The organism is Paraferrimonas sedimenticola (assembly GCF_002282855.1).
In the GTDB taxonomy this organism is placed as follows: domain Bacteria; phylum Pseudomonadota; class Gammaproteobacteria; order Enterobacterales; family Shewanellaceae; genus Paraferrimonas; species Paraferrimonas sedimenticola.
On record NZ_NRIR01000012.1, the window covers coordinates 1 to 56,950 of the forward strand.

52 protein-coding genes and 1 rRNA gene (1 of these 53 cut by a window edge) are annotated in these 56,950 nt (G+C 52.3%); 23 read left to right on the plus strand and 30 right to left on the minus strand.

Translation table 11 applies throughout. The features are described from left to right. Window positions 1-280 precede the first annotated feature (280 nt). Window positions 281-396, plus strand: a 5S ribosomal RNA gene (gene rrf / locus CLC93_RS16430). 816 nt (window positions 397-1,212) lie between these two features. Here rrf and CLC93_RS16435 read toward each other — a convergent pair. The 3 genes from CLC93_RS16435 to CLC93_RS16440 all read right to left on the minus strand — a co-directional run bounded on the left by CLC93_RS16435 (window position 1,213) and on the right by CLC93_RS16440 (window position 2,054). After that, a complete protein-coding gene (locus CLC93_RS16435) occupies window positions 1,213-1,365 on the minus strand; it encodes a class IIb bacteriocin, lactobin A/cerein 7B family (protein WP_095507081.1) in 153 nt (50 codons plus the stop codon). 13 nt (window positions 1,366-1,378) lie between these two features. Then, window positions 1,379-1,528 carry a class IIb bacteriocin, lactobin A/cerein 7B family gene (locus CLC93_RS18000; RefSeq protein ID WP_141237417.1) on the minus strand — a complete coding sequence of 50 codons (150 nt, stop codon included), beginning with the start codon at window positions 1,526-1,528 and terminating at the stop codon, window positions 1,379-1,381. 136 nt (window positions 1,529-1,664) lie between these two features. Further along, entirely contained in the window at window positions 1,665-2,054 is a 390-nt protein-coding gene (locus CLC93_RS16440) for an MAPEG family protein (RefSeq protein WP_095507082.1), read from the minus strand. 110 nt (window positions 2,055-2,164) lie between these two features. On the opposite strand from CLC93_RS16440, the gene ypfJ reads away from it, so the two are divergent. Then, window positions 2,165-3,022 (plus strand): KPN_02809 family neutral zinc metallopeptidase, encoded by an 858-nt coding sequence (gene ypfJ / locus CLC93_RS16445; protein ID WP_095507083.1) that lies wholly within the window; start codon window positions 2,165-2,167, stop codon window positions 3,020-3,022. Here the strand turns inward: ypfJ and CLC93_RS16450 are convergent. Then, window positions 2,990-3,379 carry an acetyl-CoA sensor PanZ family protein gene (locus CLC93_RS16450; protein ID WP_095507084.1) on the minus strand — a complete coding sequence of 130 codons (390 nt, stop codon included), beginning with the start codon at window positions 3,377-3,379 and terminating at the stop codon, window positions 2,990-2,992. The genes ypfJ and CLC93_RS16450 overlap by 33 nt on opposite strands. Before the next feature lie 69 nt (window positions 3,380-3,448). Here CLC93_RS16450 and CLC93_RS16455 point away from each other — a divergent pair, with 69 nt between their 5' ends. After that, complete coding sequence (locus CLC93_RS16455) at window positions 3,449-3,703, plus strand: YkgJ family cysteine cluster protein (protein ID WP_095507085.1); 255 nt, start codon at window positions 3,449-3,451, stop codon at window positions 3,701-3,703. Here the strand turns inward: CLC93_RS16455 and CLC93_RS16460 are convergent. The 4 genes from CLC93_RS16460 to gpmM form a co-directional block, all read right to left on the minus strand. Further along, entirely contained in the window at window positions 3,698-4,441 is a 744-nt protein-coding gene (locus tag CLC93_RS16460) for a divergent polysaccharide deacetylase family protein (RefSeq protein ID WP_245837185.1), read from the minus strand. The genes CLC93_RS16455 and CLC93_RS16460 overlap by 6 nt on opposite strands. A 16-nt stretch (window positions 4,442-4,457) precedes the next feature. Next, the gene (locus CLC93_RS16465; protein ID WP_095507087.1) at window positions 4,458-5,714 is read right to left on the minus strand and encodes a S41 family peptidase; all 1,257 of its coding nucleotides are present in this window, start codon (window positions 5,712-5,714) and stop codon (window positions 4,458-4,460) included. 99 nt (window positions 5,715-5,813) lie between these two features. Further along, a complete protein-coding gene (locus CLC93_RS16470; protein WP_211286899.1) occupies window positions 5,814-6,944 on the minus strand; it encodes a murein hydrolase activator EnvC family protein in 1,131 nt (376 codons plus the stop codon). Between the two features lie 8 nt (window positions 6,945-6,952). Further along, window positions 6,953-8,503 carry a 2,3-bisphosphoglycerate-independent phosphoglycerate mutase gene (gpmM, locus tag CLC93_RS16475; protein WP_095507089.1) on the minus strand — a complete coding sequence of 517 codons (1,551 nt, stop codon included), beginning with the start codon at window positions 8,501-8,503 and terminating at the stop codon, window positions 6,953-6,955. A gap of 141 nt (window positions 8,504-8,644) precedes the next feature. Between gpmM and CLC93_RS16480 the strand changes: the two genes are divergently transcribed. From CLC93_RS16480 to CLC93_RS16505, 6 genes are all read left to right on the plus strand, one after another. Beyond that, on the plus strand, window positions 8,645-9,079 hold the full coding sequence (locus CLC93_RS16480) for a rhodanese-like domain-containing protein (RefSeq protein ID WP_095507090.1): 435 nt from the start codon (window positions 8,645-8,647) through the stop codon (window positions 9,077-9,079). 34 nt (window positions 9,080-9,113) lie between these two features. Next, window positions 9,114-9,617: a protein-export chaperone SecB gene (gene secB, locus CLC93_RS16485; protein ID WP_095507091.1), complete on the plus strand. Its 504-nt coding sequence runs from the start codon at window positions 9,114-9,116 to the stop codon at window positions 9,615-9,617. A gap of 9 nt (window positions 9,618-9,626) precedes the next feature. Next, complete coding sequence (gene gpsA / locus CLC93_RS16490; protein ID WP_095507092.1) at window positions 9,627-10,631, plus strand: NAD(P)H-dependent glycerol-3-phosphate dehydrogenase; 1,005 nt, start codon at window positions 9,627-9,629, stop codon at window positions 10,629-10,631. Window positions 10,632-10,799: 168 nt separating this feature from the next. After that, complete coding sequence (locus CLC93_RS16495) at window positions 10,800-11,468, plus strand: TetR/AcrR family transcriptional regulator (protein WP_095507093.1); 669 nt, start codon at window positions 10,800-10,802, stop codon at window positions 11,466-11,468. An 18-nt stretch (window positions 11,469-11,486) separates the two neighbouring features. Then, window positions 11,487-11,867 carry a RidA family protein gene (locus tag CLC93_RS16500; protein ID WP_095507094.1) on the plus strand — a complete coding sequence of 127 codons (381 nt, stop codon included), beginning with the start codon at window positions 11,487-11,489 and terminating at the stop codon, window positions 11,865-11,867. Between the two features lie 194 nt (window positions 11,868-12,061). Further along, entirely contained in the window at window positions 12,062-13,582 is a 1,521-nt protein-coding gene (locus CLC93_RS16505) for a BamA/TamA family outer membrane protein (RefSeq protein ID WP_095507095.1), read from the plus strand. Window positions 13,583-13,602: 20 nt separating this feature from the next. On the opposite strand, the gene CLC93_RS16510 is transcribed toward CLC93_RS16505, so the two are convergent. Beyond that, window positions 13,603-14,508, minus strand: coding sequence for a 1,4-dihydroxy-2-naphthoyl-CoA synthase (locus CLC93_RS16510; protein WP_095507096.1), 906 nt, complete (start codon window positions 14,506-14,508; stop codon window positions 13,603-13,605). 218 nt (window positions 14,509-14,726) lie between these two features. Between CLC93_RS16510 and CLC93_RS16515 the strand changes: the two genes are divergently transcribed. Then, complete coding sequence (locus tag CLC93_RS16515; protein ID WP_169903095.1) at window positions 14,727-15,869, plus strand: alanine racemase; 1,143 nt, start codon at window positions 14,727-14,729, stop codon at window positions 15,867-15,869. Then, entirely contained in the window at window positions 15,866-18,217 is a 2,352-nt protein-coding gene (locus CLC93_RS16520; protein WP_095507098.1) for a penicillin acylase family protein, read from the plus strand. Before CLC93_RS16515 ends, CLC93_RS16520 begins: the two co-directional genes overlap by 4 nt. A gap of 19 nt (window positions 18,218-18,236) precedes the next feature. Here the strand turns inward: CLC93_RS16520 and CLC93_RS16525 are convergent, their stop codons facing one another. Genes CLC93_RS16525 through CLC93_RS16540 form a run of 4 tightly spaced genes read right to left on the minus strand, consistent with a single transcriptional unit; the run spans window position 18,237 to window position 21,885 of the window. Next, window positions 18,237-18,674, minus strand: coding sequence for an aconitase X swivel domain-containing protein (locus CLC93_RS16525; protein ID WP_095507099.1), 438 nt, complete (start codon window positions 18,672-18,674; stop codon window positions 18,237-18,239). Next, window positions 18,671-19,852: an aconitase X catalytic domain-containing protein gene (locus CLC93_RS16530; protein WP_095507100.1), complete on the minus strand. Its 1,182-nt coding sequence runs from the start codon at window positions 19,850-19,852 to the stop codon at window positions 18,671-18,673. The genes CLC93_RS16525 and CLC93_RS16530 overlap by 4 nt, the downstream gene beginning before the upstream one ends. A 5-nt stretch (window positions 19,853-19,857) precedes the next feature. Further along, the gene (locus CLC93_RS16535; protein ID WP_095507101.1) at window positions 19,858-20,139 is read right to left on the minus strand and encodes an immunity protein Imm33 domain-containing protein; all 282 of its coding nucleotides are present in this window, start codon (window positions 20,137-20,139) and stop codon (window positions 19,858-19,860) included. Continuing rightward, the gene (locus CLC93_RS16540; protein WP_095507102.1) at window positions 20,140-21,885 is read right to left on the minus strand and encodes a thiamine pyrophosphate-binding protein; all 1,746 of its coding nucleotides are present in this window, start codon (window positions 21,883-21,885) and stop codon (window positions 20,140-20,142) included. It lies immediately after the preceding gene. 96 nt (window positions 21,886-21,981) lie between these two features. Between CLC93_RS16540 and aptA the strand changes: the two genes are divergently transcribed. Together aptA and CLC93_RS16550 are read left to right on the plus strand one after the other, a co-directional pair. Next, window positions 21,982-23,289, plus strand: coding sequence for a PLP-dependent aminotransferase family protein (aptA, locus tag CLC93_RS16545; protein ID WP_483874415.1), 1,308 nt, complete (start codon window positions 21,982-21,984; stop codon window positions 23,287-23,289). A 267-nt stretch (window positions 23,290-23,556) separates the two neighbouring features. Next, complete coding sequence (locus CLC93_RS16550; RefSeq protein ID WP_245837186.1) at window positions 23,557-25,353, plus strand: AMP-dependent synthetase/ligase; 1,797 nt, start codon at window positions 23,557-23,559, stop codon at window positions 25,351-25,353. 94 nt (window positions 25,354-25,447) lie between these two features. Here CLC93_RS16550 and CLC93_RS16555 read toward each other — a convergent pair whose 3' ends face one another. Then, window positions 25,448-26,713, minus strand: a complete 1,266-nt coding sequence (locus CLC93_RS16555) for an MFS transporter (RefSeq protein ID WP_095507103.1) — start codon at window positions 26,711-26,713, stop codon at window positions 25,448-25,450. 22 nt (window positions 26,714-26,735) lie between these two features. Then, window positions 26,736-28,172 (minus strand): pyridoxal phosphate-dependent decarboxylase family protein, encoded by a 1,437-nt coding sequence (locus CLC93_RS16560; RefSeq protein ID WP_095507104.1) that lies wholly within the window; start codon window positions 28,170-28,172, stop codon window positions 26,736-26,738. A 103-nt stretch (window positions 28,173-28,275) separates the two neighbouring features. Here CLC93_RS16560 and CLC93_RS16565 point away from each other — a divergent pair, with 103 nt between their 5' ends. Then, window positions 28,276-29,649, plus strand: coding sequence for an NAD-dependent succinate-semialdehyde dehydrogenase (locus CLC93_RS16565; RefSeq protein ID WP_095507105.1), 1,374 nt, complete (start codon window positions 28,276-28,278; stop codon window positions 29,647-29,649). A 21-nt stretch (window positions 29,650-29,670) separates the two neighbouring features. On the opposite strand, the gene CLC93_RS16570 is transcribed toward CLC93_RS16565, so the two are convergent. Then, a complete protein-coding gene (locus CLC93_RS16570; RefSeq protein WP_095507106.1) occupies window positions 29,671-30,102 on the minus strand; it encodes a PACE efflux transporter in 432 nt (143 codons plus the stop codon). Between the two features lie 87 nt (window positions 30,103-30,189). On the opposite strand from CLC93_RS16570, the gene CLC93_RS16575 reads away from it, so the two are divergent. Next, a complete protein-coding gene (locus CLC93_RS16575) occupies window positions 30,190-31,089 on the plus strand; it encodes a LysR family transcriptional regulator (RefSeq protein ID WP_095507107.1) in 900 nt (299 codons plus the stop codon). On the opposite strand, the gene CLC93_RS16580 is transcribed toward CLC93_RS16575, so the two are convergent. The 4 genes from CLC93_RS16580 to CLC93_RS16595 are packed head-to-tail and all read right to left on the minus strand — an operon-like array spanning window position 31,086 to window position 36,670. After that, window positions 31,086-31,511, minus strand: a complete 426-nt coding sequence (locus CLC93_RS16580; protein WP_095507108.1) for a hypothetical protein — start codon at window positions 31,509-31,511, stop codon at window positions 31,086-31,088. The two genes, CLC93_RS16575 and CLC93_RS16580, sit on opposite strands and share 4 nt — an antisense overlap. Before the next feature lie 46 nt (window positions 31,512-31,557). Then, window positions 31,558-34,725, minus strand: a complete 3,168-nt coding sequence (locus CLC93_RS16585; protein WP_095507109.1) for an efflux RND transporter permease subunit — start codon at window positions 34,723-34,725, stop codon at window positions 31,558-31,560. Next, on the minus strand, window positions 34,725-36,020 hold the full coding sequence (locus tag CLC93_RS16590; RefSeq protein WP_095507110.1) for an efflux RND transporter periplasmic adaptor subunit: 1,296 nt from the start codon (window positions 36,018-36,020) through the stop codon (window positions 34,725-34,727). The genes CLC93_RS16585 and CLC93_RS16590 overlap by 1 nt, the downstream gene beginning before the upstream one ends. Continuing rightward, a complete protein-coding gene (locus CLC93_RS16595) occupies window positions 36,020-36,670 on the minus strand; it encodes a TetR/AcrR family transcriptional regulator (protein ID WP_095507111.1) in 651 nt (216 codons plus the stop codon). The genes CLC93_RS16590 and CLC93_RS16595 overlap by 1 nt, the downstream gene beginning before the upstream one ends. A 158-nt stretch (window positions 36,671-36,828) precedes the next feature. Here CLC93_RS16595 and CLC93_RS16600 point away from each other — a divergent pair, with 158 nt between their 5' ends. The 3 genes from CLC93_RS16600 to CLC93_RS17770 all read left to right on the plus strand — a co-directional run bounded on the left by CLC93_RS16600 (window position 36,829) and on the right by CLC93_RS17770 (window position 39,674). Continuing rightward, window positions 36,829-37,392 (plus strand): cytochrome P460 family protein, encoded by a 564-nt coding sequence (locus tag CLC93_RS16600; protein ID WP_169903097.1) that lies wholly within the window; start codon window positions 36,829-36,831, stop codon window positions 37,390-37,392. Between the two features lie 78 nt (window positions 37,393-37,470). Then, on the plus strand, window positions 37,471-39,342 hold the full coding sequence (locus CLC93_RS16605; RefSeq protein WP_095507113.1) for a methyl-accepting chemotaxis protein: 1,872 nt from the start codon (window positions 37,471-37,473) through the stop codon (window positions 39,340-39,342). A 167-nt stretch (window positions 39,343-39,509) separates the two neighbouring features. After that, window positions 39,510-39,674: a hypothetical protein gene (locus CLC93_RS17770; protein ID WP_169903099.1), complete on the plus strand. Its 165-nt coding sequence runs from the start codon at window positions 39,510-39,512 to the stop codon at window positions 39,672-39,674. A gap of 71 nt (window positions 39,675-39,745) precedes the next feature. On the opposite strand, the gene CLC93_RS16610 is transcribed toward CLC93_RS17770, so the two are convergent. Then, window positions 39,746-40,762, minus strand: coding sequence for a linear amide C-N hydrolase (locus CLC93_RS16610; RefSeq protein WP_095507114.1), 1,017 nt, complete (start codon window positions 40,760-40,762; stop codon window positions 39,746-39,748). 156 nt (window positions 40,763-40,918) lie between these two features. Here CLC93_RS16610 and CLC93_RS16615 point away from each other — a divergent pair, with 156 nt between their 5' ends. After that, window positions 40,919-41,800, plus strand: a complete 882-nt coding sequence (locus tag CLC93_RS16615; protein WP_095507115.1) for a LysR family transcriptional regulator — start codon at window positions 40,919-40,921, stop codon at window positions 41,798-41,800. On the opposite strand, the gene CLC93_RS16620 is transcribed toward CLC93_RS16615, so the two are convergent. Next, a complete protein-coding gene (locus CLC93_RS16620) occupies window positions 41,797-42,939 on the minus strand; it encodes a BaiN/RdsA family NAD(P)/FAD-dependent oxidoreductase (protein ID WP_095507150.1) in 1,143 nt (380 codons plus the stop codon). The two genes, CLC93_RS16615 and CLC93_RS16620, sit on opposite strands and share 4 nt — an antisense overlap. Before the next feature lie 205 nt (window positions 42,940-43,144). On the opposite strand from CLC93_RS16620, the gene CLC93_RS16625 reads away from it, so the two are divergent. After that, window positions 43,145-45,646, plus strand: a complete 2,502-nt coding sequence (locus CLC93_RS16625; RefSeq protein ID WP_095507116.1) for a putative bifunctional diguanylate cyclase/phosphodiesterase — start codon at window positions 43,145-43,147, stop codon at window positions 45,644-45,646. Here the strand turns inward: CLC93_RS16625 and CLC93_RS16630 are convergent. Both CLC93_RS16630 and CLC93_RS16635 read right to left on the minus strand, forming a co-directional pair. After that, window positions 45,603-46,550 carry an alpha/beta fold hydrolase gene (locus CLC93_RS16630; protein WP_095507117.1) on the minus strand — a complete coding sequence of 316 codons (948 nt, stop codon included), beginning with the start codon at window positions 46,548-46,550 and terminating at the stop codon, window positions 45,603-45,605. The genes CLC93_RS16625 and CLC93_RS16630 overlap by 44 nt on opposite strands. Window positions 46,551-46,552: 2 nt before the next feature. Further along, on the minus strand, window positions 46,553-46,849 hold the full coding sequence (locus CLC93_RS16635; protein WP_095507118.1) for a DUF1244 domain-containing protein: 297 nt from the start codon (window positions 46,847-46,849) through the stop codon (window positions 46,553-46,555). 70 nt (window positions 46,850-46,919) lie between these two features. On the opposite strand from CLC93_RS16635, the gene CLC93_RS16640 reads away from it, so the two are divergent. Continuing rightward, window positions 46,920-47,849: an alpha/beta fold hydrolase gene (locus CLC93_RS16640; protein ID WP_095507119.1), complete on the plus strand. Its 930-nt coding sequence runs from the start codon at window positions 46,920-46,922 to the stop codon at window positions 47,847-47,849. On the opposite strand, the gene CLC93_RS16645 is transcribed toward CLC93_RS16640, so the two are convergent. The 3 genes from CLC93_RS16645 to nrdD all read right to left on the minus strand — a co-directional run bounded on the left by CLC93_RS16645 (window position 47,832) and on the right by nrdD (window position 52,327). Beyond that, a complete protein-coding gene (locus CLC93_RS16645; RefSeq protein WP_095507120.1) occupies window positions 47,832-49,655 on the minus strand; it encodes a DUF885 domain-containing protein in 1,824 nt (607 codons plus the stop codon). The two genes, CLC93_RS16640 and CLC93_RS16645, sit on opposite strands and share 18 nt — an antisense overlap. A gap of 74 nt (window positions 49,656-49,729) precedes the next feature. Next, a complete protein-coding gene (nrdG, locus tag CLC93_RS16650) occupies window positions 49,730-50,203 on the minus strand; it encodes an anaerobic ribonucleoside-triphosphate reductase-activating protein (RefSeq protein WP_095507121.1) in 474 nt (157 codons plus the stop codon). Window positions 50,204-50,206: 3 nt separating this feature from the next. Beyond that, entirely contained in the window at window positions 50,207-52,327 is a 2,121-nt protein-coding gene (gene nrdD / locus CLC93_RS16655) for an anaerobic ribonucleoside-triphosphate reductase (RefSeq protein WP_095507122.1), read from the minus strand. A 416-nt stretch (window positions 52,328-52,743) separates the two neighbouring features. On the opposite strand from nrdD, the gene CLC93_RS16660 reads away from it, so the two are divergent. Beyond that, complete coding sequence (locus CLC93_RS16660; RefSeq protein ID WP_095507123.1) at window positions 52,744-53,982, plus strand: mechanosensitive ion channel family protein; 1,239 nt, start codon at window positions 52,744-52,746, stop codon at window positions 53,980-53,982. On the opposite strand, the gene CLC93_RS16665 is transcribed toward CLC93_RS16660, so the two are convergent. After that, window positions 53,979-54,527: a 1-acyl-sn-glycerol-3-phosphate acyltransferase gene (locus tag CLC93_RS16665; RefSeq protein ID WP_095507124.1), complete on the minus strand. Its 549-nt coding sequence runs from the start codon at window positions 54,525-54,527 to the stop codon at window positions 53,979-53,981. The two genes, CLC93_RS16660 and CLC93_RS16665, sit on opposite strands and share 4 nt — an antisense overlap. Window positions 54,528-54,580: 53 nt before the next feature. On the opposite strand from CLC93_RS16665, the gene CLC93_RS16670 reads away from it, so the two are divergent. Beyond that, window positions 54,581-55,000 carry a YybH family protein gene (locus CLC93_RS16670; protein WP_095507125.1) on the plus strand — a complete coding sequence of 140 codons (420 nt, stop codon included), beginning with the start codon at window positions 54,581-54,583 and terminating at the stop codon, window positions 54,998-55,000. 14 nt (window positions 55,001-55,014) lie between these two features. Here CLC93_RS16670 and CLC93_RS16675 read toward each other — a convergent pair whose 3' ends face one another. Together CLC93_RS16675 and CLC93_RS16680 are read right to left on the minus strand one after the other, a co-directional pair. Next, window positions 55,015-55,779 carry an NRDE family protein gene (locus CLC93_RS16675; RefSeq protein ID WP_095507126.1) on the minus strand — a complete coding sequence of 255 codons (765 nt, stop codon included), beginning with the start codon at window positions 55,777-55,779 and terminating at the stop codon, window positions 55,015-55,017. Between the two features lie 3 nt (window positions 55,780-55,782). Then, a protein-coding gene (locus CLC93_RS16680) for a ZIP family metal transporter (protein ID WP_095507127.1) crosses the window boundary here: on the minus strand, window positions 55,783-56,950 show its 3' portion. It continues 374 nt past the right edge of the window; only the last 1,168 of its 1,542 coding nucleotides appear in the window; its start codon lies beyond the right edge, outside the window — the gene reads right to left on this strand; it ends in the stop codon at window positions 55,783-55,785.

Genomic DNA, 56,950 nt, shown 5'->3' on the forward strand with positions numbered 1-56,950 from the left:
CAGGGTGTGTAAGCGTTGTGAGGCGTTGAGCTAACCTGTACTAATGACCCGTGCGGCTTAACCATACAACCCAGATGAGTCTGGGTGAGATAATGAGTTTGCTTGAACTTGATTTTTGAATGCACTGACTGCGTTAGTCGGTCAATTGAACCGGTCACGTACTATCGGTACGCTCCCGCTCTCAATTGTCCTCCCGCCTTGCATTGCATCCAAACTCCTGCGTTCACATTCGACGCAGTGTCAGCTTTTTCGAATTGATTTAAGAACAAACCAAATTTTGCTTGGCGGCCATAGCATTGTGGACCCACCTGATCCCATTCCGAACTCAGCAGTGAAACGCAATAGCGCCGATGGTAGTGTGGGGTTTCCCCATGTGAGAGTAGGTCACCGCCAGGCTTCAAACACTGAAAGGCCACCCTAATCGGGTGGCCTTTCTCGTTTATGAACCCTGACACTGACCTACACACTAGGTTCAGCCGCCTGCGGCTTCTACTTCATTACTTCGAATCAACACCGAGCGCCTCAAGGATTATTCACCACATCCTTGTGGTTCACCCTACGGGCCAACGGCAAGCCGTTATTTTAATCGGCTCCTGCCGATTAATCCCAGCTCTGTCATCTTCGATGACTCCGCGTTCCTCGGCTGCGAAACTTCGTTTCGGTCCTCTTATGACCTACCTCCTTGTAGGTCACCCTACGCGCCGCACTAAAGTGCGTTCAAATTCGTTCCTGACGAATTTGTCACCCCCATGTGAGCTTTCTTCGAAAAAACGGCAATGGACTTCTAATCGTCTAAAGCCATTTGAAATTAGCTCCTTATTTCGTTGTAGTTTTTGGATATTTCTTTAATCACTCTCTGGAATGAGTTTGTAGTGTAAATAGTAAAAAGATAAGCAACAGACCGTGAAAGTAAACAGCATGGCGTAGCTGAACCCCTTATCCCATACTAGGGAAAAGGCTAGTGCAGCTAGCAGGCTTAGATAAATCAAGTTGCTACGCTTTAGCAAAGAATTAGAAAGCAGAAAGAAATACAGACCAATTAAGCCCACAGAAAGCCCTGATAGATAGTATGAATTAGTTATACCTAGCTTTAATCCAAGAGCTATCAATACTATTCCACTGATTTGTAAAGTTGTGAAACCAACTGAATCGTTCATATTTTTCCCTTGTGAGCTCCCACTCATAGAGAGCGGGAGCAGAGGCCTAAAATGGTTAAAAATCTAATAATGCCATTAGCGAACCGGCCGCGACACCCAAGGCAAAGCCACCGGCTAAAGCCTTACCTATCTGAATGGCGCCAACGACAATAAGGGGCGCCACACCACCATTTACGTGTTTCATCTCGTCTAAACTAAGTTCTGTCATGTTTTGAATTTCCTTATTCAAAAAGGTTTTTCACTGTTGCGTATCCCACTAGCGCGCCGGCAGTGAAGCCCATTGCGAAGGAGTCCGTGGTTAGCACTGCGATTAGGAGTGGTAGAGCACCACCGTTTACTTCACTCAACGATTCTGAGTTTAATTCTTGCATTTGATTTTCCCTATCTATGTTATGCGAGTCATTTCGCTGTTTGCGTGCACGCAATCATAGGTATAGAAGAACATTTGCAAAAAGATAAACCGAAATTGCAAAGATCAGGCAAGCCTCTATACAAAAGGACTAAGACTTAGTTCGGCAAGCAGCGCCAAATCATGGTTAGTGATGAACCAAATCCTATCGTCCAAGCCAATGAGCGCGCCAGGTCGTGGTTGGTTAGGTAGGTGACATGATAGGCACCTCGAGCGACGACAAAAACGATTGCGAGGGCCTCAGCGGTATTGTCGACTCGATTGGTAGCAATGGTAAGCAAAACAGCTGGAGCGAAAACTGCGATGGCTTCCCAAGCATTTTGATGAGCTGCGAGTGCACGGGCGCCAAAACCTTGGAGCTGGTTTTGTTGGTTCCTAGGATACTTATTGTTGTAGCCGCCTTTCTTCTGCATCGCTATTGATAGCGGGATCTTGGCGATGATTGGCATTAAACAGCAGAAAAACAAAGATAATATTAGAGTGGTCATAGGGCGTCTCAAGCGTCCGAGTGTATTGTCTAACTTATGGAGTTGTTTACCTTTGTGCAACCCAGTCTTGGTCTAAAATTAGCCTGATTAGGAGCAATTGGACACAGACTATGAAATGGCAGAGGCGTCGTCGTAGCGATAGAGTTGCCGATCGAAGAGGGACTGGCGGGCGCGGTGGCACCACGGCCTTGATCAATCTATTCAGTTTCTTGCTGGGTAGTCGACTAGGGCGAATCATGCTTGTCGCCGGTGTCGCTTTGTATTTTTTTACTGGTATCAATCCGCTCAATTTTTTATCACAAGCGCCTACAACCACTGCGCAAGCTCCTATAGAGAACAACCAACAAGCGGATTTTGTCGCAGTGGTGTTGGCAGATACCGAGTCGTATTGGCAAGCGCAGTTTGAACAACAAAAACTCAGCTATCAGCTGCCGACTTTGGTGTTGTTCGAGGGACGGGTAGACAGTCATTGCGGCTCGGCATCCTCAGCGGTAGGGCCATTTTATTGTCCGGTTGATCGTCAGATATACCTAGATTTGTCATTCTTTCAAACGTTAAAGCAGCAGCTTGGTGCTGGAGGCGACTTTGCTCAGGCCTATGTGATAGCCCATGAAGTGGCACATCACGTGCAAAACTTGCTTGGAATCAGCGTTCAAGTACAGCAACAGCAATCCCAGCAACCGGAAAAGGCCAATCAATTGTCGGTTAAGCTCGAGCTTCAGGCGGACTGTATGGCTGGTATGTGGGCTAACTACGCGCAGTCCAAGGGATGGCTGGAGGTTGGCGACATTGAAGAAGCGATGACGGCGGCACAAGCGATAGGTGATGACAGGCTTCAGCAGCAAGCGGGAAAAGCAGTGCGCCCTGAACAATTCACTCACGGGACCTCTGCTCAGCGCACCCATTGGTTCAATTTAGGTCTGACTCAAGCAAGCTTAGAGGCCTGTAATACGTTTGCACCACAATGAACCCGCTTGCACAAATCCTGCTTGGGCTAACCAAGGGACTAGTTCAGCACTTACCGGTGTTTCGACACAAAGTTGCTCAAGTTCCCCACTGAGTAGCTGGCTGGCTTGAGTTATAAGATCACTGCCAACGCCGCGACGTCGATTTGGCTCGCCAACGGCAATCGCGGTAAGCCGACCTCGAGAGTCTATGGCTAGTGCCGCTATGTGGCGGTCGTTAAAGGTTGAGCAGAATAGTTTGCCGTCGCTCAGTTGTGCTAGAAACTGCTGCGCGTCGAAAGGACTGTTTTGGCAGATCTTATTGAGGTCTAGTTCCAATTGTTCTGAAGTCTTGGTGACTTGTGAGACTGTCAATCGCATACAAAATCCGTTGATAAAACCAGCGAGTGGGCGCTAGTATAACCGCCTTCTCAAACAGAGTGAAAAACCTTGGACTGTCGAATTGGATGCGGAGCCTGTTGCATAGCTCCATCAATAACCACACCTATCCCTGGAATGCCTAACGGCAAACCGGCGGGCGAGCGCTGCGTGCAGCTCAAAGACGACAACCTCTGTCGATTGTTTGGCCAACCGAGCCGCCCCAAAGTCTGTTTGCAGTTTAGACCCTGTGCCGACGTTTGCGGTGACAGTTCAGAGCAAGCCATCTGGCGTATCACCGAACTTGAAGCGGCCACTAGTTTATAGGCTGGCGCGCACTCCCACCATTTGCCCACCTTCGGGTTTTTGGCCGTTAAGCGCCAGCTGTTGCGGTCTTAGCAACTGCGAAATAGCTACCAACTCAATTCCTTGCGCTTGCAGCTCAGGTAAGCGTCGCTCTAGCATATCCAGAGTTTCAGGGTAGGGATGGCCAATGCCAATCGCCAGACCAGTTTTCTGGGCGATGCGCACTAGCCGGTTGAATTCGCGCTCAATGGCCTGTGGGCTCGGGTCATGGTCTAAGAAGACGTCTCGTCGCAAGCTCGCAACCCTGTGTTGCAGCGCCTGCTGTTGAGCTTTTGAGTACTTGGTGGTGGCGCTGTCGACAAAGTACATTTGCTGCTCTTGCAGTACTTCCATTACCCAGCGCATTTGAGGGTTGAGTTGCGTTAGCAAACTGCCTTTGTGGTTGTTGATAGCAATCGCATCGGGTACTGCCGCGATGGCTTGTCTGAGGGTTTGTTTAAATTGCCCCTCGCTCATTTGCAATTGCAAAGCTCCGGGGCCCAAAGAACCGCCGTTTAATGCCTGCATCGGCACGTGAACCATAATGTCGTGATTGGCAGAGAGAGGTTTGGCTAAAGCGCTGTAGCGAGTGTGAGGCAGAACCGCAAAAGTTAGCGGCCCGGGAAGCTCAAGGGCACGCTTGTCGGTGCTGCGATAGCCAATATCATCGATAATCAGAGCGATTTGAGCTGCCCAAAGGTTAGGGCAAAAAAGGACCAAAAATAGTCCCAAAAGTTTAAGGCGAGTAGCTTGTCGTTGTTGTAATTTGCGTCTCACTAGCGGTCCGTTTGTTCAGCAGCCAATCCGTTGCCAGAGCCATGTCTGGATCTGTGCTTAAGTGTGCAAACTTATCATCCTTATGTAAGTTAAGTCCATGCTCGTTAGCCAGTTTTACCTGTTGATGCTGTTCGTGCTCGGCAGCCTCAATATCCGGAGAAATCCCTACTTTATGAATGTTCTTGCCGTCTGGCGTGAAATAACGAGCGGTAGTTAACTTAATCGCCGTACCTGCTCTTAGGGTGGGAATTAGGCTTTGCACTGAGGCCTTGCCGAAGCTAGTTTCACCCACTAAGGTAGCTCTGTGATTGTCGGCCAAAGCGGCAGCAAGTATCTCTGAGGCTGAGGCCGAACCTCGGTTAATCAGTACCACAATTGGCAGGTCATCAATCACGGTTTGTTCTGAGGCGTAGTAGTCGGTGTTGGCGTCAAAGTAGCGCCCCATGGTGCCAACAATTCTGCCCTTACTCAGAAACATATCGGCCACGTCGATGGCCTGGTCCAACAGCCCGCCAGGGTTGTTGCGCAGATCTATGATCAACCCCCTGCTGGTTGTGGGTAGCTGCTCCAAATACTCTCGAGTGCGTTCGGCTGTGTCCTCTTGAAAACTGCTGATGCGCAAATAGCTGAGGTTGTTGTTGAGTTCGGCCAGCTTGACCGATTGCACCTGAATAGAGGCGGGGGTGAGCTTGTGCTCTGCGTTACCCATGGGGTTCGACACGGATAAGGCTATCGGGCGATTACTTTGGCTTTGCTCGCGAATGTAGGTCAGTACATCTTCAAAGTTATCTGGCTCAACAGTCAGTTCATCCACCTGAGTGACTTTGTCACCGGAGCGAATGCCCGAGTAGAAAGCAGGCGAATCATCAATCGGTGCGATAATAGTGACTTGCTCGTCGACAATCGCGATTTCAATCCCGAAGCCATAGTAGCTGCCGGCATTGCTCTCTGATATCTGAGAGAACTCGTCTTCGTTCAAAAACTCGGAGTGAGAGTCGAGCTGCTTGAACACGCCTTCAATGGCGTATTCCACTAAGGCTTGGCGGTCGACTTCGGTGACGTAATAGGTTTCTACGCTTTCAATAATGTCCTGCAATAACTCCCAATCGTGCTCACGAGTCCAACGCTCGGAGTACTCGTCAGAATACAAGCTGACGGACAATCCAATCGATAGACCTAAAAAAGCTCCGGTTGTGAATTTCAACAGGCTCGGCATAGCACCCCCTAGTGACTTGTCTTATCAAGTATAGGCGAGGGTAACCAAGCTGCCCGAAAATTGGCTTTTAAGTTAGTAGGTTAGCCTGTAAGCGGATGATTACTTGCAGTAATTTTTAGGATTAACGGGCGAACCTTTGCGGCGCATCTCAAAGTACAAACCAGGTTGTTTGCTACCACCAGAGCGCCCTACCAAAGCGATTGAGTCACCCTTTTTGACCGAGTCGCCGGCTCGCTTAAATAAGGTTTGGGCGTGACCATACAGACTCATGTAGCCTTTGCCGTGATCGATCACCATTACCATGCCATAGCCTTTCATCCAGTCGGCATAAAGCACTTTGCCATTCTCGACCGCCCGAATGGAGCGACCTTCCGGTGCGCTAATGGTTACGCCGTTCCAGCGAATTTGGCCAGAGCGTTTGGTGCCGAAATTGGTGACAATACGGCCGCGTGTTGGCCAAGCCAGCTTACCGCGTTTTACGTTAATGCCCGGCAGGCTAGTGTTGTTGCGACTGGCCGCGATGGCTTGTTCGATGACTTGCTTGAGGCTACCTTCTTCAATCTGCATCTGCTCTAAGCGTTGGCCTTCAGAGCTTATCGACTTGTTGAGTTGGGCCACAGTCGCTTTTCGCTGGCTCTGCTCAGCCTGCAGCTCGTCTCTTTGCTTGAGCTGTTTGGATTTCAACTGTTTTAACGAGGCTTGTTGCTCGCGAGCTTGCCGCTGGCTTTCGTCGAGCTGCTGGCTGGTTTTCTTGAGCTGCTCGAGCGAACGTGCTCGAGCTTTGTTCAAATACTGGTAATACACCAGCATGCGCTCAACTCGAGATGGGTCCTCTTGGTTGAGTAGCATCTTGGTGTAGTCGTGAGTACCCGAGAAGTAGGCGCTGGCCACTTGCTTGGCCAAGATCTGCTGTTGACTTTTCTTGAGCTCACTAAGCTGTGTAATGCGAGTTTGGGTTTGTGCAACCTCAGCGTTGACGGCTTTGAGTTTATTCTCGGTCTGATTGAGCGATGCGGCTGCTTTGGCGATGGCTTTTTCGTCCTTTGCCAATAGTGCTTGCAACTGGTCTATCTGACGTTGCGACGACTTCAGTGATTGAGCTTTGGCGTTAATCGCTTGCTGTAGCTTTTTTAGCTCAGCTTGGCGCTGAGACAAATCCGAGCCGTGCGCTTGGCCCATCAGCCCAGCGCACAGCAAAACTATCCCTAGTAGGTGCCATCCTTGTCGCATGTCAGTCCTTAAGCGGTGACAGCGAACAGAGGGCGGCCGGTCATTTCGTCCGGAACCTCTACCCCCATCAGGGTGAGCATGGTGGGTGCGATATCGCTCAAACGACCGTCTTGGTGCAGAATTTTCGCGTCGCGACCAACGTAAATTAAGGGTACCGGCTGACTGGTATGAGCGGTGTGTGCTTGACCGGTGGCTTCGCTGGTCATCTGCTCTGCGTTACCGTGGTCCGCGGTAATCAAGGCCTCAGCATTGTTGCGCTCAAGGGCTTCAACCACTCGGCCAATGCTACGGTCAACCGCCTCACAAGCCAAAATGGCTGCGTCTAGGTTGCCGGTATGGCCTACCATGTCACCGTTGGGGTAGTTACAGATGATCACGTCAAACTCACCAGAATCGATGGCGCCAACCAGCTCATCGGTAAGCAGCTCGCTATTCATTTCCGGCTGCAAGTCGTAAGTCGCCACTTTTGGCGAAGGAATTAATTTGCGTTGCTCGCCTTCAAACACCTCTTCAACGCCACCGTTAAAGAAGAAGGTTACGTGAGCGTACTTTTCTGTCTCTGAGATCCGCAGCTGAGTTTTACCCGTGTTTTGCAGTACTTCGCCAAGAGTATTGGTCAAGGTTTCTGGCGGGTAGGCGCAGCTGGCTTGAATGTCCGCCGCGTATTGGGTCAGCATTACGAAGTCGGCCAGAGCTGGACGCTTGGCTCGAGTGAAGCCATCGAAGTCATCTTGTACGAATGAACGAGTGATTTCACGGGCTCTATCGGCGCGGAAGTTCATGAATATCAGCGCATCGCCGTCGTTTATGCTGGCGGCAGGCTGCTGCTCGGTGGCGATCACCGAAGGAGCAACAAATTCGTCGTTCTCGTCGCGAGCATAGGCGGCGTTTAAGGCGTCGACACTGCGCTCAAAGACGTGCTCGGCTTTGCCTTCTGTCAGCAATTGGTAGGCCTTTTCAACGCGTTCCCAGCGATTGTCGCGGTCCATAGCGTAATAGCGGCCAACCACAGATGCGACGCGGCCGCAGTCTAACTGCTCAAATAAGGTCTCGAATTTAGCCAATGACGCCTCAGCGCTGCGCGGTGGCGTATCGCGACCGTCCAAAAAGGCGTGCAAGTACACTTGCTTGGCACCGCGCGCTGCGGCGAGTTTGACCGCGGCTTCTATGTGACTTTCGTGAGAGTGAACGCCGCCAGGAGACAACAATCCCATCAGATGCACGGCTTTACCAGCAGCAACGGCTTGGTCGATGGCGCCAGTCAGCGCTGGATTTTGCTGAAAAGTCCCCTCTTCGATGGCTTTGCCAATGCGAGTCAGTTCTTGGTACACCACACGGCCAGAGCCCAGATTAATGTGGCCAACTTCAGAGTTTCCCATTTGGCCATCAGGCAGGCCGACATCTTGGCCTGAACCGGAGATTAGGGTCGAGGTGTGCTTGTGCCACAGGCTATCCATCACCGGGGTATTGGCAAGTGTGATGGCGTTGTTGGCTGCGGCTTCTCTGTGGCCCCAACCATCAAGAATAATTAATGCGAGGGTTTTCTTGTTATCCGACATAATTCGCTCTAATGATGCGTTGGCTTTCGGTTTTCAGAATTTGGCCCAATTTTACCTTTTAGCGGGGCTGAAATCTATGCTGGCTGACGGTATACTCTGTGGCTGTTTTTACCCATATAAGCCCACGTAAGGCACATATCAATGCAAGAATTTATTGACTTTCTTGGCCGTAACCCAGTTTTGTCCGTCGCCTGGGCCGGTTTGTTTATCGCCCTGATTGTTACCACAATCAAGGCAGCGACCTCTAAAGTGAAAAGCATTCGCTATCAAGAGGCGGTGCAACTGATCAACAAGCAGTCCGCCAAGGTGGTAGACATTCGCGGTCGTGACGACTACAAAAAAGGACATATTGTTGACGCAATTCACGTTGCGATGGCGGATATCAAAAATAAACGCCTAGGGGCACTTGAAAAAATGAAACAGGACCCCATTATTCTGGTATGCAATGCGGGAATGACTTCGTCGCAAGCCGCTCAGCTGTTGTCGCAGCAGGGTTTTGAGACTGTCTATAGCCTACATGGCGGAATGAGCGACTGGACCGCGAACAACATGCCAGTTGCACGCAAAAAACGATAATTTATCTCTAGCAAAACGAATTAGGTAATAGACCATGGCTGAACAAGCAAACAACAACGAACAAGCCGCCGCAGAACAACAAGCCGGCCCACAATTTAACATCCAGCGCATTTACACCAAGGACATCTCTTTTGAGACGCCTAACAGCCCTGCGATTTTCCAAAAAGAATGGACTCCAGAAGTTAAGCTGGACCTAGACACTCGCAGCGAAAAGCTGGCTGACGACGTTTACGAAGTTGTGCTGAGCCTGACCGTTACCGCAAAAATCGGTGAAGAAACTGCCTTCCTATGTGAAGTTCAGCAAGCCGGTATTTTTGCAATCCAAGGTTTGAACGAGCAGCAACTGGCTCACTCGCTAGGTGCTTACTGCCCGAACACTCTATTCCCATACGCTCGCGAAGCAATTGGCAGCCTAGTTGCTCGTGGTACTTTCCCACAGCTAAACCTAGCGCCAGTTAACTTCGACGCTTTGTTTGCTCAGTACGTTGCACAACGTCAGCAAGCAGAAGCCGAGCAAAACAACGACGCGCAAGCCTAAGGCTTAGCTATGTCTAGCGCTGACATTGTCGTGCTAGGGGCGGGGTCCTACGGCACCGCCCTTGCCATCTCGCTAGCCAACAATGGCCACAAAGTACTGATTTGGGGTCATTTGCCAGAGCACATGGAAGCTTTGGCGCGAGATCGCTCGAACCAAGAATTCCTGCCTGACATTCCGTTTCCGGATACCCTGCAACCCGAGCCCGATTTAGCCAAAGCGCTTGCGGCTACCCGCAATGTGCTGGTTGTGGTACCAAGCCATGTGTTTGGACTCGTACTCAAACAAGCTCAACCGCACCTTCGCGATGATGCTCGTTTGGTTTGGGCGACCAAGGGACTTGAGCCTGAAACTGGGCGTCTTCTTAAAGACGTCGCCCATGATGCTCTGGGTGACAAGTATCCATTGGCAGTGTTGTCGGGACCAACTTTTGCAAAAGAGTTGGCGGCTGGACTACCAACGGCCATTGCGGTGGCTTCTCCCGATCAGAGCTTCGCTCAAGATTTGGTGGAGTTGTTGCATTGTAAGAACCGGTTCCGTGTATACATCAACGATGACTTTGTTGGCCTGCAGTTAGGCGGGGCAGTGAAGAACGTGATTGCCATTGGTGCGGGTATGTCCGACGGTATCGGTTTTGGCGCCAACGCTCGAACCGCTTTGATCACTCGTGGCCTTGTTGAGATGGGTCGCCTCGGGGAGGCGCTCGGCGCTCAACCAGGTACCTTCATGGGCATGAGCGGCTTAGGCGATTTGGTACTGACCTGTACCGACAACCAGTCGCGCAACCGTCGCTTTGGGTTGGCGTTAGGCCAAGGTGCAGACATTGACCAAGCTCAAGAAGAGATTGGTCAGGTGGTTGAGGGTTATCGCAACACCAAAGAAGTGTATGTGCTGGCTCAACGTATGGGTGTCGAAATGCCGATTGTTGAGCAGATTTATCAGGTCCTATACCAAGGTAAGCCTGCCACTGAAGCCGCCAAAGTGCTGCTTTCTCGAGTGCCAAAGTCGGAAAGCTAAGCCCTGTTGATACAAAAAGCCGACCTCTGGGGTCGGCTTTGTTGTTTGCTCGCGTTTTAATTGTACAAAGATCCAATTTATTCGTGATATAACAGGAGTGTAGGAGGTAAGGCGTCCAGCCGAAGTGGTTCTCCTAGATAACGATAATAAATCACGCAGGATTCAAGCATGTCCCAATCCAGTGCGCCAGTGAAACGCCGAGCTCGCGGCGAGGTCACCCGCAATCTTATCTTAGAGGCCACCCTGTCCCTCATTGCCAAACAGGGCATTCGCGCTGTAACTCACAGAGCGGTGGCGGCGGAGGCAGAAGTGCAGCTGTCCCTGACCACCTATTACTTCAAAGACATCAACGAGCTTATCGCTAAGGCCTTTACCCACTACTGTGAGCGCGGCCGACCGGAGCTAAACGACGTGTGGGTACGCGTTGACGAAGTACTCAATCGCCACAAGGCCCGCGAACTTCGCTCGAAGCAACTGAGAATACAGGTCTGCAATGAGTTGGTAGAGCTCGGTAAAGAGTATATTTTAGGGCAGATTCGCGAGAACGCCGATAGCTTGTGCGTCGAGCAAATCTTCTTCGCCGACACCAGCTTAAGCGACAACTTACGCGAGCTGGTAAATGAGCACCGTGCCCATTTGTTCGCGCCGATGGAGGCCATGTGTGCCAAGTTCAACCGTCACGACCCGCATATCGACGCCACCATTTTGCTTGATACCATTTTGAGCTTTGAGTACGCCTCCGTGGGTCGCCCAATGGACGACGCTCGCCAAGCCGAACTCGATGCTTTGTTAAAACGTCTATTTGGTTGGATCCTGGGGATCCACCAGTACCGCTAGTATTTGTTAGGAGTCACAATGATTACCCTTGCCACCGATAAAGCGCCGGCCGCAGTAGGACCATACTCTCAGGCCAAAGTTTACCAAGGTATTTTGTATACTTCGGGCCAAATTCCTTTGGTACCCGAAACCGGTGAAATGGTTTCCGAGGATGTGCGCGAGCAAACTCAGCAAGTGATGCAAAACCTTCGCGCTATCGTTGAGGCCGCTGGGGCCAACATGGGGCAGATCATTAAAACCACCTGCTATTTGGCGGACATTAATGACTTTGCCGTGTTTAACCAAGCCTACGCCGAAGCCTTTGACGAGGTGTTTCCAGCCCGCAGTTGCTTTGAAGTGGCCAACTTGCCTTTGGGTGCCAAAGTCGAAGTCGAAGCCATCGTCGCCTTAGACGGTTAGACTCCCAAGCGCGTTCTCAACTTGCATTTCTGCCCTCGGTTAACCATCTTTAAATAAGGCCGTCGCCACTATAACTCTATGATTTGACGGCCAGTTGTTGGCCTTAGGTGTTAGGGGGACGGTTGCAAAACGGCTTTTGGGGGCGCTTTTCCTGCCTGTGTATTTTAATCGGCTGCACGCTACATGCAGCCCCTTTGGCGTACGCCTTTGGCGATCAGTGCGCGCAACCGGCGCGTGTGGTTGCTGTGCAAAATGACATTTTTGACCTCTCGGAACCCGACACCTTTTTTATTCACCATTGGGCCAACGCCCTGCACATCATTACCAAGCCCATCACTATCGAAGATCAGGTTGAGGGTTTTGCCCCTTGCGTGCTGGATACGGACCTTGCCGAAGTTGAGCGTCACCTGCGCAATCAACCTTACTTAAGAGATGCCCGCGTCACTGAGCAAAGCGACGAAGAGGGCGATTATGTGCTGGTTGAAACTTGGGATAACTGGTCGTTACTCCCCACCATTAACTTTGGCCGCAGCGGTGGTGAGAGCAAGTTTTCTGTGGGTCTTAAGGATTCGAACTTCTTAGGCTACGGGGTGCGAACCCAGCTCAGATACAAGAGTGATTATCAGCGCACAGGTTACGAACTCAAGTTTGACGCGCCCCTATTTTTGGGCAAAAACGCCAACTTGTTGCTGGTCGCCGCCGATAACGACGATGGCAGCCAAACCACAGTTGCGGTGCGTAAGCCCTTTGTCTCACTACACAATATCTGGGCCGGTCAGGCCTATTTTGATGACAGATTACTCTCTGAGACCATTCGTCAGGGTGGGCAGGACGTCAACCGCTTCCAACAAGACAGTCAAGACACTTCACTATGGTACGGCTGGTCAAAAGGGCGCATCGGTGACAGCAGTTGGCGTTGGCTAGCCGGGATACACGGAGAGCGCTATGAGTTTTCCAAATTCACCAGCGAAGTGCAGCCTCAAGACCGAACTCTGATAGCGCCTTGGTTCGGTTTTGCCAGTGTTACCGATGGCTTTCGCAAGCTAAAGGATATTTACCTTATCAATCAGACCGAGGACGTAAACTTTGGTCGCGAGTACGGCCTGCGCCTAGGCCATGACATCAGTCAGCATTCGCAATCGGGTCAGGGACCGGTGTGGTGGGCTTACTATCGACAAGCCTTTGGTTTAGCCGAAGACATGATGTTGGTGACCCGCTGGGATTTTGAAGGCAATCGCCGCAGCGATGGAAGCTATCGCGCGCTTGGATCTGTGTTCAACGAATGGTTTTATCGCTTTAACCCTAAGCTGGCTAGCTACATTCGACTCGACGCCACTGTGTCGCAAAATCAATATTTGGACCAACCGGTGACTCTGGGAGGGGATAACGGCGTGCGCGGTTATCCGTTGCAATTTCAACACGGTCAGCACGCGGTTTCTGGCTCACTAGAGCTGCGTTATTACCCAAACATCAACCTGTTTAAGTTGTTTGAGTTTGGCGGTGTAGCCTTTGTGGATGCGGGTAAGACGGACGGCGAGTCTGCGTACGCGGATAATAATCAAGAGCTTTTGCGAAGCGTTGGGGTCGGATTAAGGGCTTTTAGCTCGTTTGCGTCGAACTCAAATGTGGTGCACGTCGATTTCTCTCGACCACTGTCTAACGACCCTAGAGTGAATGGCTGGGAGTGGCGGGTCGAAGTGAAGCAACACTTCTGACCCGCACTCGCGTCAAAGGCTCAATAGTGCCAAGGGAAGCGGCTAAAGTCCTGATCGCGCTTTTCTAGGAAAGCATCACGACCTTCTTGTGCTTCTTCAGTGCCATAGGCTAGGCGGGTGGCCTCACCGGCAAACAGCTGCTGGCCCACCAAGCCATCGTCAGGAAGGTTGAAGCCGTACTTCAACATACGCATTGCAGTCGGGGATTTAGAATTGATTTCTTTGGCCCAGCGCAGCGCTTCCACTTCCAGCTCAGCGTGATCAACCACTTTATTGACCATACCCATTTCAAACGCCTCTTGGGCGCTGTAGTTAAAGCCGCAAAAGAAAATCTCACGAGCGCGCTTTTGGCCAATCATTTTAGCCAAATAAGCCGAGCCATAGCCCGAGTCAAAACTGGCCACGTCTGGGTCGGTTTGCTTGAAAATGGCGTGCTCTTTAGAGGCTAGAGTCAAATCACAGACCACGTGCAAGCTGTGACCACCGCCTACCGCCCAGCCTGGAACCACGGCAATCACCACTTTTGGCATAAAGCGAATCAGGCGTTGCACCTCGAGAATGTGCAAGCGGCCCATGCGCGCCACATCGGCGGTATTGGCTTGCTCGCCTTCATACTTATAGCCATCTTTGCCGCGAATGCGCTGATCGCCGCCAGCGCTAAAGGCCCAGCCACCGTCCTTTGGAGACGGGCCGTTGCCGGTGATCAAGACACAGCCTACGTCAGACCACTGGCGGGCGTGATCCAGTGCAGTGAATAGCTCGTCTACGGTTTTTGGGCGAAAGGAGTTACGACATTCGGGGCGATTAAAAGCGATACGCACAGTGCCTTGGTCTTTGGCTCTGTGGTAAGTAATGTCGCTAAAGTCGAACCCTTCGACCGCGTCCCACAAGTCGGCGTCAAAAATGTCTGATATGGTTTGGCTCATGGAATAACCTTTGACTCAATTAATGAGCCTCAAAGGCTAGGGGCAATGGACGCGCAGGTCAATGACTGGCTTGGGTTTTTGCACAGAAATCAGTTTTAGTAAGGCTGTGAACGCTTGGATGAAAGCTTTAGTTTATTGCACGTTTGTACAATTTTTGTTAGAAAAGTGGATGTGTATTTATCCGTCCAAGCCAATTGCTAAGCAAAGGAAGTGTTCCATTGGCCCAGCCTTTCTCTGATTACCAGCTAGCACTGCGACAGGCGAAGCTCGCCAAGCCCAGCTTGTTGCTGGATCGCCAGGCCTTTGAGCGCAACCTATCGCGGGTGGCTGAGCAATCGCGCTTGCCGCTGCGCTTGGTGGTTAAATCTCTGCCCAGCTTGCCCTTGCTTGAGCTCGCCATGCAGCGCTTAGCCACCAATCGCCTGATGTGCTTCCATTGGCCTTTTTTGTTGCAGTTGCTCGCTTGGCGTGATGACTTGGACATACTGATAGGCAAGCCCATGCCCTTGGCCGCGATGGAACACTGTCTTGAGCAGCTGTCGCAAAGCCAGTTGGACAAGATTCAGTGGCTAATCGACACGCCACAGCGGTTGCAACAAGCCTCAAAGCTGGCTCAAGCACATCAACACCGACTTAAATGCAGCCTTGAGGTGAACCTAGGTATGCAGCGGGGTGGCTTTGAAACGCCTGAGTCTGTCGCTAACGCTGTGGCGCAACTGAACGATGACCCTTTGCTCAGTTTCAGTGGCGTCATGGGATACGAGGCTCACGTCGCCAAAGCGCCATTTGGCCGAGTGGCGCAGGCCCATCAAAAGGCGCAAGCCAAGTTGCAACAGGTTCTGCAAGCCTTACCGAGTCGTGAGGGGCTTTGCATTAACTCAGGGGGCAGTCCTACCTGGGCGTTGCATCAAACCCACAGTGCTGCTAACGACATCAGCCTGGGTTCCATGCTAGTTAAGCCCACAGATTTTGAGCTACCCAGCTTGCAGGCGTTAGAGCCGGCGTTGTACGTGGCGACTCCGGTACTCAAACGCTTAGCAGGAGTACGCTTGCCCTTTGTCGGGAATTTGCCTTTGGGGCGCGATAGGGTGTTCTTATACGGTGGCAAATGGATGGCGCGAGCTGAGTACCCCAGTGGATTAAAGCCATCTCGCTTGTTCGGTGACAGCTCTAACCAGCAGCTACTGACCATACCCAAGCGGCAAGCATTGAAAGCGGATGACTGGGTATTTCTCAGGCCAACCCAAAGCGAAGCGTTGATGCTGCAATTTGGTGACCTACAAATCTATGATAATCAAATAATAAGTGAGTCTTGGCCGGTGCTAAGCGCTCAAATCAATACTCTTGGAGAGAACGTATGACCCAAAGCTCGTGGTGGAAGCGCCTGTTGTTGAGCCTGGTGGCCGTGATTGTGGTGGCGCTATTGGCTATCTGGTGGGTGTTATCCGCTTCTAAAGGCCAGCTAGACGGCGAACTGGCCGTTGGCGTTAGCGCACCGGTCAATATAGGTTTCGATGCGGCCAAGCGACCTTATGTTCAGTCTGAGAGTTTAGCCGATGCGCTAACTGCTCAGGGCTATTTGCACGCTTCAGAGCGTCTGTGGCAAATGGAGTTGGTGCGCAGCGCTGGGCGAGGCGAGCTGGCGGTTTTGTTTGGTCGCGACATGTTGGACTCGGACAAAAGTCTTTGGCGCATGGGGGTGCCGCAGCTCGGGCAGCGTTTGTATCACGGCGCCTCGGACAACATGAAAGCTCTGGTTGAGGCCTATGTACTTGGGGTTAACGCCGCGATTGAGCAACAAAGCATGCCGTCGCCGGAGCTAATGCTACTTGGCGCTGAAGTAAGGCCTTGGCAGGCGCAAGATGTGTTCGCGGTCGGCGCGTTAATTGCCTTCCAGTCGGCAAACAACCACTCCAATGAGTTATTGCGTCTTAAGTTGTCGCAAAAACTCACTGATAATCAAATGCGCCTGTTCACCGAAGATGGCAGCGATATTGGCCACTTTCCATTTATTATTGCCGATGACTTATCTGAACTAAGCGAAACACTGGCCAGCGTCGATCCGGATTGGAACCCGAAAATGCCTCGAGTGAAGTTTGGCTCAAATGGCTGGGTGGTAGCCCCTGAAAAAAGCCAGTCGGGTTTTCCGCTGTTTGCCTTTGATTCCCATGACCAACTGGGCCTGCCCAACCTGTTTTACGAAGTGCATTTGTTTATCGGCGATGACGCGCAAATTCGTGGATGGTCAGTGCCTGGATTACCTGGGGTCATCAACGGCTATAACCAATCGATTGCGTGGGGTTTTACCAACATTGGCGATACCCAAGACTTGTACGTTGAAACCGAATCCAGTGACCAAGCCCATCACTATCTCCATGATGGCGAATATCTCGCGGCGGTGGCCGAGCGAGTGGAGCTTAAAGTCAAAGGCGGCGAGAGCGAGCCCTTTACTATTTATCACACTCCTAACGGGCCGCTGATCAGCGAGTCGCCAGCCATTAGCTTTAGCTGGACCTTGCATCAACTGACAGATGAGATGCTTGCCAACTATGGCCTAGAAGCTTTGCTTAAGCTCAATCAAGCGACCAATTGGGACGAGTTTAACCAGGCGATTGATAAGCACGCCGGGCCAACCCTGAATGCTACCTATGCCGATGTTCATGGCAACATTGGCTTTCGTACCGCGGGCATACTGCCAGTACGCGGAAGTGGTGAAGGCTTAGCTCCGCTAGATGGAGCGCTTAGTAAAAATGCTTGGCAAGGACTCGTACCAGCAACCGAGATGCCGCGTTTGCTCAACCCAGAGTCTGGCTATATTGCCGCGGCCAATGCGCGAGTTAACCCGAAAGACTTTGGTGTGCTGGTATCAGCCGACAATGCCGCACCTTATCGCATAGAGCGTCTACAGCAAGTCTTATCGGCTGCACCTAAATTGACCCTAGGCGACATGCAGGGCTTGCAGATGGACTGGTACGACGGCCAGGCGGCTAAGGTGCTGCCTAGCATGTTGGCAAAACTCAATGGTGCTTCGCTTAGCCCACAACAAACCCAAGCAGTTGAGCTACTGCAGGCTTGGTTGTCCCGTCCGATGGCAACTAGCGATAGCGCGCCGGCACTGATTTTTCAGCACTGGTATTTGAGTCTGGCCAACACCATGTTTAACCCAGTACTTGGGGATGAGCTTTACACGCGAGTGCTAAAGCGCAGCTATGTGCTGAGCTTTGCGGTCGACCAAGCTCTGTTAGAGGCGCCTGCTGCCAAGGCTTGGGATTTCGATTGGCCAAAGCTTTTGAGTGAAAGCTTGCATCACAGCCTTGAGCAGCTGGCTGGCGAGCTTGGGCCAGAGCTGGTGGCGTGGCGACTCGATGACAAGCAAGGGGTTAAGCTCTATCACGAACTTGGCAAGGCTGTACCGGCATTAGACCCTGTGTTTAACTCTGAGCGTTACCCTTGGGGTGGCACACCGGCGGCGGTGGGGCGCGCTAACTACAAGTACCACACACCCTTTGAAGTGAGCCATGGCGCCACAGTGCGCGTGGTGGCAGAAATGTCGCCGCAAGTGCGGGCAAAGGCTGTGATCCCCGGTGGTCAGTCAGGACATCCGTTGAGCGACCACTACCGAGATCAGTTTGCTGCTTGGTTGGCGGGGGATTTAATCGATATCAGCGCCGAACCGGTGCCGGCGCAGTTGACTCTTACACCCAATTAGGGGGAGAACAAGCTGCTCATCAAGCGATGAGCAGCTGTCCGTCGGATTTGACCGTGACTTGAGCACCGTTGTTGATCACCTCAAACAGGTCATCTCCTGAATACTCAATGATGGGAATGCTCTTCTCAAACCACACCTGAGACAGCACTACGCCAGACACCAGCAAAGAGTCATTACTTTGCACCACTAAAGCAGCGGGTCCCCTGTCCATAGCGACCAAATCAAGCAGCACCAGACCCGTGTGGGTCGAGCCAATACAGCTGGGAAACACCAACACTTTATCGGCGATGTTTTGCGTGAACAGTTCGTGGTGGGCATCGCGCACTTCAGCGCGCTTGCTCGGCAGCATATTAGGTACTTTGCACATGCTAGCGGTGAAGTTGATCGGCTGTTGAGTGACTAATGCCTCACCGCTGGCTTCACCGGCGACCACTACTTTGCCTTGAAGTTGGGTCATGCTGCGTCCTCCAATACACCGCAAATGCGTAAAACGTCTTCGAGATTACCGTAACGAGTGCCTTCTAGGTAGTAGTAAAGTTTACCTGAAGGGGTAAGCACTTCCTTACGACCTAGGCCAATCCGTAGAGACAGCCCAGCCAACGGGCAGTGTTGTAGAATCTCGACTCCAGCCTCTTTCAACTGCGCCATTTCTGGACGTTGCTCCAGCTCGTCGTAAGCCGCGGGGATCAGGTGGAACAAGGTGCGCTTCTTCACCTTTTGGCCAGCGAAATACGGTGCGAGTTCTAGCACTTCATCCAGCGTCATTTGTGGACAGCCAAAGGCCACCACTTTGGCATCTTTAGCCACCGCATGACTGGTTCTGAGCTCGTCCAACATGGCCTGAGTGATAGTAATGGTTTCCTCAGGCGCCTGATTGCCAAATACTGTGGCTTCGTCCGGGGCTTCTGGAGTAACACCCAATACGTGGAATAGAGTCACCGAGCCTGAGCTGGCCATTGCCGCGCCCATGTTTTTAAGCTGGTCAGGGGTAAAGTCGTAATTATCCAGTACAGGCACTCGGTCCACCGCCAACTTGCCCACCAAGAAGCCTAATGCTGGGGCATCCATTTGTTGAATGTCCAAGTGAATGCGCAACTGGCCACGTCGATTTTCATCGAGCAAGAAGCCGAACTCTGGGGTTAAACCGGTGACTGCCTGGCAGATGTCCACCATGATGGAGTTGCGATTGGTTCGCGCCCCAAGCACCGAGTTGGCGTAAATAATCGCCGAGCTTTCTGCCCAGCCCAGCACATCGCCAAACTCGGGTATATTGTGGTGGCGATAACAAACGCAGGAGTAGTTGGGAATGATACCCAAGGCTTCTAGCTGCTGTTCGTGCCACTGCTGTCCGCGAAACACTAAACGGTTTTGCGGCGTGTATTCGTAGCCAGGTCGCGGGTTTAGGGTGGTTGGCACCTTGACCTTGACCCCTTCGTCCACCAATTGCTTGATGATTTGATAGTAGGCGGTGTAAAAGAAAATCTTAAAGCTGCCTGTCAGATGGGCGCTTTTAATGGGTACCAAGCGCTTGGCGTCAAAGGCTTTGCCGTATTCCACCAGTGTCTGCAGACACTTGGCCATGGCGTTGCCTTCGCTTCCCGCCAATATCGCCTCTTGTTCGGGCGTTAACTGCATTGGGGTTACTCTCCCTGTTGTGAAAGGACTTGCCAGCCGGACTCGTCGCGTTCGTAAACCCGGCCGAGCGGGGCGTCGAACAAGTTGGTTAGCTCTTGATAATTGGCCGTCAACTCGGCCAATGGCATTTCTACTATGTTGGCGGGATCCGCCAGATACTCGCCACTCTCGTCTCCCGAGAACACCCGCCAGCCAGTATCCTTGGCGTGCATCGAACGCTCTCGGTAAACAAACCCCGCTGGCAGGCCTTCTAGCACATGGCGGCTGACCAGCAGGGTGCGCGACATTTAGTCTTGCTCCGAATTGCTCAATCGACGCCAAAGCGCGCGCGACATAAAGCGCACCTTGGTACGCAAATCAAAGCGCTTAAAGTTGGTTTTTACCGCACCCGAGGTGAAGCGGGTGGCCTTTGAATAATCGATGCGAACGTCGACAAACACAGGACGGTTTTTCGCAGCCAACTCGTTGGCCTGGGCGATAATGGCGTCGCAATTTTGGTTGCTATCGAGCAGCAAGTATTCGCAGTTAGTGGCCATCGCCAGACCCTGCCAGTTAACACTTGGTAAAACGGTGCAGGTTTTGCGGTTGTAGGGGACTTGCTGAGCTTGACTGATTTGCGACAGCTCACCGTCGTTAAACACGTAATAGACCACCCCGAGCTGATTGTGACTGGCAGTCAGTGCTTCCATACCTGTCATGGCTGCGGCACCATCGCCAACAATGCCCAACACGGTGCGTTCTGGGTTGGCCAGCTTGGCACCGGTAACCGCCGGAATGCAGTAGCCCATGGCGTTAAAATCGGTAGGCGAGATAAAGCCGCCTTCGCAGTGAATCGGCATTAGCTCAGCGGTTAAGAAGGTGTGGTTACCATCGTCGCAAACCACCAGAGCATCGTCATCGATGCCCTTGCGCAGGGCCTGGTAGAAGTGAATTGGGTTGACCCGCTCACCGCTATCATGGGCTTTCCATTCTTCCACATAGGCCGCCTTGTCGGCAGCAATCTTAGCCTTGATGGCACTGCTATCGACAGGCTGCGGCATTGCACTGGCTAGCGCATCGTACAGGCGTGGCAGAATTTGTTTAGCATCGCCCTCTAACTTAACTTTGGCGGGATAGTTTTTGCTAAATACCTCTGGATTAATATCCAGATGAATCAGATTCTCTGTGACCTCAACGCCAAAGCTGCCGGTTGGGATTTCGGAAAAGCGAGTGGCGATGGCCAGCATGCAATCGCACTCAGCAAAGGCGTTTTCTGCGGCGGGTACCGACGAGCGACCAAAGCTCATACCCGTGTGCAACGGATGGCGGCTATCAAGGGCCGACAAACCTTGCAAAGTGGTGGAAATTGGCGCGCCTACATGCTCGGCAATTTTAGCCACCCATTCGCCTGCGCCTTGTGCGCCCCAGCCCACAAAGATGCCTGGGTTCTTAGCGTTCTTAAGCAGCTCCACCGCAGCACTGATTTGGGCATCAATCTCAATTGGAGTAACGGCTGGTGGCTGATAGTCAGGCATGGCATCCACTTCGCCCGCCAACAGTTGCAAATTGACCGGGATTTCTACGTAAACCGGGCCAGGCTCGCCACCGACGGCTATGTCGTAAGCTTGGTAGATGGAAGGAATGATGTCTTGATACTCAGTGGGCTTGAAGCAGGCCTTGGTGATCGGCGCCATCATGGCGTGTTGGTCCATGTCGTGCAGCTGATAGTGATTGCCAGTGTCAGTGCGCACCCCGCCGGTAATGATCAGCATGGGAACCCCGTCCAAATGGGCTTCGGCAATCCCCGAGGCGGCGTGAGTCAAACCGGCCGCCGGAACCAACAACACAGTGCCAATCGAATCCGTGGTACGACTGATAGCATCCGCGGCAAAGCTGGCACCTTCTTCGTGGGTCACTAAATGTGGAGATATGGATTCTGAACGATTGAGCTCATCATAGATTTCCGTGTTGTGAACCCCTGGAATGCCAAAGGTGTGACGCACCCCAATTTGCTCTAAAGCGTGTCGTACCAAGGCGGCTCCGGTTTTTCTCATTGTGAATCCCTCGTTCAAAAAAATCCTATATTGGTTATTGCATAAATTGGACAAAAGTACAATTATATTGCAACAAGTGTTTAACCGGAGTCGCCTGTGCAAACCCCAGAATTAAGTCCTTATTGGATGCCTTTTACCGCCAATCGTCAGTACAAGTCGCAGCCGCGACTATTGGAACGCGCCAAAGACATGCATTACTACGACCAAAGTGGTCGCGCTGTACTCGACGGTACCGCCGGCCTGTGGTGTTGCAATGCCGGCCACAATCGCAGTGCCATTACTCAGGCCATTCAGTCGCAAGCGGACACGCTCGATTACGCGCCTAGCTTCCAAATGGGTCACCCGCTGGCGTTTGAGGCGGCCAAGCGTCTGGTAGACATGGCACCAGACAATTTAACTCATGCCTTTTTCGCCAATTCTGGCTCGGAGGCGGTGGACTCTGCGATGAAGATCGCACTGGCCTATCACGCTGTCAACGGCCAGCCGCAACGCACCCGTTTCATCGGTCGCCACGGTGGTTATCACGGCGTTGGTTTTGGCGGCATTAGTGTTGGTGGGCTGGTCAACAACCGTCGTCAGTTCGGTCATGGCTTAAGTGGTGTGGATCACTTACCTTCGCTAAAAGACCCCAAGCTGGCCTTTACCAAGGGGCAGTCGAATGAGGGAGCCGACAAGGCTGACCATTTGATTGAGCTGATTGGTCTGCACGGCGCTGATACCATTGCCGCGGTTATCGTCGAGCCAGTGCAAGGCAGTGCTGGGGTTATCGTACCGCCAGAGGGTTATCTGCAGCGCTTGCGCGAGCATTGCGATGCCCACGGCATTTTACTGATACTGGATGAAGTGATTACCGGCTTTGGTCGCCTTGGTGCGCCATTTGCGGCACAGCGCTTTGATGTTCGTGCCGATTTGATCACCTGTGCCAAAGGGCTGACCAGTGGTACCGTGCCCATGGGCGCTGTGCTGGTGGACCAAAAGGTTCATGACACCATGGTCAATGGCGCGCCAGAAGGACAAATAGAACTGTTTCACGGCTACACCTATTCGGGTCACCCGTTGGCGGCGGCCTCGGCGATAGCCACATTAGAGCTGTACCAACACGAAAACCTGTTCGATCGAGCTCGCGAGCTTGAGGGCTATTGGGAAAGCGCGCTGCACAGTCTTCGTGAACTGGACGATGGCATAGTCGACATTCGCAACTTAGGCCTAATGGGCGCGGTCGAATTTGAGCCCAGTGGCGGCACGCGCGCTTATCGAATCTTTGAAAACGCCTTCTTCGAGCAAGATCTACTGGTACGTGCTAGTGGCGATTTCATCGTGATGTCACCACCGCTTATTCTTACCAAAGCTGACATCGACCAAATCGTAACTCGACTAGGTAAAGCAATTCAGGCTTGCCGGTAGCTTCACCGTACAAGTGTTATAAAAGCGCTCTATCGAGCGCTTTTTTGTTGCCTCTGTTAAACCTTTGAGTGAATAAGTGTGACCGCAAGCGCCCTTGACTATTGAGGTTAGAGTATTTACTTGAAAATATAAGCGCACAACTGTACGCTCAGCTTCGTTTTTCTCAAGTGTGCGCTAATCAAGGCTACACTCTAGAGATAAAACAGTGTCCAAGTGCCTTTATGCAGTGCTGAGAAAAGTGCTGCTCACCCAGTTAGGAGAAAGCCAGTGTCCAGCGCGCACATTCTGATTCAGTTACGTCATGCCATCGCCAACCGCGGAGAACAAACTGCGTTGCGTTGTCGATTAGAGGGCCAGTGGCAGGATATGACTTGGCAGGCTTTCGACCAGCAAATTCAGGCAATCAGCCGAGGTTTGCTAGCCTTAAAAGTCGCTCACCAAGATAAGGTGGGGATCATGGCGGGCAACTCTGGCCGCTGGATCAGTGCCGATATTGGCATAATGAGCATTGGCGCAGTGACAGTACCCATTTATCCAGGCAGCAGTGACGATCAGGTCGCGCATATCGTTAAAGACGCCGAAATCGATTGTTTGATTGTGGCTGGCGAACAAGAGTTTGCTCAGGGCCACGCGCTACTTGAAAGCGGTCAAATCCGCCATCTGATACGTCTGGACCAGGATACGGTAACTTCGAATGACCAAAGCGAATTGGGCTTCGCACAGCTGCTTAAACTGGGTTCTAGCGATGCCGCACAAGCACTGGCCAAGGCCCGCTTAAACGCGCTTAAAGGCGATGACCTGTTCACTTTGATTTATACCTCAGGTACCACGGGCGAGCCTAAGGGTGTGATGCTGGATTACGACAACATGCACGCCTCGTTCACCATTCACGACGATTTTATTTCGGTGGACGAAAACGACGAGTCATTGGCGTTTTTACCATTAAGCCATGTATTTGAGCGCGCTTGGTCCCTGTACTGCTTGCGCCGTGGCGCCACAGTGGCCTTTTTGAATGACCCGCGCTTGGTGGTACAAGCGCTCAGTGAAATCAAACCGACCTTGCTGGCCTCAGTCCCGCGCTTGTTTGAGAAAATTCACGCCGGTGTGTTCCACAAGTTGGAATCTGCCAGCGCCACTAAACGTCGCCTGTTTGGTTGGGCCACTAGAGTGGCCGATAAGGCCCTTGAGTATCAACTACAAAGCAAGTCGCTTCCGGCCGGATTGGCATTGCAGCACAAGCTGGCGGACAAGCTGGTACTGAGTAAACTGCGTGGCCTGCTGGGTGGGCGAATTCGCTTTATGCCGTGCGGTGGTGCCAAGCTCGACGCCACTGTAGTGCGCTTTTTCCACAGCCTTGGGCTGAATGTTATTTGCGGTTATGGCATGACCGAAACCAGCGCAACCGTGGCCGCCTTTGCACAACCGTTAAAAGACTTTGGCAGTTGTGGTAAGCCACTGCCCGGACTAGAAATACGTCTAGGGGCGGACAATGAAATCCAGGTAAAAGGCGCGACCGTGATGCGCGGTTACTACAATCGCCCTGAAGCTACCGACGAGTCGTTTGATGGCGAGTGGCTTAAGACCGGAGATGCCGGTGAAATCAACGAGGCTGGTGAGTTGGTGATTGTAGAGCGCATCAAAGAATTAATGAAAACCTCTAACGGCAAATATGTGGCCCCACAACGGGTGGAGGGTGCTATCTCTCAAGATCACTTCATTGAGCAAGTGGCTATTATTGCCGACGGTCATCACTTTGTCAGCGCTTTGGTGGTACCAAGTTTTGAGGCGCTAGAAGAGTATGCCAAAGCGCAACAGATTCGCTTTGAGTCATTGGCACAGCTGCTAGATCACGACCGCATTAAAGCTCTACTGGCGGAGCGTATCGCTGAGTGTCAGCAGCACCTAGCGCCCTATGAGCGGGTGAAGCAATATCGACTGTTGGCCAGAGAGTTTTCCGCCGAGTTGGGCGAACTCACTCCTACCATGAAGCTCAAGCGTCGTGTGATTAACCAAAACTATCGCGAGCAGATTGCGGCCATGTATCGCAGCAAAGCGCCGGCGTAAGCTGGCGTTGGCGGGTGCGCTTAGGGCTTGCACAAAATAGTGGGTGCCTAGATTAGGCACCCGACGCTAAATGGAAGAACTAACAGTTGCGGGATTAGTAGCGCAGACGTCGGTACAAAGTCAGCAGTAACAAACCGTTGGCAATTGCTACCACAGACACTATCCAAGTGCCGCTGCCGTCGCCAATAATCGGTGCGACGAGTACTGGGCCGAGCCCGCCGCCAATCATGGTGGACAGACCGTTATATAGCCCCACGCCAGAAGCAATCGAATCCCCAGGCAGAATTTTCTGAACTAGTGCAAACTCGGCAGTAGGGAAGGCCGAAATACAGAAAGTCGCAGCGCTAAAGCCCACCACAGTGAGCCACAAGCTTTGAGCTTCAAGCGCAATAAATATAGCTACACTGGCGCCGATAAAACCAGTGGCGGCCACTATCGCGCGGCGATTTAGGCGATCGCCGATTTGCGACCAGAACACCAAGCCAATCAGGCTAAAGACGAAAGGCAAGGGTACCAGCCAGGTGAGCTCTTCGTAGGGAATGCCTTTTTTCTCGGTAAAGAAAGTCGGTAGCCAACTGGCAATACCCAGTGCCACTACGTTATTCATCATGCCGGCGAACAATATCGCCAAATAGCTTTTGTTGCGCAGCAGTTGATGCCAGCGAAGCGAGGGAGTGTCTGACGTCGTTTCAGTTGCACCGGCTTCGATATGCGCCAATTCATCAGGGTGAAGATTGGCCACTTGCTGAGGTTTGTCTTTGACCCAAATCCATATCAGCGGCCAGGTAATCAACAAGCCCGCGGCCGCAAGAATGTAAAAGCCTGCGCGCCAACCAAAAGTCTCCATCATGGGAACCATGATAAAGGGCGCTGCCAGCATGGCTAAAAACAGCCCGCTGATCCACAAACTGTTGGCGCGCGAGCGTTCGTTCAGCGGGAACCAGTTCTTGGTCAACTGAGCCATCATTGGGAAGTGCGGGCCTTCCGCCAGACCCAGCAAAACGCGAGAGGCTGCAAACACCATTAGCCACTGACTGGCCCAAGCGCCCATGGCGGTGAACAGACTCCACAGTGCGACAATACACAACAGGCTTTTTCGAGGACCAAAGCGAGATGCCAGCGGGCTTAGAAAGATGTTGGCAATGCCATAGCCGACGTAAAACAGGCTCATTAGCCAGCCGCCATAGTCTTGGATCTCGTCGCTACTCCAGCCAAACTCTTGCGCCATCAATGGAATCGCAAAGCTGATGTTGAGTCGGTCCAAGTAGCCGATGAACAGGCTGATGCCTAGCACTAAGGCTAGGCGCCAGCGATATCCTGTGGCTAGGGGGTGAGCTGTCATGGCTCCGGCCTGTTGCATGAGGCGCTATCCTTAGCCAGCGTTAGGCAGGCATGTAAATTTGGTTGATGAACTCTCCTAACAGCACTTCGCGACTGTCGGCTGAGATACCATTGAGCAAGGCGTTAATGTCTTCCATGCGCTCCGGTGGATTGCTTGGGTCAATGCCTAGCATGGCGCTAATTTTGCCAAGATCCTGAGGGGTCGCGTTTTCCAGCATGGCTTTGATTTGTGGGTCCAGCGCTTGCTGCTTAGCCTCAGCGTGTTGTGCGCTGCGCAAAGCGGCCACCATCTCGGTCAAGTCGGCAATAAAGGCGTCCATTTGCTCCACGTTATGGTAGCCAATCGACAAGTGCAAGTTCTCCTGGCTGTTCTCGAAACTAAACTGAGGCTGTATGTACCAGCCGCGTGTTTTCATTTCATCCGCCAATGGGAAGATATTGAAATCAGTCGCTTTTAACGCAATCAGATTGGCTTTCGGGTCACCCATTACCGCCAGTCCATCGATGCCTTCGACGGCTTTTAGCAGCTTGATGGTGGCAGCTTGCGAGGCGTCGACTAGACGCTCATAGCCCTCGCGACCCATGTAGTTAAGGATTGCCCAGCAAGCGGCCACCGGTCCGCCACTCTTAGTAGACGTCACGCCTGGGTTAATCACTGCATAACCGGTCCAGTTGGCGTGGCTGAAAATCTGGTAGCGGCGCACATCGGCGTCGTTATACAAAATGCATGAGGCGCCCTTAGCGGCGTATCCCCACTTGTGGAAATCCATCGACAGCTGGGTGACACCTGGTACACCCATGTCGAAGTTGGGGATGTCATAACCTAAGGATTTGGCAAACGGCAGGTACATACCGCCAACGCAGCAATCCACATGGAATAGAATGTTGTGCTTGAGCGCGATTTGGCCCAAATCTTCGATTGGGTCAATGGCGCCGTGGCCATAACTTGGCGCGCTGCCTACCATCAAAATGGTGTTGTCGGTAATGGCAGCGTCCATTTTTTCAGGGATGGCGCGAAAGTTGTCATCCACCTCAACGGTTACTGGAATCAAATCAAAGTACTGGCATGCTTTGAAGAAGGCCGCGTGAGCGGTGACTGGCAATACGATTTCTGGCTGAGTGATGTGCGGTTGTAGATCGCGAGCTCGGTCTCGAGCAGTCTTTAGCGACAGCAGAATACTCTCGGTGCCACCAGAGGTGAAGGTGCCCGAGCCATTTTCGCTGGCGTTAACCAGGTCCATCGCCATACCAATCACTTCTTTTTCCAGCTGCATACAACTTGGGAACGAAGTGGGATCCAGACCGTTCTCGGTCATGTACATGGTAAAGGCTTGCTCAAGTAGGTCCATGGCTTCTTCGCCAGCGTCGTATACGTAGGCAAATACCTTGCCTTCGGACCAGGGCACGTCAAATTGCTTAGTGGCGCTGAGTTGTTGTAGCAATTCCTGCTTCTGACGACCTTGTACTGGAAACTTCATCTTTGGTCCTTAAATTTGGTTCAATAAGTAATGTTTATTTGATAGCAATTATTGTACGATAGTGCAAGAAACTTTTTATTAACATGTCGTCGGGAGTGATCGAATGTCGCTGTTTTACACCCTTAACCCATACACGGGTGAGACCGAAAATGAATTTGCCGCAGATGAGGCGCAAGCCCTACAAAATAAGCTCTCTCAGGCACATCAAGCCTGGTTATCTTGGCGAAACAGCGAGTTACAGACACGGGTGGATTTGTTACTGCGACTGGCTGACTGTCTAGAAGCCAAGGCGCCCACTTTAGCCGACACCATGACGCGAGAAATGGGAAAACTGACCTCAGAAGCTTTGGCCGAAGTGCAAAAGTGCGCCAGCGTTTGTCGCTACTACGCCAGGGAAGGGGTTGCGTTGGTACAAAGCCAGGCGCTCTCTGCCGACCAAGACCGAGCGGAAGTGCGCTATCTCCCCAAAGGTATAGTGTTTGCCATCATGCCTTGGAACTTCCCACTGTGGCAGGTATTCCGCTTTTTGGCGCCAAGCCTGTTAGCAGGTAACACTGTGCTGTTAAAGCACGCGCCTAACGTGGCGGCCAGCGCAATTGCTATTGAAGAATTAATGCGCGAGGCCAATGCGCCTGAGCATCTGATGCAAAACCTGTTTATCGATGTGGATCAAGTCGAGCGTGTGATTGGCGATAGCCGCATTGCCGGTGTGACTATCACAGGGTCTGAGCGCGCAGGTCGTGCTGTGGGTGCGCTGGCGGGCAAGTACCTCAAGCCTTCGGTACTGGAGCTGGGGGGCTGTGATCCTCTGGTGGTATTGGACGATGCGGATCTTGAGGGCGCAGTAAACGCGGCAATGATCTCGCGATTTATGAACGCCGGACAAACCTGTATTGCGGCCAAGCGCTTCATTGTGGATGCGCAGGTTTACGATGAGTTTCGCGACCGCTTGGTGGCACGCATTGAAGCGCTGCACTATGGCGATCCCACTCTAGCCGAGACCAATCTCGCGCCAATGGCTCGCGCAGATTTGCGCGATGGACTGCAGCAACAACTGCAAAAAAGCTTGGCCCAAGGCGCTGTCATGACCATTCCCGGTGGCAGCATCGATGGCACTTACGCAGGGTTTGCTCCCTGTTTACTAGAGCAGGTAACCAGCGATATGGAAGCCGGCAAAGAAGAGATGTTTGGCCCTGTGGCCAGTCTTATCAAAGCAGAAAATGCCCAACAGGCAATAGCGATTGCCAATGGACCGCGGTTTGGCCTAGGTGCTAGCCTTTGGAGTCAGGACCGCGAACGCGCTTGGGCGCTTGCCAGCGAGCTGCAGACCGGTGCTGTGTTTATCAATGGCTTTGTAAAAAGCGACCCGCGTTGGCCGTTTGGTGGCACTAAGGACAGTGGTTATGGGCGCGAACTATGGGCCGATGGCGCGCGCTCGTTCTGCAACGCACAGACGGTTTGGCAAGCCAAAGGCTAGGCCGAGGTTTGAGTCCGAGCGCTAACCGGCGCTCGGGCTTGGCTGTGGAATCGGAAAGATTTTATCGTAGGCCAGATTGTAGAAATAGGTGTAGAACAAGTAGAACACCACAAAGCTCATATCCATCAGCAGTGCCTGCCAAAAGCCCACGCCAAGATACCAAGCAATCAGCGGGATACTGATAACAATCAGTCCACCTTCAAAGCTACAGGCATGCAAAACGCGCAGTTTTTGCGACTTGTTGGTATGACCCCAGCGCTTGAGCATCATGCGATCAAAACCGTAGTTGAATACAAAGTTCCAACCCGTGGCCAGCAAGGACAACACAATGCTAATTCCACCGGCTTGGGCCAACTCGACACCGAATAACCAAGTGAGTAGAGGGATCATCATTAGCAAGCCGATGGCTTCAAAACCAATGGTGTGCCTGATTCTGTCGAATGTCGAACGCATTGTCTGCTCGCTGTTTTTGATAAAGTGCAGCGATTATAGTTAACTGTTCAGATAATAAAAGTTGGGTAGTATCAGTTTAGGTGATACATGGCGTTTTCAAATCTCGATTACTTACAGGCTTTTGTCACCGCGGCAGAAGTGGGCTCTTTTAGCGCGGCAGCGCGTAAGCTGGGCAAGGCGCAAAGTGCAGTCAGTACAGCGGTGTCCAACCTTGAACTCGACCTTGGTGTGGAATTGTTTGACCGCTCGCAACGCTACCCCAAACTTACCGAGCAGGGGCGTCACTTAAAAGACGAGGCCGCGCTGATTTTAGAGCGTTGCCAAATTTTGCAGCACAAAGCGGATGGTTTGCACCGCGAGGTAGAATCATCGGTCACCATTGCCATCGATGAAAACCTACTGGTCAGCCAGTGGAACCTGGTGCTGGATCGCTTCGTAGAGCGCTACCCCCATGTCAACTTGCACATGCTACACCCAATCACCGAAGGTGCTTTAGAGTTGGTTACTAAGGGTGAAGCTGACTTAGCCATGGTATGTCAGCAAGAGTCCATGCCAGATAAGCTCAAAATCCATTCGCTGCAGCGCCAGCAGGTTAGAGTAGTTATAGCGCCCAGTCACGAGCTGGCGCAGAACATGCCGGTACCCGATGACCACCCAAGCTTACACCGTCAGATTTTAGTGGCGGAGTCACGCTGGTTCACCCATGGGCATGGCAATTATGCGGTGGATGTGTGGACTACGGAGAGCGTGTTGACCGCCTTGTACCTAGTCGAGGCGGGGTTTGGCTGGGCGGTACTGCCCAACCCAATCGTAGAGCAAGGGTTGGCGCAAGGTAGCCTGGTGGAGCTGAAAATGGAAACTCTGGAGAGCGCTTGGTATACCTCAACCGACCTGATTTGGCACGCTTCGCGTACTTTGGGACCCGCGGCTCAATGGCTGTGGCAGTGTATTGTCGACGAGGTAAAAGCCTCAAAAGCTACCCCTTAATCTAACGCCAATAAAGTGGTTCGAATGCGCTCTCGCAGCGCATCGGCACTTTGATTGATGGCCTCAATCGCCGCGGGTTGTTGCCCGAGCCTATCCCAGTGTGCTTGCCAGGCAGATTTCAGCCCTAGGCATTCGCGACTGACCGCCTCGGATACCAAGGGACACAGGTCGTTAATCACCCCGACTTTGACCCAGCCGAGCCTCGGATTGCCTTCAATAGGGTCGTTGTCGTAGTGAGCGGCGTAGGCCACTCGCTCAAACTCGGATAGCTGAATCAGAATCTCAAAGCTGGCGGTGCGCACCGTGTTGTTGCGCTCGCTGACTTCGAGTCGCCACGTGTTGTAGCTAAAGCCAACTAAGGCAAACACTAGGCTGATAATCGCGGTGGCGTGATAGCTGGCCAGTCTCGACCGGATTTTCATGCACGCCTCCGCTATTCATTATCAAGTATCAACCTACTGATTATAGTTAGCTTTTTGCTGCTTCAGGTGACTCCATCTGATCTTCATGGTGCTTGCTCATCCAATCTTGATCTGCCAGAACCGCATAGGCGGCTGGAATGATAAACAGCACCAACATGGTCGAGGCAAAGATGCCAAACACAATGGATATCACCAAAGGCTTCACTACTTGCGCTTGTAAGCTGGTTTCTAGCATCAGTGGTAACAGACCGGCAGCTGTGGTCAACGAAGTCAAAAGCACCGCGCGAAAACGCTCAACACTGGCTTCAATTACCGCACCAATCACTTCTTCGCCCCGTTTGAGGTGATGGCGTATGTACTGCACCAACAAAATCGAGTCGTTGACCACAATCCCAGCCAGCGAGATAAAGCCCATGATGGACGGCATGGACAAGCTATGGCCCAACAGTAGGTGGCCCCACAGCACGCCAATTAGCGCCAGTGGTATCGCCGCCATGATCACGAACGGCTCTTGGTAACTTCTAAACTGAACGCTAAGTACCGCAAACAAGCCAAACAAACCAATAGCGAAGCCTTTGCCCAAGCTTGAACCTGTGGTTTGACTCTCTTTAGCCGAGCCTTCGAACTCCACTCGTAAGCCCGGATATTTGGCTTGTAAATCGCTTAAAAAGCCCTGTTGCAGCTCCGCCAGAATTTCATTGTTGTTGGCGCGGCTGTAATCCACGTCGGCCATCACACTCACGGTCCGCAGGCCATTGATGCGCTGAATGCGAACAAAGTTTCGTTGATGCTCGATTTGCGCCACTGCCGATAGCGGTATTTGACTGCCGTCTTGCAGCATCACTGGGAAGTTCTCCAGTGCGGTCAAATCGCCCGCTTGCTGCTTGTCCAGTCGCACTTCGATTTTCAGGTTTTCAGGGCCTACCTGAATTTCATCCGCGGTTTGGCCGAAGTAAGCACCGCGCAGTTGTGAGGCAATGGTTTGACCGTCCACGCCGTAGACCTCGGCGCCAGGTAACAGAGACACTTGCAACTCGGCTTTACCCACGCGCATATCGTCCAAAACACCATACACGCCGTCGTACTTTTTCAGACGTTGTTGCAAGTCCTGTGAGGCCAGCTTGAGGTCTGGCAAGGAGTCGTGCATCAAGCGAATCTCGATATCTCGACCCGCCGGCCCCATCGAAGGCTGTTTGAATACCATGGACAGCGGTAAGGCTTGTTCACCGGTGGCATCGCGCCAGTCGTGAATAAAATCGTCAATCAGAGTCTCACGCACTTCTGCCGACAATAAATCTAAGCGCACAGTGGCTAGGTGAGGACCTTTTTCACTGGCGTCAGCGTTGAAGTTGTACTGAGCCGTAATATCCAGCACCAAGGGCTCGCCGTCTTCAAACTCACGCTCGTATTTGGCTGTGGTTTGCTCAGCGGCGGCAATCACCTTTTTGACCACAGACTGGGTCTGAGACAAGGTCGCACCTGGCGGCAAAATGATCCGCGCCTCGGCGATATCGCCATCAAGCTCCGGAAAGGCGACAAACTTCAACGCGCCGCCGGCCACCAATGCAAATGATGCCAGCAGCAAACCAAAGGTGGCGCCGATCGCTAGGTAGCGGCGATGCACCACCCAAGTCACCGCGCGGCGCAGCTTGTTTTGACGAAACTTCTCGAATTTTTGGTGGAAATTGTTCTTAAACCCTGTGGCGCGAGCCACTAAGGGATGTGGTGCTTTCTGTGGCAACTTGGCTTTGCGCTCGGTGCTTTCTAGCGAGTGGTATAAGTGCGCTGGCAAAATGATAAAGGCCTCGAGTAGGCTAATCGCCAACACTAATATCAGCGCCATAGGGACCACTTTCAGCACAGCGCCCATCTGACCTTCAAGCCACAGCAAACTACCCAGGATAAAGATGGTGGTTAGGAATGACGAGCAGACCCCTGGTGCGACTTTCTTAACCCCTTCTATCACGGCTTCGGCGGGTTTGAGCCCGCGCTCCACGTGGGAGGCGATAGACTCAGCTATCACAATCGCGTCGTCCATCATGATACCGATGGCCATCAGCAAGGCGACCAGCGACATGATATTGATCGAAAGTCCCATCAAGCCCATTAAGAACAGACCGCCCATAAAGGCCACGGGCAATCCGGCCGACACCCAAAAGGAATAGCGCAGCGAGAAGAACAGCCACATGCTAAAGAACACCAAGATTATCCCTTGCCAGCCGTTTTTTAGCATCATGTTGAGACGATCGCTAACCAGCGAGGACATATCATTGGTCAAGGTTAAGGTGACGCCCTCTGGCGCGCGCAAACGCTCTTGGTCAACAAACTCTTGGACTCTGGCCTTAACCCTTAATGCATCTTCGGCTTTGTTCTTTTGAATCTTGATCAGCGCCGCCGGCTTGCCGTTAAAGCGAATTTGCTCCTCGTCTAGCTCAAAGCGATCCGTTACTGAGGCGATGTCGCTAAGGCGCACCACAGCACCATCATTGTTTGAGGCAATGACAGTTTTCGCCAGCTCGTTTGGCGTGACTTTGCGCTCGTCAAAGCGAATCAGCAGGTTCTTGTCGGCAAGCTCAATGGTGCCCGCAGGCATTTTCACGTTTTGTCGACTGACCTTATCGGCGATGTCGGCAATCGTCAGCCCTAGGCGACGCACGGCTTCGGTGTCCACTTCGATGCGAAGCTGGTGGTCAGAGAAGCCCGTGATGGTCACAAGCTTTACCCCGGCATCAATTTTTAACCGACGCTTAAGGTCTTCCGCGTAGGCTTTGAGGTGCGGCCAGCTAGCGTCAGCGGCCACTGCGATATCCACCACGTTGTCGGCCCAGTCCTGCTCTTTGACAATCGGTGGTTCAATCTCTTGCGGGAAGTCTTTTACCGCGTTGATTTGGGTTTGCACATCCAGCAAGGAACGGCCCATATCCGCATCTTCGGTGAGCTTGATGGTCAATTTAGCCAAGCCCTCTTGGGCGTCACAGCGCACCTCGACGGTATTGTTCAGACCGTCCACCGCGTCTTCTAAGCGCAGACACAAGCTCTCTTCCACTTCTTGTGGTGAAGCGCCAGGGTAGACTACAGAAGCATTAATGTAAGGTGGCGAGTACTCGGGAAAGGTCTCGCGCTTGAGGTTCGGAAGCGCGGTCAGACCCAGTAAAATTAGCCCCATCATCAATAAGTTGGCGACGGTGGGGTGACGAATGACAAAGCCGAGCATTATTGATTCTCCTCAGCTTGGGTGCGCAATGACATGCCAGCAATCGCCGGCACCAAGTCATTAAGAACCAGAAGATCCCCTTGGTTGATTTCACCGCGAATCGCCACGCCTTCGGGCGAACGGTACAGAACATCAACGGGCTTAATCACGAGCTGTTGTTGCGCGTCCATCAGGTAGATTGACTCACCGTGCAGCGCACGCTCGGGGATCAGGTACTGTGGCTGGCTGCGACCTTTGATGTGGGCGCTTAGAAACATGCCTTTGGTCAGCGGCGGCTTGGCCAGCAGTTGCATGTGGCGCAGGTCTTGTTCCACTTCCAAGTAAACACCAATGGTGGCTTGATCAGGGCTAACGTTATCGGCCACACGAGTCACCTTGGCGGGCCAAACAAAAGTCTCGCCCGAGCTTTGCATACGCAGCTCGCCGGCAAGCGCCAACGACTCGAACGATGGCAAACTGCCTTGGCTAGAGAAGTCGTCCATGCTGGAGATCAAAGTGCGCAGGTCGCTTAACGACAGTTCGGCTTTGACTTCCACTAGGCCCAATCGCTGCGCGGAAATCATGGTGCTGCCCTGGCTGACCACTTGGTCGAGCTCGATGTTAACCTCGCCAATGCGCGCGTCAAACGGCAGTACGATACGGGTTTTATCCAGCTGTCGTTGGGCGTCTTCTAACTTGGCCTGGTCCACTTGAAACTGAGCTTCGGCAACCTTGCGCTCATCTGGCATGAGGTCAAGCTGGTTTTGCATGTCGGCGATTAGCTTTTGTTGCGCGAGTAGGCTCTGTTTTTGTAACTCCACTTCTGAGTTAGATATCAAGTTGTTCTTATTGAGATTGCGGCGACGCTGGAACTCTTGGTCGACCAATTTGAGCTTTTGAGTCTCGATGTCCAAAGTCTCTTTGAGGTTTTCCTCTTCTAGATTGAGCTTTTGTAGATTGACCTTGGTGGCATTTAGATTTGCCTGAGCTTGTGCCAGTTTGAGTTGGTACTCCAGTGGGTCCACCTGAGCCAGTACAGTGCCTTTTTCTAGCAAACGACCCGGCTCCAACTGCGGGTGTTTTTCCACTAGGCGGCCACTGACTTCAGCCATGGCTTGCCATTGGTACTTTGGCGCCACTCGACCATAACCGATAACCTCGGGGGCTGACATTTGCTGAGTCAGCGGCGTCACTTCGACCAAGCGGCGGCTATCGAACGCCGGCTGATTAGAAGGCGGACGGTTTAGCAAAATGGCGATTATCAAAAGCAACAAGCCAATGCCTATGCCTGGCAGCACAAAACGTTTCTGATTCATTAGGTTAACTCCTTAGTGGGTGCCAGCATGGCTTCCAGCAATGCGCCGTTGTGTTTTGCCAGACGGTCGAGAAACTCTGGGGTCATTTTTAGATTGAGTTCAGTGCGAAATCGATCGGGCATCAAAAATGGGAAAATGGTGAGACTAAAAAAGCTGATACGCGCTAGCTCTGGGTCGACATCGTCGCCCAGCACTCCGGCTTTCTTGAGTTGGTCGAACACCTGAATTTCGCCGGGATGCACCACCTCAAACAGCAACTTTTTGATTTCTACTGCCTGTGGGTCTGACTCGTCTGCAGAAGCTATGCGCAACAGCATTTTGGGAAATTGTGGGTGATGCACCATGACCTGGTAGTAGCGATTGAGCATCTCTGCTAAAGAGGTTGGGCTGGCTTGACGCTGCGCATGTTGCAGGGCTTGCATCACGGGCTCTGAGGTCTCTTTGAGCATGGCGCTGAACAGTTGGGCTTTGGAGCCAAAGTAGTAGCGAATTAGGCCTGGATCTGTGCCTGCCAAGGCTGCAATCTTACGAGTGGAGACTTTTGAGTAATCCAGCTCCATAAATAACTCGCGCGCAGCGTCGAGCAATCGCGCTCGATTGTCCTGTGTGTCGGTGGGGCGGCCCACCTTGTTTTTAGTTTGTGACGACATGATATATTCCTCGCTTGGGGAATAGAGTAGTTGGCAGCGAACCGATAACGCTAGCAAAACAATTCCGCGATATTCCTCAATTGAAGAATTATGTCGGTTAGCCGCCGTCTCAAATAGCTCCTATGCTTGTATTTCAAGGGAGTTTTGAAGAGGGCGAAATGAAGCTACTACAAGGGTTTTGCTGGATTTTTACTGCTGCCTTGGCGATGCGCGTTAGCGCCGAGCCCAATTTGCAACAAACTTTTTCAACATGGGTCAATGCCAACGGTGAGTTGCGCTTGCCTACAAATTTGCAACGGGGTTGGTTACATCTTGGTAGCTCAGCCCTGATGGCTGCCGACGGTACTCGAATCGAGTCGATTCACAGTGTCTACACTCAAGCGGATGCCGCCGATTATTATCGCAAACACGGCAAATTTGCCGACGGCACTGTGCTTATTAAAGAGATTCGATTTGCCAATATGAACGACTTGGTTACCGGGGCACTGGCTAGCGCAGACGCGGTGGATGTTTGGTTTATGATGGTCAAGGACACACGTGACAGGTTTAAAGGCAAGCGAGATTGGGGCAAGTCTTGGGGATGGGCGTTGTTTGGCAGTAATGACCCAACCACCAATGTGTCTGCGGGGTACGAGCAGGAATGCTTGGGTTGCCACGTACCAGCCAAGCGCAGCGATTACGTGTATACCAAACTCTACCCTGGGTTGAGACCCGGCCCCTAATTCACGAAACTGTCATTAAACTTTTTGGTTGGAAGGCCGATAAACACTTGTTCCTTGTTGTATCGCACAGAGTGATTTATGCCTTCTCTTACTATCCAGCAAAAGCTGCTATTACTGACCTTTAGTGTCGTGGTGGCCATGGTCATTCTCGTGGCCAGTCTGTTTCAGACCATGTCGGCGCTAACAACCGCATCAACCAATGCCAATCGGTTAACCGAAATAAAAGCGGAAACGCTCACCTTGCGTCGTCACGAAAAAGACTTTCTGATGCGTCGCAACGCCGGCTACTTATCCAAGTTCAAACAAACCCAAACGCGCTTAAACGCACACTTGAGTGCTTTGGGAAAAGAACTCGATCCAAAGCACAGGCTACAGGTCAATGAGGTGCGTGATGCGCTTCGCGGCTATCAAGCGAGCTTTGAACAAGTTGTCGCGACACGCACGAGTATCGGTTTAGACCATAACTCTGGTCGAGAAGGGGCGCTGCGCAAGGCCGTACACGCGATTGAGTCTTTGCTCAACGAGATTCAAGATGGCACCTTGTCGGCGCAAATGCTGATGCTGCGCCGTAACGAGAAAGACTTCCTGATGCGACTAGACCTCAAGTATCAAGAGCAATTGGCTAAGAATGTGGTCGGTTTTGATACCTTGCTGTTAACTCACTTTGGCTTGACTGATGACCAACGCGATATGGCGCGAGAGCTGTTGGTGCGCTATCAGCAAGAGTTTAACGCTTTGGTTTCCGAGTACGAGGTATTTGGCCTTACACCGCAGCAAGGCCTTCGAGGCGAGATGCGCGATCAGGTGCACCAGAGTGAGTCTTTGGTAAAAGAGATGAGCGCGCAAGTACAACAGAGCATCGACCAGCAGATTCAATCGTCCAAACGTATGGCCTTAATACTGGCGGCTGTATTGGTGATAGGTATTGGGGTGTTCATTAGTCTGATTGCCAACTCGATTCGCCGTCCGCTGAAAGACCTGGCAACTACCATGACCCAAGCCTCTGCCGAGCGTGATCTTAGCGTGCGTGCCGTAGTCCACAGTCAGGATGAAATCGGTGAAATTGCCACAGTTTACAATCGCATGACGGAAGCCTTTTGCAAGGTGATCGACAACGCCCAGCACTCATCCCACGCGGTTAGCCGAGCGTCTGAGTCTTTGTCGCGCGGCACCGAAGAGGCCAGCAGCACCATCTTGCAACAGCAAAGCGAAAACTCTCAAGTAGCCACAGCGATTCAGCAAATGGCTTCTACCGTGCAAGAGGTGGCGCAAAATACCAATGATGCGTCAGCGGCCTCAACCCAAGCGGCCCAGGAAGCCGAGCGCGGTCGTCGTTTGGTACTCGAGACCTCAGATGGTATCGAGTCGTTGGCGCAATTGGTGGAGCACAGCAGCGAATCGCTTATCACTCTAGAGCAAGAGAGTGAGAACATTGGAGAGGTGCTTTCTGTGATTCAGGGGATTGCGGAGCAAACCAACTTGTTGGCGCTGAACGCAGCCATTGAAGCTGCGCGCGCGGGTGAGCAGGGGCGTGGTTTTGCGGTAGTGGCGGATGAGGTTCGAACCCTAGCACGCAACTCACAGGATTCGACCGAAGAAATTCGCGCCATTATCGAGCGCTTGCAGCAAGGAGCCAATCAGTCGGTATCTGACATGGATAAGGGCCGTCAGCAGGCGCGCGAAGCGGTTGAACAGGCGCGCATTGCCGGACAGTCGCTGCAAGCGATTGCCGAGTCGGTAGAAGTGATGAGCAACATGAATACTCAAATCGCCTGCGCGGTTGAAGAGCAAACCTCGGTGGCGCAAGAGATCAATCGCAACATCAACAATATGGCCGAAGGTTCAGCGCTGACCGCGGACATGGTGCAAGAATCGGCGCAAACCGCTGAGCAATTGGCTAATTTGTCGGTGGACCTGCAACGAGAAATCGATCAGTTCAAGGTGAGTTAATCGCAGCTGTTGCAAGCATCAAGCCCTCGGTTAGCCCGGGGGCTTTTTTGTGCTTGAGTGGCAACAAACTTCTCCCTTTTCGAATGCGCTATTCGGAAATGGCTAATGTACGGCTGCGTTTTTCAGAGCAATACTGCTAGTTGAGGGCAAGTCGAAGGAGAAGCGTTATGAACCAAATACTGCAACACATCCGCCAGGTGTTTGAAACCGAAAACCAAGTCGAATCCAAGCAAGAGCCAGAGTACGAGTGCAACTATGACAACGATTACTTTGGCGATCAGGTATGTCAGCTCAAGGTTGACGATTGCATAGAAAAGCCCGCTAAAAGCTAACTTCTAGCGGGCTGGCTTTGGCTTGTTTCGCTAAAGCGAACTCAGTGAGAGTTCGCTGAGTCAAAGCGCTCTTAGTTGAAGGTCACAGGCTGGTATTCGCTGACCGACTGGTAGATGTCGAACGCTGAGTATTTAGCCTTGCTCCAATCGATCGCATTCACATCCACTTTTCTGATGGTCATGTCTTTGTAGGTGCGGTAGTAGTAATCCATCTCTTGCAAATCGTGCACGGTGAAGTGGGTTACGGTTTGCGCGGTTGGCGACAACCACTCCCAGTACAGGGTGCCTTGCGGAATATCGAAGGTGTTGGCCATGTTCCATGTGTGGTTCAGAATCGCTTCTTTTGACGAATCACGCGAGAAGTCTGCAGTGGTGTTTAGGAAAACCGCACGCTGGAAACGAGACTCTGAGCTTTGGTCGCCAATGTAACCCATTTGGTTGCTGGTGTTGCGCTTGGCTTTGCTCAAATCATCAGTATCGAACTTAGACTTAGCCATCAGTACTTGCGCGTCATAGGTAGGGCTGTTGGTCATGGCACCTACTGACTCGTGGATATCTGGAGTACCGTCGCCTTTGGTGTACTCAACAACGATAGCGCGGTCATTGTCTTGAACTGACCAGTGCACGCCCATGGTGCCAAATACGCCGTTGCCTTCGAATACTTTCACTTTAGACAGCAGTTCGATAGCGTGATCTACTGACTTGGCGTTACCCAATATGTACGCACCTAGGTTCCAGTGGCTCATGTCACCTTCGCCAGCAGGCGCGTAGACAGAGTCCAGGTTTTGCGCGGTAATAGAAACACCGTGCTCGTTCATACCAGAAGAGAAAGTGCTCATGCCCTTCTCGGCACCGTGTTGCATACCGACGAAGCCGTACTTAGCGGTAACACCGTTTTCGTCGAACTTGTGACCACGTGGGATTTGCGCCAAGTGCTCGTGGGCTTCAACTGGCAACTCCATTGAGTGGCCAACCATACGTCCACCATCGGGTGCGACAAAGTTAAAGCTTGAGCAAGCGTTTGCAACTTGAGCGGCGCCAAAAGTAGTGGCGGCCAGAGATACAGCGAGAAGTGTTTTCTTCAACATGGGTAAAACCTTTTGAAAGTTGTATCAGTGCTCGTCCTGAAATGAATTGCTATCCGTTTCCTTGAGAACAATGGTCGCAACTAAAAGTGTTGTTGTATAATCGCCAGACACAACCTTTGGTTGTGTCAAACTCAGTTGGGAATCTAAGGTGAACTGATGAATTTCTCTTTAGCGCAATTACAAGCCTTCGTCATGGCCGCCCAGACAGGTACCTTTCAAGCGGCGGCGATTAAGCTGAATAAGCGCGCTCAAGCCGTGTCCAAGTTGGTCGCTTCGATGGAAGACAGCTGTGCTGTGGTATTGTTTGAGCGCAAAGCCCGCCACCTGGAAATTACTGCCGAAGGGCGCAAGCTGCTCAACGGCGCGCAGCGAATACTCAAAGATGCGGATAATCTTTCTGCCATTTTGACCGGCTTTGATGAAGGTGTGCCAAATAACTTGTCGGTGGCTATCGACAATTTTTTGATCTGTCCAGAAGTCACCAATTGCCTCAAAGACATCATGGCCGAGTATCCAACCATGGATTTGGACGTGCTTAGCGGAACCACCAGTCAAGTGGCCGCATGGGTGCTTGAAGGCAAAGCTGACATTGGCCTTCGCGCCGCGCCTTTGGTGTTGGATGAAAGCCTAACTGTCCAGAAGGCGTTTGCGTTCAACCTAGTCGAAATCGCACCACCGAATTTGTTTCGAGCCGGTGAGGTGGTTGATGAAGGAGCTTTGTATCCGCTGACGCAAATTGTATCGCCTTTTATCTATGAGCTGAACTTAGATGAGATGCATGTGGTCAGCGATAAAGTCATTACTTCTAATAACTTAGCCCAGTCAATTGAACTGGTAAAAGCGGGTTTGGGCTGGACGGTTGCCCCCTACCTGGCGGTGCGCGACAGCTTGGAATCAAGGGAGGTGGTGGAAGTCGCCACCTTGGGCGCAAACCGCCATACTTGGATGAGTGAGTGTATTTATCTCGATGAGAATCGGCTTTCCGTTGCCGCCGATTTATTGGTGCAAAAGCTGTCTCAAATAGAGGCTCGAGACTAGCGGTTTGTCATCGCTAATCCGCAGGCTACGCCACTGCTCCAAGCCCATTGAAAATTGAAGCCTCCTAGCCAACCGGTAACGTCGACCACCTCGCCAATAAAATACAAACCCGGGGCTTTTTTCGCCTCCATGGTCTTGGAGCTTAACTCGTCTGTGCAGACGCCGCCCAATGTCACCTCCGCAGTGCGATAACCCTCAGTAGCGTTAGGACGAATCGCAAAGCGGTGCACTTGCTGTTCAATTTGGGCTTGCAGGGCTTTGTTCAGCTGTGAGATTTGAATCTCCAACTGAGCTTCGTCAAACAGAGTTTCCACCAATCGCTTGGGCAACAACCGTGCTAAGGCATTTTTCAGGGTTTGCTTGGGCTTGCTTTGCGCCATTGCGCCCAGAGTTTCTAGCACGGGCTTTTGCGGCAAATAATCGATGCTCACCGACTCGCCGGGACGCCAGTAGTTGGAGATCTGTAACGCGGCCGGGCCTGACAATCCACGGTGGGTGAACAGCAAATCCCGAGCAAAGCTGACACCGTTTTCGGCGCTGATCACCACGGGAAGACTCACGCCCGAAAGGGGTTCGAACTTGGTTTTGTCGTGGTCGTGCAGGGTAAAGGGCACCAAGCCGGCACGGGTATTGGCCATGGATAAACCAAACTGCTCGGCGACCTGATAGCCAAACGGCGTCGCACCCAGCTTTGGCATGGATAATCCACCGGTGGCAATCACCAAGTTTGCGGCTTGGAACTCTCCTTGATTGGTGTTGACCAAATAGCCTTTAGCACTGGCCTGAATCGATAGAATTTCGTGGCGCAAGCGTATCTGGTTGCCAGCCCAATCGCATTCGGTTAGCAGCATATCCACTATGTCTTTGGCGCTGTGCTGGCAAAACAATTGGCCGTGATCCCGCTCTTCGATATCGATACCGTGGCGCTCAACCAACTCGATGAACTCTGAGCTTGGGTAGCGGGCAAGGGCTGACTTCACGAAATGCGGGTTGTCACAGATAAAGTGCTGAGGTTCTACTCGTGTATTGGTGAAATTACACTTGCCGCCACCGGCGATGAGAATCTTGCGGCCAGGCTTCTTGGCGTTATCCAGCACCAGCACTGATTGGCCTTGATAGCCGGCGGTCGCTGCGCACATCAAACCTGCCGCGCCGGCACCGATGATCACTACGTCAAATTGTTCAGCCACTGGCTCGCCCCGCTCTAGATTCGCAACTGCTTATAGTAAAACGCCGCTAGTGTAGCGTATGTGGCGGTTTCGACCCAAGAGGTGACCCCTCGCAATACCGAAAAAACCCATTGTTCTGAGGCTTGGCTCGGTTGCCAAGTTTTGGGGGCTTGTTATGATGCAAATATATAACAAATATAAGGACATTCAGGTGCGCTTAAAGTATCCCGTTCGTGTGCTGTTGCCCGCGCTACTCGTGTGCGCATGGGTGGCCTTAATGTCTGTTGATTACTTTGAAGAACGACGCCTCTCACGACAACAATATCTGCAAGCCCAGCAAAGCTTAGTCGAAGCCTATTTACACCGTTATCAGCGCGAACTCCAAGCCAGCATTGCCCAAGAAGACGTGGATCGGATCCGTTGGGTCATTGACGGCGTGTCGCGCGCTCCAGGTGTAAGCCAGGTGCTGGTGGCTGACGATTCGTCAGTGGTTCGGTTTGCCAATCAATCGGTGTGGGAAGGCAATATCATTGCCGATGTGGCCCACGGATTTAGCCCTCAGGTGGCCCAAATGGTTACTCTGGATGGCGTTTTTCAGATGGAAGCCAATCACAGCCGCAACAGCCTTCAGATTTACTTCAACCTGCCTCAGTCCAGCGGATTGGAAGGGCGCTTGTCACTGATGTACGTCGAGTACGACTTGAGCCAAGGAGCGAATTTGGCCGGCGCGGCTGCCATGCAGCGCTGGCTGCGCCAAGTGACCACCAGTGGCTTAGTACTCTTGGTCATTTTAATGGTGTGGCGCTGGCAGGTAGTGCGGCCGCTCAAACAAGTGATGGGGCTTGCAGCAAGCCACTCGAACCCGTCTCAAAAACTGCCCCAATGTGCTTCTGAGTTCGGTCTATTGGCTCAGCGCATTCAAGGGCTGTGGCTGCGACATCAGCAGGACCAGGCCGACCTTGCGGCGATTGACGATAGATGGCGATTTTTGTTGGACAACGAAGGGTTGGCGGTCATGGACTGGCTGGTCGACAAGGACCAGCTCAGCCTCTCGCCAGGCTGCTATCGAATGCTAGGCGTCAATGAGCTGGAGCTAGCGCCGCACATGAGTAGCTGGCTTAAGCGCCTGCCAGAGGACGAATCGCAACAACTACAAACTCAGTTAGAACAACTCAATCAAGCCGGGCTAGACCAGCTCGAGTTGCACTATCCGGTGCGCCACAAGCACGGACACCTGGTGACCGTCAGCCAACGCTCGCAAGTGGTGGAGCGTCATCCTGATGGCAAAGCCAAACGCGTACAAGCGGTGTTGATGGACATCTCTCCTGCGCTCAAAGCCCGCGACGCACTGTCCCATCAGGCCAAACACGATGCACTAACCAACCTGAGTAACCGCGCCAGTTTTCTCGAGCTATTGGACGCGCAAGCGCGTCGCTTGCTCAAACCTGAGCACAAGGCGGGTTTGCTGCTGATTGATATCGACAATTTTACCGCTTGGAATCAGGCGCTAGGGCATAAATACGGCGATGAGCTGTTGTTAAAAATTGCGGCGCGTTTGGCTGCCGAGTTCCCGGATTGGCCTTTGGCGCGCATGAGTGGCGACGAATTTGGCTTGCTGGTGACTCGGTTCAACAGCGATTCGGCCAACACTGAGCTGGAAAACGTCGCCGAGCGAGTTCGGCAACTGCTCTCCGATGAGTTTGAGTACGGCTCAGCCGAACTGCATTTGAGTGTGTCCATAGGTGGCCGTCTTATCGATGGCAGCCGCGAGCGTCTCGCCAGCGATTGGCTCAGACACGCAGAAACTGCGCTTTCTCGAGCTAAGGCAAAAGGGCGCGATCAGTTTGTACTTTATCGCCCGGGGGATGAGACCTATCAAGGTGAACAACATTGGTTGCTCAGTCAGCTAAGACTGGCGCTGCAGCGCGGCGAGCTGAGTGTTCACTACCAGCCGATTTACGACAGGCATCAGTCGCTAGTGGCGTTAGAGGCGCTGCTGCGCTGGCATCATCCGGTGCACGGCGATATTTCCCCGAGCCAATTTATTCCACTGGCAGAGCAGTCTGGGCTTATCAATCAATTGGGCGAGTTTGTCATCGACAGCGCTTGTCGTTTGCTAAACCAGTTGAGTGAAGCTGAGCTGCCAACGCCGCTGATGTCAATCAATGTCGGAGCTCGCCAGCTGGATATGGACGACTTTGCGCAACGCACCTTGCGATTATTGCAGCAACACAAGATTGCGCCTAAACAGATTCAGCTAGAACTGACCGAATACGTGCTGTTACAGGACAATCAGCTACTAGCGCCTCGTTTGAGCGAGCTGGTGGATGCGGGAGTGGTGATTGCGGTCGACGATTTTGGTACGGGCTATTCGGCGCTGAGCTATTTGACCGAATTGCCTATCGATAAACTCAAAATCGACGCCAGTTTTGTGCAGCGTTTGGGTAAAGAACCGCAAGCTGAAGCCTTGTTAAAGTCTGTGGTGGATCTGGGCCATAACTTGTCGTTTGAGCTGGTAGCAGAAGGGGTGAGCCAGCCACAACAACTGCAAGCGCTACAGCGCTTTGGTTGCGACTACTTCCAAGGCTTCTTGCTGCAAAAGCCGATGGCCGAATCTGAGCTGGTCGCCTTACTTAGCCGCCAGCCGGCGGCAGATGCGCTCCATAGTGAGCTGTGATCATATCTAGGCTTTGCTGACGCTGCGGGTCTTTCTCCATCAATAGCTCGTGGAACGCTTGGGGAACCTCTTGGTAAATGCAATCGTGACAATCGCGGGCAAAGTCTTTCATCGCCTGGTTATCGACAATGGTGTCCAGCTCAGCGCCAAGGATTAAGGTAGGCACACTCAACTCGATGGCGCGGTCGCGCAACTTCTCGGTGAAACTGATTGCCTTGGCGAGCCAATGATTGCTCGGTGAGCCAAGCTGAGCTTGCGGTTGCTGTTGATACAGGTCTCTAAAACGAGCGTAGCGCCGCGGGCATTGCGTGATGTGGTTGAATTCAAAGGCTTCAGGGTCGTAGTTGCCACCACCCATCACATACCCAGGTTGGCCAAGGTTGCGTCTGTCCCACAGATTAAGGGCCTTGGCCAGCGGTTTCAGCAGCCACTCGGGCGCTGGCAGCTTTATTTTCAGCATGGGCGCCGAGCAGGCTATGGCGCAAAAGTCATTGGGGTGCTTAAGAGCGTAACCCAGACCAATCGCGCTACCCATCGAGTGGCACAACAACAAATTGGGCAGTTCATTTGCCGGGCGCACCAGTCGGTTAAAGAACAACTCTAAGTCGAGCACATAGTTGTCGAAGTGATCCACGTGGCCCATGTGTGGATTATCGGTTAGGCGTTGGCTTAAGCCCTGGCCTCTGTGGTCGTGGATGAACAGGTTAAAGCCGCGCTCCGACAAGTCCAACAAGGTTTCTTCGTACTTGATGTAGGCTTCAATACGCCCCGAGCTAATCACAATATTGGCCTTCGCCCCTTCTTGTAGATAGCGGGCGTAGGCAATCTTAGAGCCATCAAAGCTTTCGAAGCTGTCCTGCTCCAACTTGGCCATAAAGGCATCGAGCTCGGCGATATCGCGCATGATCAGTCGTGTGCCTTTTGCTTTTCAAAAGCCGCCTTGGCTTCAGGGCTCGCTTCGGTTTGGAACTGGGCTTTCCACTCGTCGTAAGGCATGCCGTAAACCCGCTCTCGGGCTTGATCGTAGCTGATTTCAACGCCGCGCGACTCGGCTTCGGCGCGATACCATTTTGACAAGCAGTTACGACAGAAACCGGCGAGGTTCATCATGTCGATATTTTGTACGTCTTTGCGACTGTCGAAATGGGCGACTAATCGTCGAAAGGCGGCGGCTTCAATTTCGGTTTGGGTCTTTTGGTCCATTGGCGTACGTCCTTTGATACACTTTTGATTTACTATAACTGAGGGTTAGCGATATCGAAAGGAGGCCCTGTTGTCGTCACAACCAGCTCAAAAAACCACTGACTATTCAAACCCCAAGGTCACAATGCTGCAAATCGAAGGCGCCAAAACCCCGGTGCAAGTATTTAACGGTGGTGCGGACGCGCCAGATCAGCCGCCAATTTTGTTTTGTAATGCCAATGGTTTTCCTCCCGGTTGCTACTTAGACTTATTCGCCGAACTTGAGGTCAATTGCGTCTACGGGGCGCATTTTCGACCGCTTTGGCAGGATTGGGACCCCAAGCTCAAGGGCATTTGGCGTTTGCTCACCGAGGATTTGATTGAGCTGGCCGAAGCGCTAAAAGCTAGCGACACCTATGCGGGTCAGCCGATTCGATTGTTGGGCCACAGCTTGGGCGCAACCGTGGCCATCATGGCGGCGGAGCGTCGTCCAGACTTGTTTGCACAGTTATTGCTGATTGAGCCTGTGTTACTGCCCAAAAAAATTCTGATTCCGGCGATGATTGCGCCTAAGTCTTTGGTGCGCAAGCGCTCGCCCTTGGCCACCAAGACCCTGCGTCGCCCCCATTTGTTTGAATCCAAGCAAGAAGCCTTCGATTTTCATCGCAAAGCGCGAGTGTTTAACGATTTTAGCGACCAAGCCATGTGGCACTACGTCAACGCTGGCGTGCGTCCAACCGACGAAGGCCACTATCAGCTGAGCTACTGCAAGCACTGGGAAGCAGAGTTTTATCAAACCCCACCTTGGTTGTGGCATCGACTAGGGAGAGTAAAAGTACCGACCACAGGATTGCGCGGGGAGCACTCGGACACCCTGTCGGTCAGTTGCTGGCAGCAGTGGCAAAAACTGCAACCCAGCGCCGAGTTCATTGAACTCAGTGGCGCGGGTCACCTGCTGGCCATGTCGCACCCAAACCAGGTGGCTCGAGTGCTCAATCAGGCCTTAGCTAGCGCTAGCTAGGGCTTTCTTCTCAGCTTCAATGAACAGGTCAATCTGGCCTTCGAGCACCGACAATGGCACTGAGCCATTGGCCAGCACCGCATCGTGGAAACGACGGACGTCAAAGTCTTGGCCTAGCTCAGCTTCGGCTTTGGCGCGCAATCGCTTAATGGTTAGCTCACCAATCTTGTACGACAGGGCTTGGCCTGGCCAAGAGATATAACGGTCGATCTCTGTGGTGACATTGTGCAACGACAAGGCGGTGTTGCTGGCCATGAAATCCAAAGCCTTGTCGCGGCTCCAACCTTTGTAGTGCATGCCAGTATCAACTACCAAGCGGGCGGCGCGCCACATCTCGTAGGTCAAACGACCGAAGTTGGAGTAAGGGTCTTTGTAGAAACCACCCTCAAGGCCTAAGTACTCAGCGTACAAGCCCCAGCCTTCGCCAAAGGCACTGATATAGCTGTAGCGGCGGAAGTTTGGTAGGTTGTCTAACTCTTGGTTTAAGGCAATCTGTAGGTGGTGGCCAGGAACGCCTTCGTGCAGAGTCAGGGCTTCCATCTCGTACAAAGGACGCTTGTCTAGGGCGTAGGTGTTTACCCAATAGTAACCCGGTTGGTCCGGACGGCTAGAGCCAGAGTAACGACCGGTGGTGTACTTGGGCGCAATTTCTTTAGGCACTTCTTTGATGCCGTACGGGGTGCGTGGCAGTTTGCCAAACAAGCTTGGCAACATGGCGTCGGCGCGTTTGGCAATCCAAGCGGCGTAGCGCAGCAGCTCCTGTTCGGTTTTCGGGTAGAACTGAGGATCGGTGCGCAAGAACTCCAAGAAAGCAGCAAAGTCACCGTCAAATTCAACTTCATCGATGATTTCTTGCATCTCGGCGCGAATGCGCGCCACTTCATTAAGTCCGAGCTGGTGAACTTCATCAGGGGTCATGTCCAAGGTGGTGTAGTACTTGACGCGATTCTCGTAGAAGGCCTTGCCGTTAGGTAGCTCAGCGGCGGCAATGCTCTGACGCGCGCCCGGCATGTACTCTTGGGTCATGAAGTCATAGAAGCCCTGGTAGGCGGGTAGCACGTGTTCGGCTACTGCCGCTAGGCCCTGTTGCGCCAAGCTTTGCTTTTGCTCTGCGCTAAAGTGCTCTGGGAAGGTCTTGAACGGCTTGTAAAAGCTGCTCTGCTCCACATCTGTGATGTAGGCGCTGATGCTGTCCTCAAATCCGTTCAGCACCACTTGCGGTGGGGTATCGCCACTGGCCAGTCCTTGCTTTAACCAATAGGTTTGTTGCTCAAACAGCTTAGGTACCTGCGCCAGACGGGCCAGGTAGTTTTGATAATCTTGCTCGTCGTCAAAACGGGCATTAGCAATTTGCGGCAGGTAGCTGTGAAAGCCACCTTCGGCCGTAATTGGGGTGTAGTGAGTGTTGAATTGATAGCTGTCGAGCTGCTCTTGTACTTGAGCGCGCAGAATCTGATGATTGATCTTCATCTCGTCGCTCAAAGCATCCACCGCTACCCCATCTAACTCCGCCAAAAAGGCGCGATAGTCGCTGTCCTGTTTCGCCAGAGTCTCTGGTGACATGTCTGATAGCTTAGCGGCTGCCGACTCATCGCCCATGCGCTGCGCCAAGAATGGGCTGTAGCTCATGCGCAGCTGCCACTCTTGCTCGATAAGCCCTTGCAAGCGAGCATCTTCGGCATTCACTTGTGCCTGGTTGGTTACTGCAGTTTCAGTATTGGATTGGCTGGGTAGATTTTGGCAACCGCTCAGAAGTGCTAGGCCCACAAGGCTAGCCAACAGAGTCGGAGTCAGACGACGAGACATGGCGATATCCTATTGTTATTTTTGTTAATTGCCGGCACAGGATATCAGTGTGCCGGCGTTCCGCCAAGGAAGGGCTAGTCCAGCTGGCTGATGGGGATCAGACGTTGGTTGCTACTTCCACGAAAGCGCAGATTGGGGTCGTGCTTGTCCTGTTCGAACTTGCCGTCCACCAGTGTGTCAACCAACTCTACCACTTGGCGCTGTTTTGGGCTTAGGTTTTCCAAGGTATAGCCTGTCCACATCCACACGTCTTTACCTGGCGCGCGGGCTTTCACGTGACGCAGCAAATTCAGCACCGCGTCTAGGTTGCCAGGGTACAGAGGATCGCCACCGGTCAGGCTTAAACCTCGGCGGCGAATACGAGTGTCATTCAGGTCGACGATGATTTGCTCGACCATGGCATCGCTAAACGCCTCACCGGAATCTGGCGACCAGGTACTTTGGTTGTAGCAGCCACGGCATTGATGCTCGCAGCCGCTGACAAACAAAGTGGCGCGGGTTCCCGGTCCGTTGATCACATCGACCGGGTAGTACTGGCTATAGTTCATGGCTTACAGGTGCTTCACGCGACGTTTAACTTCTTCTTGCTTACCGAAGTTAAACGGACGTGCATCCGGTGAGCCCAAGTAGCCACAGACGCGACGGGTCACAGACACACGAGAGATGTCTGAGTTGCCGCAGCTTGGGCAGCTAAAACCCTTGGAGGTACAGTCAAACTCACCGTGGAAACCACAGTCGTAACACTCGTCGATTGGCGTGTTGGTACCGTAGTAAGGCACGTGCTTAAAGCTGTAATCCCATACGTCTTCTAGCGCTTCAACATTGTGCTTCATGTTGGGGTATTCGCCGTAGCAAATGAAACCGCCGGAGGCCAACTCAGGGTATGGCTTCTCGAAGTCGATCTTATCGAACGGGTTCACTTTCTTTTCAACGTCCAAGTGGAAGCTGTTGGTGTAGTAGCCTTTGTCGGTGACACCCTCGACAACACCAAACTCTTTGGTATCAATAGCGCAGAAGCGAGTACACAGATTTTCGCTTGGGGTTGAGTAGAGACTAAATCCATAGCCTGTCTCAGCCTTCCAAGCATTGGTGGCGGCTCGCATGAAGCGCACAATTTCTACCGCTTTTTCACGTAGCTGCTCGCTGTCAAAAACGTGTTGGTCAGTGCCGTATAGCGCATTAACTGTCTCGTGCAGGCCGATGAAGCCCAGTGAGATAGAAGCGCGGCCGTTTTTGAAGATCTCTGAGATTGGGTCGTCGGCTTTTAAGCGAACACCACAGGCACCTTCCATGTACAGGATTGGTGCTACGCGAGCGCGAACCCCTTGCAGGCGTTCAATACGAGTTTGCAGCGCGCGCTTGGCCACTTTCATGCGGCCTTCTAAAATTTTGAAGAAGGCGGATTCGTTGCCCTTGGCTTCCATCGCGATACGCGGCAGGTTGAGGCTCACAACGCCTAAGTTGTTGCGACCTTCGTGCTTGATTTCGCCATTCTCTTCGTAGGCGGACAAGAAGCTGCGACAACCCATAGGAGTCTTGAACGAGCCGGTGATTCGCTCTACTTGCTCGTAGTTGAGAATGTCTGGGTACATGCGCTGTGTGGCACAGTCCAAAGCCAACTGCTTGATGTCGTAGTTGCAATCGCCTGGCTTGTGGTTAACACCGTCTTTGATGGCAAATACCAGTTTCGGGAATACCGCAGTCTTTTTGTTCTTGCCCAGACCTTCGATGCGAATGGTCATGATAGAGCGTTGAATCAGGCGCGACTCCCAGCTGGTGCCCAAGCCAAAACCAAAGGTAACGAATGGGGTCTGGCCATTAGCTGTGTGCAGAGTATTGACTTCGTACTCAAGGCTTTGGAAGGCATCGTGACACTCTTTCTCGGTCTGCGCCATGGCGTAACCTTCAGCATCGTCAATATTCCACTGCTGCGCGGTTTGAAGGTGTTTTTCATGGGACACTGTCACGTACGGAGCCAACACTTCATCGATGCGATTGATAGTGGTGCCGCCGTAGATGTGGCTAGCAACCTGAGCGATGATCTGTGCGGTAACCGCGGTGGCAGTGGAGATAGACTTAGGCGAGTCAATCTCGGCATTACCCATTTTAAAGCCGCCAGTGAGCATACCTTCTAGGTCGATCAGCATGCAGTTGAACATTGGGAAGAAGGGAGCGTAATCCAGGTCGTGGTAGTGGATCTCACCCAACTCATGGGCTTTAACCACGTCTTTTGGCAGCATGTAGTTTTTGGCGTAGTGCTTAGCAACGATGCCGGCGAGTAAGTCGCGTTGGGTTGGGATTACTTTAGAATCCTTATTGGCGTTTTCGTTGAGTAAGCTGGCATTGGTTTGCTCCACCAAGCCTTGAATTTCTTTGCTCAAGCGGCTGTTTTTCTCTCGAGCACTATCGCGGTCGTGGCGATACTCGATATAGCTGCGAGCGATGCGTTTGTCTTCGCCGTCCATGAGCTGGTTTTCAACCAGTAACTGCAGGTCGTGTATATGCAGCTCTTGTTCTCCGTCGACGCTTAATTCTACGGCGCGGGCAACTTGATCGGCGTATCCATTTACAGAGGTTCCAGCAGACTTGGCAGCAGCTGCTACCGCGTCGCGAATGCGACTTGCGTCAAATGGAACTCGGTATCCATCTCGTTTAATCACTACCGGCTTCACAAACTACTCCTTTTTTCCTAGTGTCAAGCATTAAATCACTATATATGGGTGCAACGCCGTTTCGAAACACCATATCTTGGGGTGCAAATTGAACACCGTCACCACAAAAATTAAATTGATCTGGATCACACAATGCGGCGATCAAGCGTTATTTTTGCGAAATCCGATCAAAAGCGAAGTTTTGGAAAATTTCTTAATTACAGCATGGACTTATCAGGAAATGCTAAAGACTGAGGCTATCAGCATGTAATCAGGCTATGTCGGGCTTGGAACTCGGTGATAACAGCTAAAAAAGTTGCGCTAAAAATTGCGTAACACTGCCGGCTAAAAAATGGACAGTGCTCAAAACTTTGCAGAAGAACTTACTGGGTTTAGACTGCTAATCAAGCAATTTATTGGAAAAATAAGGCGTTAGCGTGGACGAGCAGTTAAGAGACCTAGTATTGGCGAGCCTGACTCAATTGGGGATAAGCGAACAACCACAAGATTCGGTAGGAATTTTAGTGATGGTGACCCTGAGTCTACTGATTTCTCTGGTGGCCTATTGGTTTGTTCGCCGCGGCGTGGTGCAAGGGTTAAATCGCATCATTGAGCGTTCGAAAGTCACCTGGGACGACATCGTCATGCAGCACAGAGTGCTGGAGAAATTGTCGGTAGTGGTGCCTTTGTTGGTGTTCGATTTGATGGTACCTCTGTTTATGGCCTCTGAGAGTTTCATCGAGTCGCTGCTGCAAAAGGCATTGGGCTTGATGATTATGTTGCAAATCACTCGTGTGCTATTTGCGCTTTTGAACGCGATTAACGACATGGCGGACGCCAATGAGGTGGGCCGACGCTTACCAGTGAACTCAGTGGTTCAGCTAGTCAAACTCTTCTTGTCCTTCGTGCTAGTGATTTTGGCGGTGTCCCTGATAACCGATCACTCGCCGGTGTACTTCTTAAGCGGCTTGGGTGTTGCGACGGGTTTGGTCATGTTGGTGTTTCGCGACACCATTTTGGGCTTTGTGGCTGGCATTCAATTGGCGGCCAATAACATGGTCAGCAAGGGCGATTGGATAGAGATGCCCAAATACGGCGCCGATGGCGAGGTAGAGCAAGTCTCGCTAACCACAGTTAAGGTGCGCAATTGGGACAAAACCATCACTATGATCCCCGCTTATGCTCTAGTCTCCGATGCCTTTAAGAACTGGCGCGGCATGTCAGAGTCCGGCGGACGCCGTATCAAGCGCAGCGTGTTGCTCGATATAAACAGCGTTAGCTTTCTCAGCGACGAGCAACTTGAGGGCTTAAAGCGTTTTCGATTGCTAAGCGACTATCTGACTCGCAAGCAAGGAGAGATAGGCACGGCTAAGGGTATCAATGGGCGTCAGCTCACCAACATAGGAACCTTTCGCGCCTACTTAGAAGCTTATCTAAAGGCCAATCAGAACATTCATGGCGACATGACATTCTTAGTGCGCCAGCTGGCCAGTACAGACTCTGGAGTGCCAATTGAGGTTTACGTGTTTGCAAATGACACTCGTTGGGCTCATTACGAGGCAATTCAGGCAGATATCTTCGACCACATCTTTGCCATATTGCCTGAGTTTGGTTTGCGCGCTTTCCAGAGACCTGCTGGAGTCGATTTTAGTGAACTGGCAGCCAACCGAGGCTAGTCTTGGTAGCTGGGAATGTCTTTGGGATATTTCGGTGTGACACTGCGAAAGTAGTCTAACAAGCGATTCATGTCGGCGCTCATGTCATCGCTGGTGGCGATGGGCGCTTGCAGTTGCACCTGTTTCAAGCCAAAGTCCAAGCCGACACAAACAATTGGCACCTTGGCTTTTTTGGCGATGTGATAAAAGCCGGTCTTCCAACGAGTCACCGCCGAGCGAGTGCCCTCTGGGGCGAGCGCTAAGCAAAATTCTGGGTTGCTGGCGTATAGCTCAACCGCACTCTCTACCAGATTGTTGGCTTTGGCGCGATTAACCGGGTAGCCCCCCATGGCGCGAAACAACCAGCCCCAAGGCGGGATGAACAGCTGATGCTTGCCAATGAAGTGTATGTTCCGACCCACAGCAAAGCGAGCGATGATGCCTATGATGAAGTCCCAGTTACTGGAATGGGGTCCGACAATCATCACGAACTGGAATTCGGGCAATTGACCGGTGACACGCCAACCCAAGCGTGCTAATAACCACTGGCAAAAACTACGCATCATAGTTAAATTCTTCTTATACTAATTAAAATCAATCGCTTACTAAGGATAGCTGAATGCGAACCCTTGTTTTACTAGTCTGCCTAATCCTCTCTTTCGGTGCAAAGGCAGACGACGCGAATCAACAGATAAGAGTCTTGCTGCAGACCCAAGTAAAAGCTTGGAACTCAGGAGATATAGAATCCTTTATGGAAGCGTTTTGGGCGGACCCACGACTGAGATTCATATCCCGTGGCAAAGTGCGTTACGGTTGGCAAAGCGCTTATGAGGCCTACCTGCGAAATTATCCTGACCGCGATGCCATGGGGCGATTGAGCTTTAATATCGAGCTCATTGATTTGCTCAACGCCGATCAGGCAATTGTCGTCGGTCGTTGGCAGTTAGTGCGTAAAGACGATCAACCCAATGGAATCTTCACTTTGGTGCTGCAGCGCTTTGACGGCGGATGGCGCATCATTCACGACCACACATCTTGATTCGCTGCGACTTGCTACAACACAAAGCGACTGGTGCCTAAGGTTTGACCTTGGGCGTCATAGCGTCTTTCCCAGAATTCCCGATTGCCCTGTTTGTCCTGCCAATAGAGGCTGGTGCAGCGAGTACCGTATTGCGCGCCTTGAATAAAGATGGGCGATAGTCGTCGCTCCCACTCAAGACCAACCCCTGTATCTGGTAGCAGCTCGTCTGGAGCAACTTGTTTGTCCTGCATCAGAGCAAATAGCGCTTCAGGTTCGAGGGGGTGTGCATCTTTTAGCAGGTCCTCGAGGGCGCGCTCGCCCTTGGCCATTTTCGGCCAAGCCTGATTAATTGGGCCATTGCAGATGGCGTGACAGCCGCTGCTCAAGGACTGCAATTGGTTGAGATGACTGTTAAAGCTGGTCAGGGCTATATCACCGCTTTGGCTGTGGTGACTGAACACCAAATTAAAACCATTGTACTGGTCTGCCTGAGTTCGCAGCGATTGCGCCACTTTCCCTTGGTCACCACTCAGCGCTTGCAGTACCAAGTCGCCACGCGAGCGTTTACTAGAGTCTTGAGCAAGTCCCTGACGCAAGTTGGTCAGGGCGGCAAATTGGCCTTTTGAGTTAACCCCTAGCCAAGTGCCACCTTGTTGAAGATCTTGTCCAGCGAGCAGGTGACGCTCGGGCCAAAAGTGAGCCGGTAGGCTGGGGCGTTGATGAAATTCGTCGCGATTGGCACACACCAGCAGTGAGTAGTCTGGGTGCTGATTCAGAGCGACGAATAAAATACACATAGGCTAATGGTGGTGATGCTGGTGAGGGTCGAACTTCACCGAGAATAAGCGCGCCATAAAGGCACGCGGACCAAGGCGTAACAGGGCGATGGCGTACAACAGCCCCAATACTAACACCGCCAGTACCTGAGTTTGCTCGGGCCAAGCGATGGCGTGTTCAAGGTTGATGCCTTCAAGCCATTGTTGTCCAGCGGCAACCATGCCTAAAACCAACCCCATGGTCAGCGCCCCTTGTGGGCCAGACATCTTTTTGAGTTGTTGCGAGTTGATCAAGGGCGCTGCTAGAAGCGCTAACAATACCGCTTGAGTGCTCCACTCGGCCCATGCCAAGGTCAAACCCAATGCCGCCGCACCGACAAAGCAAAAGCGCAAAGGCATCATCAAGCAAATAAGCAGCAAACACTGCCACCATGGCTGGTTAGCCAGCAATTCTGGGTAGTGCATCATGTTGCCAATCAGCAGACTAAGTATCACCCAAGGCGCTGAGCGCTCCACTTGATAGTGCAAGCTAAACTCTCGCAAAGTGAGCGGTTGAGCAGGACCAACTTGGTCGATAGGTATTTTTTGCTGCGCTAAGAAGGCGCTTAATATCAGACTGGTCAGTGCCAAGAAAAGTGCAACTTGCCAGCCCAAAATCAAACCCACAAATACAAAGCCTTCCGGGCCTATTAGGCGCACTAACCAACCCAGGTAGGGGTTGTTGGTATCGGGGCGCAACCCCAAGGCAAATCGCAAGCTGCCAAGTAAGTAGGTTACGAGCAAGTAAGGGGCAACCGCCAAGGTCCACTGCCACAGCTGCTCCATGCTCATGTGGCCATGGTCGTGATTGTGGGCGTGCCCGCTGTGACTTTCGGCGCTAAACAGGGCAATCAGTAACAAAATTCCGAGCAGAGCGCCGACACCGGCAAGAGTCTCTGAGCGTCGCGAGTGGTCGCTCGGTGATTTTTCCACATGCGGCTGGTGCCAAACCACGTGCAAAATTGAGCCCGTGACAAACGCTTGCAGCAAGACAATGTTATCCAAACTCAATTGGTTGGCGTAGTGCTCGCCAAAGGCAAAGCCGCCCAATGTGCCTAACAGCATGAGCCCTATGGCGAAACTGGCGCCTTTGTTGCCAAATTGCGGTGATAACAGCCACCAAATTGCCAAGCCTTCGGGCAGACGGTGCAGA

Coding starts and splice junctions, on each gene's coding strand:
- CLC93_RS16435 (WP_095507081.1), bottom strand. CDS start 1,365: ATGACAGAACTTAGTTTAGACGAGATGAAACACGTAAATGGTGGTGTG.
- CLC93_RS18000 (WP_141237417.1), bottom strand. CDS start 1,528: ATGCAAGAATTAAACTCAGAATCGTTGAGTGAAGTAAACGGTGGTGCT.
- CLC93_RS16440 (WP_095507082.1), bottom strand. CDS start 2,054: ATGACCACTCTAATATTATCTTTGTTTTTCTGCTGTTTAATGCCAATC.
- ypfJ (WP_095507083.1), top strand. CDS start 2,165: ATGAAATGGCAGAGGCGTCGTCGTAGCGATAGAGTTGCCGATCGAAGA.
- CLC93_RS16450 (WP_095507084.1), bottom strand. CDS start 3,379: ATGCGATTGACAGTCTCACAAGTCACCAAGACTTCAGAACAATTGGAA.
- CLC93_RS16465 (WP_095507087.1), bottom strand. CDS start 5,714: ATGCCGAGCCTGTTGAAATTCACAACCGGAGCTTTTTTAGGTCTATCG.
- CLC93_RS16470 (WP_211286899.1), bottom strand. CDS start 6,944: ATGCGACAAGGATGGCACCTACTAGGGATAGTTTTGCTGTGCGCTGGG.
- gpmM (WP_095507089.1), bottom strand. CDS start 8,503: ATGTCGGATAACAAGAAAACCCTCGCATTAATTATTCTTGATGGTTGG.
- CLC93_RS16480 (WP_095507090.1), top strand. CDS start 8,645: ATGCAAGAATTTATTGACTTTCTTGGCCGTAACCCAGTTTTGTCCGTC.
- secB (WP_095507091.1), top strand. CDS start 9,114: ATGGCTGAACAAGCAAACAACAACGAACAAGCCGCCGCAGAACAACAA.
- gpsA (WP_095507092.1), top strand. CDS start 9,627: ATGTCTAGCGCTGACATTGTCGTGCTAGGGGCGGGGTCCTACGGCACC.
- CLC93_RS16495 (WP_095507093.1), top strand. CDS start 10,800: ATGTCCCAATCCAGTGCGCCAGTGAAACGCCGAGCTCGCGGCGAGGTC.
- CLC93_RS16500 (WP_095507094.1), top strand. CDS start 11,487: ATGATTACCCTTGCCACCGATAAAGCGCCGGCCGCAGTAGGACCATAC.
- CLC93_RS16510 (WP_095507096.1), bottom strand. CDS start 14,508: ATGAGCCAAACCATATCAGACATTTTTGACGCCGACTTGTGGGACGCG.
- CLC93_RS16520 (WP_095507098.1), top strand. CDS start 15,866: ATGACCCAAAGCTCGTGGTGGAAGCGCCTGTTGTTGAGCCTGGTGGCC.
- CLC93_RS16525 (WP_095507099.1), bottom strand. CDS start 18,674: ATGACCCAACTTCAAGGCAAAGTAGTGGTCGCCGGTGAAGCCAGCGGT.
- CLC93_RS16530 (WP_095507100.1), bottom strand. CDS start 19,852: ATGCAGTTAACGCCCGAACAAGAGGCGATATTGGCGGGAAGCGAAGGC.
- CLC93_RS16535 (WP_095507101.1), bottom strand. CDS start 20,139: ATGTCGCGCACCCTGCTGGTCAGCCGCCATGTGCTAGAAGGCCTGCCA.
- CLC93_RS16540 (WP_095507102.1), bottom strand. CDS start 21,885: ATGAGAAAAACCGGAGCCGCCTTGGTACGACACGCTTTAGAGCAAATT.
- CLC93_RS16555 (WP_095507103.1), bottom strand. CDS start 26,713: ATGCAACAGGCCGGAGCCATGACAGCTCACCCCCTAGCCACAGGATAT.
- CLC93_RS16560 (WP_095507104.1), bottom strand. CDS start 28,172: ATGAAGTTTCCAGTACAAGGTCGTCAGAAGCAGGAATTGCTACAACAA.
- CLC93_RS16565 (WP_095507105.1), top strand. CDS start 28,276: ATGTCGCTGTTTTACACCCTTAACCCATACACGGGTGAGACCGAAAAT.
- CLC93_RS16570 (WP_095507106.1), bottom strand. CDS start 30,102: ATGCGTTCGACATTCGACAGAATCAGGCACACCATTGGTTTTGAAGCC.
- CLC93_RS16575 (WP_095507107.1), top strand. CDS start 30,190: ATGGCGTTTTCAAATCTCGATTACTTACAGGCTTTTGTCACCGCGGCA.
- CLC93_RS16580 (WP_095507108.1), bottom strand. CDS start 31,511: ATGAAAATCCGGTCGAGACTGGCCAGCTATCACGCCACCGCGATTATC.
- CLC93_RS16585 (WP_095507109.1), bottom strand. CDS start 34,725: ATGCTCGGCTTTGTCATTCGTCACCCCACCGTCGCCAACTTATTGATG.
- CLC93_RS16590 (WP_095507110.1), bottom strand. CDS start 36,020: ATGAATCAGAAACGTTTTGTGCTGCCAGGCATAGGCATTGGCTTGTTG.
- CLC93_RS16595 (WP_095507111.1), bottom strand. CDS start 36,670: ATGTCGTCACAAACTAAAAACAAGGTGGGCCGCCCCACCGACACACAG.
- CLC93_RS16600 (WP_169903097.1), top strand. CDS start 36,829: ATGAAGCTACTACAAGGGTTTTGCTGGATTTTTACTGCTGCCTTGGCG.
- CLC93_RS16605 (WP_095507113.1), top strand. CDS start 37,471: ATGCCTTCTCTTACTATCCAGCAAAAGCTGCTATTACTGACCTTTAGT.
- CLC93_RS17770 (WP_169903099.1), top strand. CDS start 39,510: ATGAACCAAATACTGCAACACATCCGCCAGGTGTTTGAAACCGAAAAC.
- CLC93_RS16610 (WP_095507114.1), bottom strand. CDS start 40,762: ATGTTGAAGAAAACACTTCTCGCTGTATCTCTGGCCGCCACTACTTTT.
- CLC93_RS16615 (WP_095507115.1), top strand. CDS start 40,919: ATGAATTTCTCTTTAGCGCAATTACAAGCCTTCGTCATGGCCGCCCAG.
- CLC93_RS16620 (WP_095507150.1), bottom strand. CDS start 42,939: ATGTGCGCAGCGACCGCCGGCTATCAAGGCCAATCAGTGCTGGTGCTG.
- CLC93_RS16625 (WP_095507116.1), top strand. CDS start 43,145: ATGATGCAAATATATAACAAATATAAGGACATTCAGGTGCGCTTAAAG.
- CLC93_RS16630 (WP_095507117.1), bottom strand. CDS start 46,550: ATGCGCGATATCGCCGAGCTCGATGCCTTTATGGCCAAGTTGGAGCAG.
- CLC93_RS16635 (WP_095507118.1), bottom strand. CDS start 46,849: ATGGACCAAAAGACCCAAACCGAAATTGAAGCCGCCGCCTTTCGACGA.
- CLC93_RS16645 (WP_095507120.1), bottom strand. CDS start 49,655: ATGTCTCGTCGTCTGACTCCGACTCTGTTGGCTAGCCTTGTGGGCCTA.
- nrdG (WP_095507121.1), bottom strand. CDS start 50,203: ATGAACTATAGCCAGTACTACCCGGTCGATGTGATCAACGGACCGGGA.
- CLC93_RS16665 (WP_095507124.1), bottom strand. CDS start 54,527: ATGATGCGTAGTTTTTGCCAGTGGTTATTAGCACGCTTGGGTTGGCGT.
- CLC93_RS16670 (WP_095507125.1), top strand. CDS start 54,581: ATGCGAACCCTTGTTTTACTAGTCTGCCTAATCCTCTCTTTCGGTGCA.
- CLC93_RS16675 (WP_095507126.1), bottom strand. CDS start 55,779: ATGTGTATTTTATTCGTCGCTCTGAATCAGCACCCAGACTACTCACTG.